Source organism: Thiomonas sp. FB-6, from assembly GCF_000377645.1.
Taxonomy (GTDB): Bacteria; Pseudomonadota; Gammaproteobacteria; order Burkholderiales; family Burkholderiaceae_C; genus Thiomonas_A.
On the sequence record NZ_KB898489.1, the window covers coordinates 1 to 56,826 of the forward strand.

General features: G+C 68.1%; 46 protein-coding genes and 4 pseudogenes. 23 read left to right on the plus strand and 27 right to left on the minus strand.

Annotated elements, in window-relative coordinates; genetic code table 11:
* From D466_RS0113525 to D466_RS21805, 3 genes are all read right to left on the minus strand, one after another.
* On the minus strand, positions 1–2,183 hold a 2,183-nt coding region (locus tag D466_RS0113525), incomplete at its 3' end, for an efflux RND transporter permease subunit (RefSeq protein ID WP_018914249.1).
* Complete coding sequence (locus D466_RS0113530; protein ID WP_018914250.1) at positions 2,180–3,295, minus strand: efflux RND transporter periplasmic adaptor subunit; 1,116 nt, start codon at positions 3,293–3,295, stop codon at positions 2,180–2,182. The genes D466_RS0113530 and D466_RS0113525, both read right to left, overlap by 4 nt.
* Positions 3,292–4,377, minus strand: a complete 1,086-nt coding sequence (locus tag D466_RS21805) for a TolC family protein (RefSeq protein WP_051083760.1) — start codon at positions 4,375–4,377, stop codon at positions 3,292–3,294. The genes D466_RS0113530 and D466_RS21805 overlap by 4 nt, the downstream gene beginning before the upstream one ends.
* Before the next feature lie 10 nt (positions 4,378–4,387).
* On the opposite strand from D466_RS21805, the gene D466_RS0113545 reads away from it, so the two are divergent.
* A protein-coding gene (locus tag D466_RS0113545) for an IS3 family transposase (RefSeq protein ID WP_156004310.1) occupies positions 4,388–5,499 on the plus strand; the annotation gives its coding sequence in 2 pieces (ribosomal slippage) (positions 4,388–4,646 and positions 4,646–5,499; 1,113 coding nt in all).
* A gap of 23 nt (positions 5,500–5,522) precedes the next feature.
* On the opposite strand, the gene D466_RS0113550 is transcribed toward D466_RS0113545, so the two are convergent.
* A complete protein-coding gene (locus tag D466_RS0113550; RefSeq protein ID WP_026285257.1) occupies positions 5,523–5,933 on the minus strand; it encodes a hypothetical protein in 411 nt (136 codons plus the stop codon).
* Between the two features lie 324 nt (positions 5,934–6,257).
* Between D466_RS0113550 and D466_RS21810 the strand changes: the two genes are divergently transcribed.
* Complete coding sequence (locus D466_RS21810; RefSeq protein ID WP_038166301.1) at positions 6,258–6,503, plus strand: hypothetical protein; 246 nt, start codon at positions 6,258–6,260, stop codon at positions 6,501–6,503.
* 55 nt (positions 6,504–6,558) lie between these two features.
* Complete coding sequence (locus D466_RS21815) at positions 6,559–7,167, plus strand: hypothetical protein (RefSeq protein WP_018914254.1); 609 nt, start codon at positions 6,559–6,561, stop codon at positions 7,165–7,167.
* Here D466_RS21815 and D466_RS0113565 read toward each other — a convergent pair.
* The 4 genes from D466_RS0113565 to D466_RS0113580 all read right to left on the minus strand — a co-directional run bounded on the left by D466_RS0113565 (position 7,164) and on the right by D466_RS0113580 (position 10,359).
* Complete coding sequence (locus D466_RS0113565; RefSeq protein WP_018914255.1) at positions 7,164–8,477, minus strand: HAMP domain-containing sensor histidine kinase; 1,314 nt, start codon at positions 8,475–8,477, stop codon at positions 7,164–7,166. The genes D466_RS21815 and D466_RS0113565 overlap by 4 nt on opposite strands.
* Positions 8,474–9,136: a response regulator transcription factor gene (locus D466_RS0113570; RefSeq protein ID WP_018914256.1), complete on the minus strand. Its 663-nt coding sequence runs from the start codon at positions 9,134–9,136 to the stop codon at positions 8,474–8,476. The genes D466_RS0113565 and D466_RS0113570 overlap by 4 nt, the downstream gene beginning before the upstream one ends.
* A gap of 18 nt (positions 9,137–9,154) precedes the next feature.
* Positions 9,155–9,916 (minus strand): membrane protein, encoded by a 762-nt coding sequence (locus D466_RS0113575; RefSeq protein ID WP_026285258.1) that lies wholly within the window; start codon positions 9,914–9,916, stop codon positions 9,155–9,157.
* A gap of 62 nt (positions 9,917–9,978) precedes the next feature.
* Positions 9,979–10,359: a PepSY domain-containing protein gene (locus tag D466_RS0113580; protein WP_231385736.1), complete on the minus strand. Its 381-nt coding sequence runs from the start codon at positions 10,357–10,359 to the stop codon at positions 9,979–9,981.
* A 403-nt stretch (positions 10,360–10,762) separates the two neighbouring features.
* On the opposite strand from D466_RS0113580, the gene D466_RS24040 reads away from it, so the two are divergent.
* The 3 genes from D466_RS24040 (at position 10,763) to D466_RS0113595 (ending at position 12,898) form a co-directional block, all read left to right on the plus strand.
* Positions 10,763–10,915, plus strand: coding sequence for a hypothetical protein (locus D466_RS24040; protein ID WP_156004312.1), 153 nt, complete (start codon positions 10,763–10,765; stop codon positions 10,913–10,915).
* A 131-nt stretch (positions 10,916–11,046) separates the two neighbouring features.
* Positions 11,047–11,649 (plus strand): phosphatase PAP2 family protein, encoded by a 603-nt coding sequence (locus tag D466_RS0113590; RefSeq protein ID WP_026285259.1) that lies wholly within the window; start codon positions 11,047–11,049, stop codon positions 11,647–11,649.
* Between the two features lie 175 nt (positions 11,650–11,824).
* The gene (locus D466_RS0113595) at positions 11,825–12,898 is read left to right on the plus strand and encodes a YncE family protein (protein WP_231385737.1); all 1,074 of its coding nucleotides are present in this window, start codon (positions 11,825–11,827) and stop codon (positions 12,896–12,898) included.
* A 632-nt stretch (positions 12,899–13,530) separates the two neighbouring features.
* Here the strand turns inward: D466_RS0113595 and D466_RS0113600 are convergent.
* Complete coding sequence (locus D466_RS0113600) at positions 13,531–14,091, minus strand: class I SAM-dependent methyltransferase (RefSeq protein WP_038166303.1); 561 nt, start codon at positions 14,089–14,091, stop codon at positions 13,531–13,533.
* 294 nt (positions 14,092–14,385) lie between these two features.
* Between D466_RS0113600 and D466_RS21820 the strand changes: the two genes are divergently transcribed.
* Together D466_RS21820 and D466_RS0113610 are read left to right on the plus strand one after the other, a co-directional pair.
* Positions 14,386–17,571, plus strand: coding sequence for an HAD-IC family P-type ATPase (locus tag D466_RS21820; protein WP_196803481.1), 3,186 nt, complete (start codon positions 14,386–14,388; stop codon positions 17,569–17,571).
* 29 nt (positions 17,572–17,600) lie between these two features.
* Positions 17,601–17,957: pseudogene (locus tag D466_RS0113610) on the plus strand (DUF1232 domain-containing protein); the annotation flags it as partial.
* 170 nt (positions 17,958–18,127) lie between these two features.
* On the opposite strand, the gene D466_RS0113615 reads toward D466_RS0113610, so the two are convergent.
* From D466_RS0113615 to D466_RS24480, 4 genes are all read right to left on the minus strand, one after another.
* Positions 18,128–18,934, minus strand: a complete 807-nt coding sequence (locus D466_RS0113615) for a thiazole synthase (RefSeq protein ID WP_018914265.1) — start codon at positions 18,932–18,934, stop codon at positions 18,128–18,130.
* Complete coding sequence (locus tag D466_RS0113620; protein WP_018914266.1) at positions 18,934–20,190, minus strand: D-amino acid dehydrogenase; 1,257 nt, start codon at positions 20,188–20,190, stop codon at positions 18,934–18,936. Before D466_RS0113620 ends, D466_RS0113615 begins: the two co-directional genes overlap by 1 nt.
* A 151-nt stretch (positions 20,191–20,341) precedes the next feature.
* Positions 20,342–24,283 carry an EAL domain-containing protein gene (locus D466_RS21825; RefSeq protein WP_018914267.1) on the minus strand — a complete coding sequence of 1,314 codons (3,942 nt, stop codon included), beginning with the start codon at positions 24,281–24,283 and terminating at the stop codon, positions 20,342–20,344.
* 125 nt (positions 24,284–24,408) lie between these two features.
* Positions 24,409–24,597, minus strand: coding sequence for a hypothetical protein (locus D466_RS24480; RefSeq protein WP_196803482.1), 189 nt, complete (start codon positions 24,595–24,597; stop codon positions 24,409–24,411).
* A 180-nt stretch (positions 24,598–24,777) separates the two neighbouring features.
* Between D466_RS24480 and D466_RS0113630 the strand changes: the two are divergent.
* Positions 24,778–27,021 (plus strand): annotated as a pseudogene (locus D466_RS0113630) (ribonucleoside triphosphate reductase).
* Positions 27,021–27,734, plus strand: coding sequence for an anaerobic ribonucleoside-triphosphate reductase activating protein (locus D466_RS0113640; protein ID WP_026285264.1), 714 nt, complete (start codon positions 27,021–27,023; stop codon positions 27,732–27,734). Before D466_RS0113630 ends, D466_RS0113640 begins: the two are co-directional and overlap by 1 nt.
* Positions 27,735–28,455: 721 nt before the next feature.
* On the opposite strand, the gene D466_RS0113645 is transcribed toward D466_RS0113640, so the two are convergent.
* The 6 genes from D466_RS0113645 to D466_RS0113670 form a co-directional block, all read right to left on the minus strand.
* A complete protein-coding gene (locus D466_RS0113645) occupies positions 28,456–31,542 on the minus strand; it encodes an efflux RND transporter permease subunit (RefSeq protein WP_038166317.1) in 3,087 nt (1,028 codons plus the stop codon).
* A 12-nt stretch (positions 31,543–31,554) separates the two neighbouring features.
* Positions 31,555–32,559, minus strand: coding sequence for a hypothetical protein (locus D466_RS0113650; RefSeq protein ID WP_018914272.1), 1,005 nt, complete (start codon positions 32,557–32,559; stop codon positions 31,555–31,557).
* Positions 32,559–33,911, minus strand: a complete 1,353-nt coding sequence (locus D466_RS0113655) for a TolC family protein (RefSeq protein ID WP_018914273.1) — start codon at positions 33,909–33,911, stop codon at positions 32,559–32,561. The genes D466_RS0113650 and D466_RS0113655 overlap by 1 nt, the downstream gene beginning before the upstream one ends.
* A gap of 49 nt (positions 33,912–33,960) precedes the next feature.
* On the minus strand, positions 33,961–35,256 hold the full coding sequence (locus tag D466_RS0113660; protein WP_018914274.1) for a HAMP domain-containing sensor histidine kinase: 1,296 nt from the start codon (positions 35,254–35,256) through the stop codon (positions 33,961–33,963).
* The gene (locus D466_RS0113665; protein WP_018914275.1) at positions 35,240–35,941 is read right to left on the minus strand and encodes a response regulator transcription factor; all 702 of its coding nucleotides are present in this window, start codon (positions 35,939–35,941) and stop codon (positions 35,240–35,242) included. Before D466_RS0113665 ends, D466_RS0113660 begins: the two co-directional genes overlap by 17 nt.
* A 174-nt stretch (positions 35,942–36,115) precedes the next feature.
* On the minus strand, positions 36,116–37,246 hold the full coding sequence (locus tag D466_RS0113670) for an IS110 family transposase (RefSeq protein ID WP_018914276.1): 1,131 nt from the start codon (positions 37,244–37,246) through the stop codon (positions 36,116–36,118).
* 239 nt (positions 37,247–37,485) lie between these two features.
* On the opposite strand from D466_RS0113670, the gene D466_RS0113675 reads away from it, so the two are divergent.
* Positions 37,486–38,160, plus strand: a complete 675-nt coding sequence (locus D466_RS0113675) for a Crp/Fnr family transcriptional regulator (RefSeq protein WP_018914277.1) — start codon at positions 37,486–37,488, stop codon at positions 38,158–38,160.
* A 302-nt stretch (positions 38,161–38,462) separates the two neighbouring features.
* Here D466_RS0113675 and D466_RS0113685 read toward each other — a convergent pair whose 3' ends face one another.
* A complete protein-coding gene (locus D466_RS0113685; RefSeq protein WP_018914278.1) occupies positions 38,463–39,089 on the minus strand; it encodes a UPF0149 family protein in 627 nt (208 codons plus the stop codon).
* A gap of 285 nt (positions 39,090–39,374) precedes the next feature.
* Positions 39,375–39,719: a hypothetical protein gene (locus D466_RS24045; protein WP_156004314.1), complete on the minus strand. Its 345-nt coding sequence runs from the start codon at positions 39,717–39,719 to the stop codon at positions 39,375–39,377.
* Between the two features lie 222 nt (positions 39,720–39,941).
* Here D466_RS24045 and D466_RS21830 point away from each other — a divergent pair.
* The 7 genes and pseudogenes from D466_RS21830 to D466_RS0113725 all read left to right on the plus strand — a co-directional run bounded on the left by D466_RS21830 (position 39,942) and on the right by D466_RS0113725 (position 46,925).
* Positions 39,942–40,559, plus strand: a pseudogene (locus tag D466_RS21830) (glutathione S-transferase family protein).
* A 777-nt stretch (positions 40,560–41,336) separates the two neighbouring features.
* Entirely contained in the window at positions 41,337–41,753 is a 417-nt protein-coding gene (locus D466_RS0113700; protein WP_018914280.1) for a hypothetical protein, read from the plus strand.
* 14 nt (positions 41,754–41,767) lie between these two features.
* On the plus strand, positions 41,768–42,949 hold the full coding sequence (locus tag D466_RS22905) for an AAA family ATPase (protein WP_018914281.1): 1,182 nt from the start codon (positions 41,768–41,770) through the stop codon (positions 42,947–42,949).
* A 109-nt stretch (positions 42,950–43,058) separates the two neighbouring features.
* Positions 43,059–43,829 (plus strand): metallophosphoesterase, encoded by a 771-nt coding sequence (locus D466_RS0113710; protein WP_018914282.1) that lies wholly within the window; start codon positions 43,059–43,061, stop codon positions 43,827–43,829.
* Positions 43,830–43,914: 85 nt separating this feature from the next.
* Positions 43,915–44,685 carry a metallophosphoesterase gene (locus D466_RS0113715; RefSeq protein ID WP_018914283.1) on the plus strand — a complete coding sequence of 257 codons (771 nt, stop codon included), beginning with the start codon at positions 43,915–43,917 and terminating at the stop codon, positions 44,683–44,685.
* A 226-nt stretch (positions 44,686–44,911) separates the two neighbouring features.
* Positions 44,912–45,529, plus strand: coding sequence for an MBL fold metallo-hydrolase (locus D466_RS21840; protein ID WP_051083761.1), 618 nt, complete (start codon positions 44,912–44,914; stop codon positions 45,527–45,529).
* A 73-nt stretch (positions 45,530–45,602) separates the two neighbouring features.
* Complete coding sequence (locus tag D466_RS0113725) at positions 45,603–46,925, plus strand: MFS transporter (protein ID WP_018914285.1); 1,323 nt, start codon at positions 45,603–45,605, stop codon at positions 46,923–46,925.
* Between the two features lie 66 nt (positions 46,926–46,991).
* Here the strand turns inward: D466_RS0113725 and D466_RS0113730 are convergent, their stop codons facing one another.
* From D466_RS0113730 to D466_RS0113745, 4 genes are read right to left on the minus strand one after another with little or no spacing between them, the layout of a single operon-like run.
* The gene (locus D466_RS0113730; RefSeq protein WP_018914286.1) at positions 46,992–50,066 is read right to left on the minus strand and encodes an efflux RND transporter permease subunit; all 3,075 of its coding nucleotides are present in this window, start codon (positions 50,064–50,066) and stop codon (positions 46,992–46,994) included.
* A 6-nt stretch (positions 50,067–50,072) separates the two neighbouring features.
* Positions 50,073–51,146, minus strand: a complete 1,074-nt coding sequence (locus D466_RS0113735; protein WP_018914287.1) for an efflux RND transporter periplasmic adaptor subunit — start codon at positions 51,144–51,146, stop codon at positions 50,073–50,075.
* Positions 51,134–52,030 carry a hypothetical protein gene (locus D466_RS24485; RefSeq protein ID WP_018914288.1) on the minus strand — a complete coding sequence of 299 codons (897 nt, stop codon included), beginning with the start codon at positions 52,028–52,030 and terminating at the stop codon, positions 51,134–51,136. Before D466_RS24485 ends, D466_RS0113735 begins: the two co-directional genes overlap by 13 nt.
* Positions 52,020–52,415 (minus strand): BlaI/MecI/CopY family transcriptional regulator, encoded by a 396-nt coding sequence (locus D466_RS0113745; protein WP_018914289.1) that lies wholly within the window; start codon positions 52,413–52,415, stop codon positions 52,020–52,022. Before D466_RS0113745 ends, D466_RS24485 begins: the two co-directional genes overlap by 11 nt.
* A 116-nt stretch (positions 52,416–52,531) precedes the next feature.
* Here D466_RS0113745 and D466_RS24050 point away from each other — a divergent pair, with 116 nt between their 5' ends.
* The 3 genes from D466_RS24050 to D466_RS0113760 all read left to right on the plus strand — a co-directional run bounded on the left by D466_RS24050 (position 52,532) and on the right by D466_RS0113760 (position 53,508).
* Positions 52,532–52,672, plus strand: a complete 141-nt coding sequence (locus D466_RS24050; RefSeq protein ID WP_018914290.1) for a hypothetical protein — start codon at positions 52,532–52,534, stop codon at positions 52,670–52,672.
* A 6-nt stretch (positions 52,673–52,678) separates the two neighbouring features.
* Entirely contained in the window at positions 52,679–53,134 is a 456-nt protein-coding gene (locus tag D466_RS0113755; RefSeq protein ID WP_018914291.1) for an Rrf2 family transcriptional regulator, read from the plus strand.
* Between the two features lie 116 nt (positions 53,135–53,250).
* The gene (locus tag D466_RS0113760) at positions 53,251–53,508 is read left to right on the plus strand and encodes a DUF2249 domain-containing protein (RefSeq protein WP_018914292.1); all 258 of its coding nucleotides are present in this window, start codon (positions 53,251–53,253) and stop codon (positions 53,506–53,508) included.
* An 18-nt stretch (positions 53,509–53,526) separates the two neighbouring features.
* Here D466_RS0113760 and fliL read toward each other — a convergent pair whose 3' ends face one another.
* Both fliL and D466_RS0113770 read right to left on the minus strand, forming a co-directional pair.
* Positions 53,527–54,057 carry a flagellar basal body-associated protein FliL gene (gene fliL / locus D466_RS0113765; protein ID WP_018914293.1) on the minus strand — a complete coding sequence of 177 codons (531 nt, stop codon included), beginning with the start codon at positions 54,055–54,057 and terminating at the stop codon, positions 53,527–53,529.
* A 79-nt stretch (positions 54,058–54,136) separates the two neighbouring features.
* Positions 54,137–55,876, minus strand: coding sequence for a diguanylate cyclase (locus D466_RS0113770; protein ID WP_196803484.1), 1,740 nt, complete (start codon positions 55,874–55,876; stop codon positions 54,137–54,139).
* Between the two features lie 371 nt (positions 55,877–56,247).
* On the opposite strand from D466_RS0113770, the gene D466_RS0113775 reads away from it, so the two are divergent.
* Together D466_RS0113775 and D466_RS0113780 are read left to right on the plus strand one after the other, a co-directional pair.
* Positions 56,248–56,646 carry a response regulator gene (locus tag D466_RS0113775; RefSeq protein WP_026285216.1) on the plus strand — a complete coding sequence of 133 codons (399 nt, stop codon included), beginning with the start codon at positions 56,248–56,250 and terminating at the stop codon, positions 56,644–56,646.
* Positions 56,643–56,826, plus strand: a pseudogene (locus D466_RS0113780) (chemotaxis protein CheZ); the annotation flags it as partial. The gene D466_RS0113775 and the pseudogene D466_RS0113780, both read left to right, overlap by 4 nt.

Consider the following 56,826-nt stretch of genomic DNA (forward strand, 5'->3'; position numbering starts at 1 on the left):
TCCACGCCCTCCAGGGCCAGGCGCGTGGGGTCGAGGCGGATGTCCAGCGCGTCGCCGGCGACGACGATGCCGCTGCGCACCTCGACGATGCCCTGCACCCTGGAGATCGCCGCCGCGGTCTTGTGGGCCAGCGCCGCCAGCTGCCGCGGATTGTCGTCGAAGATCTTGATCTCCACCGGCTGCGGCACTGCGGTGAGGTCACCGACCAGGTCCTCCATGAGCTGAGCAGTGTCGATGGCAATCCCTGGAACACGGGCGTGAATGCGGGCTCGTACTTGATTGGCGACCTGCCAGATCGGCTCGCGCGGCAGCGGCTTCAGGCGCACGAAGAAGTCGCCCGCGTTGGCGTGGGTGATGCCGCCGCCGAGTTGCAGCCCAGTGCGGCGTGAGAAGGTCTGCACCTGCGGTGTAGTGCGTAGGATGTCTTCGATTTGAGTGAGTAAACGGTCAGTTTCTGCCAACGAAGTGCCCGGAGGGGTCCTATAGTCGAGGACGAATCCACCTTCATCCATGCGAGGCAGGAAGCCGCTGCCCACCGCGTGGTAGGCAATCCAGCCGGCGGCCAGCAGCGGCACTACCCCGAACAGGGCCATCCAGGGCTTGCGCAGTAGCGCCGGCAGCAGACGGGCGTAGCCGCGCTGGAAGGCGCCGAGCACGCGTCCATGCTCGCGCTGATGTTCGCGTGCGATGTCCTGCGCGCTCAACAGTCGGTCGGCCAGCAGCGGCACGGCCAGCCAGGAGACGAAGAAGGAAATGACCAGCGACGCGGCCATGGTCAGCGCCAGCGCCTTGAAAAACGCACCGGTGACCCCCGACAAGAAGGCCAGGGGGATGAAGATCACCACGGTGGACGCGCTCGACCCCGCCAGTGGCTGGAAATACTCCATCGCCGCGCGCATCACCCCGCCGTGGCGCGCCGGCTCCCCCGGGGGGGCGGCGCCGCCGCCTTCGCCCAGGCGGCGCACGATGTGCTCGCTCATCACGATGGCGTCATCGATCACCAGGCCCACCGCGGCGGCCATGCCCCCCAGGGTCATGATGTTGAAGCTCATGCCCAGCGCGTACAGCAGCACCACGGTGGCCGCCAGCACCGCCGGCACCGTGACCATGGCGATCAGCGTGATCTTCAGGCTGCGCAGGAACAGCAGCAGCACGAGGCCGGCGAGCACCACGCCGATGAGAATGGCGTCGCGCACGCTCAGCGCCGAGTCGATGACCAGCTGGCTCTGGTCGTACCAGTTGGCCAGATGCACCCCGGCGGGCAGTTTGGTGGAGGCCAGCAGCTGGCGCACATCGCGGGCGATCTTCACGCTGTTGCCGCCGGGCTGCTGGTAGATGTTGAGCAGCACTGCGGGCTTGCCGTCGGCGGTGACGGTCGTCCATTGGGGCAGCGTGCCGCGTGCCACGGTGGCCACGTCGCGAAGGCGCACCACGCCGGTGGGCGTGGCCCGCAACACCAGGTCGCCGATCTGCCGGGCGTCGTGCAGGCGCGAGTCGGCCAGCGCCAGCAGCAGCTTGTAGCGGTCCTCCAGGTGGCCCAGCGCCTTGACCCCGTTGCCCCCCGACAGGGTGCGTTCGACCTCGCCCAGGCTGAGGTTCAGGGCCTGCAACCGCGCCGGGTCCACGATCACGTGGTATTCCTCCTGCCGGCCTCCCTGCACCTGCACGCGCCCGACGCCGCCCACGCCCGACAGCAGCGGGCGCAGGTCGAGCTGCGCCAGGTCGTACAGCTGTACCGGGCTCAGCGTGGAGGAGGTGAGGCTGTAGGCGATGATCGGATCCACCGTGGGGTCCATGCGCTTGCTGCGGATAGTGGTTCCCGGCGGCAGCATGGGCAGGACCTGGTTGGCGGCTTCGTTGACCTGCACCGCGGCCAGGCCCATGTTGCTGCCCCAGTGGAAGGTGACGTAGATGTCCGAGGATCCGCGGCTGGTCTCCGAGCGCACCGTGACCACGCCGGGCACGCGGCGGATGGCCTCCTCCAGCGGCTGCGTGGCCTGCAGCACCATCTGGCGCGTCGGGCGCACGCCGGCGTCCACCGACACCACGACCCGCGGGAAGCTCACGTTGGGGAACAGGCCCACCGGCAGCTTGAAGGCGGCCAGGATACCGCCGGCTGCCAGCAGCAGCACGAGGAACAGCACCGAGCGGCGATGCCGCTGCAACCACAGCGAGGCGTTCATCGGGCCTGCCCCTGCGCGGTGTCAGCGCCGGCGCGCAGCGCCATGCCATCCTTCAGTTCGTAGTTGCCGAGCACGACCAGGGGCAGCGCGGGCTGCAGCGCGCCGGAGATGGCGCTGCGTTCACCCTCGTCGCCCTCCACCCGCACGGCCACGCGCCGGGCGTGCCCATGGTCGTCCTGGAACACGTAGGCCTGTCCGTCGGCGTCGCGCAGCACGGCCTGGCGCGGCACCAGCCAGCCGCTCCAGGCGTGCAGCGGCAGGCTGGCCTGCACGGCCAGCCCGGGCAGCAGCCAGCGTAGCGTGGCGCCCAGCGCCAGGCGCACCTCGACGCGTCCGCTGGCCGGGTCGACGCGTCCGGCCACGTCCAGCACGGTGGCCTGCACGCTCTGTGCGGGATCGAAAACCGAGGCCAGTTGCGCGACGGTGCCGGGAGCCAGCTCGGAGGCCTGCCGCGGGTCAACGCCCACGACTGCCTGCAGCCCGGCGCCCGGCGCCAGGCTGAGCGCCGTGCCCCCCGCGGCCAGTTGCATGCCCGGGGTAGCCTGCACGGATTGCACCAGTCCGTCGAAGGGTGCGCGTACGATCTCGCGCGCCTGATCCATCCCCTGGGCCTGCTGCGCGGCCAGCGTCGCGCGCGCATCGGCCAGGCTCTTGCGCGCTGCGTCCACCTGCGATTGCGTGGCCAGCTGCTGGCTCTGCAATTGCAGCAGCCTGCCCAGATCGGCCTTGGCGAAGCGCAGGGCCTCGCGGGCCTGCGCGTACCTAGCCTTGCCGGCCGGGGTGTTGTCGACCTCAAGCAGGACCTGGTCCCTCCGCACGCCCTGGCCCGGGCGCACCAGCACGCGGCGCACGCGCACGGGGCGCGCGAAGTCCACACTCAAGGTGCCGCCGCTGGCCGTGCGCACGGTGCCTACGGCCTCCACGCTGCGCGTGAGCACCCCGCGTTGAAGCGCGGCCATGCGCACGAGGGCGCTGGGAGCCACGTCGGCCAGCGCGGGTGCGATGGTGGCGGCTGCAAGCGCCGCGGCGAGGATCAGGGCCCATCGTGTGTTGCCGGGCGGCAAGTCGCGAAGCCGCGGCGCGGTCGCGGTCGCAAAGGTGTGCAGGCTCATGATTTGAAGGGCGTGGGATCAGAGGAAGATGCGTTGGCGCCTCCGCGGTACAAGCCGGCGCCGGTGAGCAAGTCCAGGCTGACCGCCTGTTCGGCCTGCCGTTGTTCGACGTCCAACAGCGCCAGGCGCTGTTCGAGCAGGGCCAGTTGCTGAGATTGGGCCTGCGGCAGCGTGTAGCTACCGTCGGCCAGGGCCTGGCGCGCGGCGGAGGCGGCCGTGCGCAGCGCAGGCAGGCCGGCGCGCAGCGCGTCATGCTGCCGTCGCAGCAACGCCAGGTTAGCCAACGCCTGTTCGACGTCCGCCTGGGTCTGGTCCAGGCGCAGCTGGTAGGCATCGCGCAGATCACGGCGCGTGGCGCGGGCCATCGCGATGCGCCCGCGCGAACCGTTGAACAGCGGCAGGCGGAAGCTGACCCCGAAGCCGACGGTGTTCACGTTACTGACGTCCCGCGCGCGCCTCAGCCCTACGCTCACCGAGGGAAACTGCTGCAGCACGGCCTCGCGCAAGGACTCTTCCTGGCTGGCATATCCGGCGCGCAGCGCGAGCAGGTCGGGGCGGATGTCGGCCACACGCGCCAGCGCCGCACGGGCCTGCGCCGAGGCCTCGGGCGTGATCCCGGGCAGTCCAGCCAGGTGCAGCGGCACGCTAGGCGCGAGGCCGAGCAGCGAATGCAGGCTGGCTTGCAGACCTACGCGGCTTCGCTCGTCGGTTTCCAGGCGATGGCGCAGCGACTGCAGGCGCAGCAGTTGCACGTTGGCGTCGCCGCGCGGCAGGTTGCCTTGCGCCACGGCGGCGAGGCTGCGTCGCAGGCTGCGGCGTACCAGCGCCAGCTCGCGCAGTAGCAACCTACGGCGCGCCTGCAGTGCACTCAGTCGCACGTAGATCAGTTGCGCTTGCGAGGCGGTCTGCCATTCCTGCCACAGCAGGTCCAGGTTCACGCTGCGTACATGCTCGCGCGCCGCCGCTTCGGCGGCGGGTCGAGTGAGCAGGCTGCCGAGGTCGAAACTCAGGCCGTAGCCGTAGTGACCTGCCCCGGGATTCTCGGACCAGCTGAAACTTGAGATGATGGCTCCCGCCGACAAGGAGGGAGTGGTGAGGAAGAGCCGGTTCAGCGAAGAGAAGATGGTGTCGATCCTGCGGGAGGCCGACCGGGAGCCCGTGGGCGAGGTGGCCAAGCGACACGGGATCAGCGAGCAGACGATTTACAACTGGCGGCGGCATTTCGGGTCCATGGACACGGCCGACGTCAAGAAGCTGCGGGAGCTCGAGCAGGAGAACGCCCGGCTGAAGAAGATGCTGGCCGATCGGGACCTGGAGATCGACGTGATGAAGGAGATCGCCGCAAAAAAATGGTGAGCGCGCAGGCGCGTCGCGAGCAGGTCCGGTTCGCCGTTGGGCGGGGCCTGTCGCAGCGAAGGGCTTGCGCGCTGCTGTCGGTGGCGAGGTCGACCTTGAACTACATGTCGAAGATGCTGAAGAAGGATGTTGCAGCGCTGGGTGCGATGAGCGTGCTGTCGGCGCAGTACCCGCGCTTCGGGTATCGGCGCGTGCATGTCTTCATGGAGCGTCAGGGCTTCCAGATGGGCCATGGCCGGGCGTGGCGGCTGTGGAGCAAGGGCAATCTGCAGGTGCCGCGCAAGCGGCCCAGGAAGCGCGTGGCGGCAAGCCGGCCGCGACCCTGCATTCCGCGCGGGCCTGGCCAGGTCTGGGCCTACGACTTCGTGCACGACGCCTGCGCCAACGGACAGAAGATCAAATGTCTGACCGTGATCGACGAGTTCACCAAGGTCAGCCTGGCGATCGATGTGGCCGGGTCGATCCGATCTGGGCGGGTGGTCGAGGTGCTGTCTCAGCTCGTCAGCGTCCACGGCGCGCCGAGGTATGTTCGGTCCGACAATGGTCCCGAGTTTGTCTCGCGGGCCATCCTGCGCTGGGCCAAGGCCGAGAACGTCGACCTGGCGCTGAGCGATCCGGGTAAGCCCTGGCAGAACGGTGTCGACGAGAGCTTCAACGGCAAGTTCCGGGACGAATGCCTGAGCCTGGAGTGGTTCAGGAATCGCACCGAGGCGAAGGTCGTCATCGAGCAATGGCGACGGCATTACAACGAGGTTCAGCCGCACAGCAGTCTCCGCTACCGGACCCCGAACGAGTTCGTGCAGCAAGGGTATTCAACCGCGAAACAGGGGGCTGTCGTCCAGGAATGAGTGGTCCGACGAACCGTGGCAGGTCAGTAGGCCATGCTGGTGGCGCCCGGACTGTGGCGCGGGAAGTCGCGCGAGGTGGAGAACTGCGGGTCGGGCAACAATCCGGCGGCGAAGGCCTGGGCCTGCGCCACGCCCAGGCGGTCGCGCGCCAGACGAAGTTGCGGGTTGTCGAGCACGGCGAGCGCGGCCACCGCAGCCAAGGGCAAGGGCTGGTCGAGGTCGATGCGCTGGGCGGCCAGACGCGGCAGCGGGATGCGGGCGGTATCGACGCGTAGGGACCGCAGATGACGCGCTGAATCGGGCCGCTCGGCCAACGGCTGCGCGCGATAGCTGGCACAGCCGCCCAGCACGAGCAGCAAGGTGGCCAGGCTAGCGGCCCGGCTCAGGTGACGAGCCCGGTCGCGCTGGCTGCGCACCTCGCTGACGAAGGCCACGAGACTCGGCTGCGCGCGGGCTTGATTTAAGCGTGTCTGTACCGTAGGAAGATGGCGCATTTTCTGGTGTGGCAATCGAGTGGAAGCTGGCGAAATGGCTCCGAGGCATTTCCTTCTTTACGAAAGAGTAGTTGCCAAGACTTAGCCTGCTATTAGCCTTGTTTGAGATTCTGTTGGTACGGCCATACGACGAGCTGCGTCTGGGCACGCCGTGCAGGGAGGACGAGCGCGTGGCCGAGCTCATTTACAAGACGCGGCAAAACCATTCGAGCGCTGGCGCTCGACGCACTTGACCAAGTGCGCCGTCGCTCTCGAGGCCAAGACTTGCCCACCAGTGTGCATCGCCACCTCAAACGCCTCACCCATTTGCGGCTTCTGGAAACGTTGCGCGACTTCGTCGGCATGTACCTGAACCCTTCCGACAGCGCCCTGGTTCTGTGCGTCGTCGAGAAGATCCTGTGCCAGGCTCCGGAGCGCTTGCCGCCCCTGCCCTCCCTGGACCTGGACTTCGTCGAGGGCGTGACCGCACCTAGGTGCACCGCCAGTGCCGGGCGCCTAAGCCGCTGCTAAGGGAGGGTCTCTAGTCTCGCATAGACCAAGTCGAAGAAACTCAGCAGAGCGACCGATGCGTACGACGAGTCTCAGCAAGATCCCTCCGATCGGCCTGTCCTTCTGGATCCTCAAGGTCCTCGCCACCACCCTTGGTGACCTGTCGGGGGACTTTCTGTCCGTCACGCTGCACTTGGGCTACTCGCTGGCTCTGGCCGCCGCCGTCTTGGCCATGTTGGTCCTGCTGGTCGCGAATATTCGCTCGCGCCGGCTTCGGCCTCTGCATTTCTGGGCCTTGATGGTCGCCATCTCGGCGGTCGGCGCCGAAATATCAGACACGCTTTCCCGGGGCTCCGGCTGGGGCACGGCCTTCACCGGACTCGTGCTGTTCGCCGGCCTCTTTGCCACCCTCTTGTCGTGGGGCATATGCCGCGGTCTGCCGGCGTTGGGGTTCATCGCCGACCGGCGCGATGAGGTCTGGTTCTGGGCGGCAGCGCTGCTGGGCAACAGCCTCGGCTCAGTGCTCGGCGATTGGCTGGGAGATCGCTGGGGCTTAGGGTTCGCAGCGACCAGCGCGCTGTACGCGGCACTCCTGGCCCTGCTCTGGTGGGGGCGCCACACCACGCGCATCGACAGGCGCCTGCTGTTCTGGGCAGCCTTCGTACCGAGCCGTTTCCCGTTTTAGGAAACATTCCCGCCGATTGCGCGCAAGCCGGGCAGATCGACGCGCACGACCAGCCCCTTGCGCCGATCGTCCCGATCGTGCAGCGAGATGTGCGCGCCGATGCGCCGTGCTGCCTCGCGTGCAATGGCCAGTCCAAGGCCGGTGCCTCCGATCTCCTGGCCCGCCAGGCGGTGGAAGGGCTTGAAGACCTCGTCACGCTCGCTCGGCTCCACCCCGGGGCCGCTGTCGATGACCTCGCACCGCGCACCAGCGCCGAGCGTGGTGATTCGAAGCGTGACCTCGCCTCCCGCAGGGGTGTACTTCAGGGCATTGTCGATCGCATTGCCCAGGATGGCGCGCAGCAAGCGCGCGGAGCTGACGACGGACGGCACGTCGCCAGCCTCCATGCCCAGGTCGATTCCCCGCTGTCCGGCGACCGGGACATGCATCGCCAGCAGCTCGCGCCCCAGGGCCACGAGGTCGACGCTTTCGCGGGGCGCATCGGCGCTTTCGATGCGCGCCAGGTCGAGCAACTGCTCACTGAGCTTGCGCGCGCGTTCGATGCCCTGCTCCAGGGGCGCCAGGCGAAGCCGGGCTTCGTCGAGGGACTTCGCGTGACGCAGGTTGCGCGCCTGCAGGGCCAGCGCCGTCAAGGGCGAGCGCAGTTCATGGGCGGCGTCGGCGACGAAGCGCTGCTGCTGGCGCATCAGCTCGCGCGTGCGCCCGAGCAGTCCTTCGATGGCGTCGACAAAGGGCTGGATCTCCGCCGGCATGCCCCGCAACTCCAGTGCCGGTTCCTGCACGGTCTCGAGCGCTTCCAGGCGCCTTGCGGCGCGCACCACGGGCTCGAATTCCCGGCGCACCCCGCGACGGATCAGCCACACCAGCAAGGGCACCAGCAGCAACGACGGCAGCAGCGCGCGCAGCGCCCCGTTCCAGGCCAGCTCGTCGCGCGCATCGGTGGCCTGCGCGACCACTGCGGTGTAGGGCCCCTGCCGCTGGACGTACACGCGCATGCGGCCCGTGCGGGTGTCGACCGTGTGCAGCCTGGAACGCATGGCCGATCCCAGCCATGCCGGTGCCGGATCGATGGGCAGCATCGACACGTGGATGCGCGAATCGTGGTCGTCGAGGCCCCCGCGCCCCGGGGCGGACATTTCATGCCCGGGGTGCCGCAGCGCGAGCGCGGCGACCTGGCGCAGCATGTCGTCCTGCGATTCGCGCAGCTCGCGCCAGGCGAGCACGAACTGGGCCGCGGCCGCCAGCAGGCCGAGGCCGACGACGGCGACGCCCAGGTGCAGCACCAGTCGACGCTGGAAGGAGCTGTTCATCGCGCCTTGTCCACCATCCATCCCGCCCCGCGCACGTTCTTGATCACGTCGGCCCCGAGCTTCCTGCGCACGCCGTGGATCAGGAAGTCGACCGCGCTGCTCTCGACCTCCTCGTTCCAGCCGTACAGCCGGTCCTCGAGCTGGGCGCGGGTGAGGATGGTTCCCGGGCGCAGCAGCAGCGCGTGCAGCAGCGCGAATTCGCGCGCGGTCAGCACCACGCTCAGGTCGCCGCGCCGGGCCTCGCGGGTGGCGGGATCGAGCCGCACGTCGCCGTTGCCCAGTTCGGCGGCCGCCTGGCCGGACTGGCGGCGCACGACCGCGCGCATGCGCGCCAGCAGCTCGTCCATGTCGAAGGGCTTGACCACGTAGTCGTCGGCGCCGAGGTCGAGCCCGCGTACGCGGTCGGCGGCCGCGTCGCGGGCCGTGATCAACAGCACCGGCACGCGGTCACCCCGCTCGCGCAGGCGCTGCAGCACGCTGAGGCCGTCGCGCCCGGGAAGCCCGATGTCGAGCAGCATGATCTGGTGCTGGCCGTCGCGCAACACACGGTCGGCGGTTTCGCCGTCGCGCACCAGGTCGACCGCGTAGGCGGCGTCGCGCAACGCGACTTCGATCGCCGCGGCGATCATCGGATCGTCCTCGATCAGCAGCGCGCGCATGAGGCCTTGCCCCGCGGCTCAGTGCGCGACGGCCGCCGCGCGCTGCGGCAGCAGGCGAAGCACCAGCACCATGGCCCCGAGCAGTGCGGCCGAAGCCGCGAAGCGGCTGAGCTCGAGCCCGCCGGAGGCGATCGGCTTGTCGAGGAAGTCCCCCAGCACGGCGCCCAGCGGGCGCGTCAGGATGAAGGCGGCCCAGAACAGCGCGGTGCGCGATGCGGCGGCGCGCCAGTACAACAGCGCGACCACGGCCAGCGCCGAGCCGAACACCACGGCAGCTCCCTGGTAGCCCAGTCCCGCCGTGTCGGCGCTCCAGTCGCCCAGGGCGGTACCCAGGGTCTGCGAAAACATGATGGTCACCCAGTAGAACATTTCGGCCTTGCCCGATTGCACGCTGCCCACCGCGACACTGCCGGTGGAGCGCTGCCACAGCAGCAGCGAGGCGCCGAGCAGGGCCAGCAGCAGGCTGGTGCCGCCAGCGTAGCCGATGCCCAGGGAGCGATCGGCGAAATCCGCCAGGGTGGTGCCCACCGTGGTCGTGGCGATGATGGTCGACCAGTACAAAGCGGGGTGAAAGCGCCTGGCGCGCATCTGCGCGAAGACCAGTGCGGCGAACAGGGCCGCGAAGACTCCCGTGGCGGCTAGGTAGCCCAGGTGCAGGGACATCGAGACCGCGTCCCCGGCCGTCTCGCCGAGGGTCGTGGCGGCAATCTTGACCAGCCAGAAGCCCAAAGTGGCTTCGGGGACCTTGGCAAGGACGGATTCAACGCTTGTGGTTTTCATGGATCGGTGGGTGATCGAGGCTGGGGAAGGGCCCCGGCGCCGGCCGGAGCCCTACCGGTTACTCAGTCCTTGTTCGCTCCCTCGACGCTGTCCTCGAGCACCTTGCCCGTCCTGGCGTCGACGCCGAGTTCCCGCTCGCCCTGTGGCGTCTTGAGGTCGAAGGAATAGCGCAGTCCGCTACCGCCCTTTTCACGTTCGAGCTCGCGATCGGTGATGGTCGCGCCGGGAACGGCCTTGAGGGCGATCTGCGAAGCCTGCTCCATGGTGACGGTCGCGTCCTTGGCATATTTCTGGCCGTCGTAGGCATGCGCCGCGGTGGCGGCGATCAGGACCGCGCCCGCGGCGCCGACGATGACCAGGGGCTTGTGCAAGTTCATGGAAACACTCCTGAGGATGATGGGCCCGGCGGCCCGGTGGCCGTGGGCAGCGTCGATGCGGCGCATGAGCAGGAGTGTGCGCGGGCAGGTTTAGCTCACATTTAGCGTGTGGCGCGTCGTCGTCCAATGCAACGATTTGGCGACCGCGGTCGGGCCTGATTCGTAAGCGTATGTCAGCCTCAGGCGACTTGTCGGGTCATGGCGACACTGTAAAGCCGCGGAATTGCAAGGTTTGTCGCTTCAGCGGGCCACGTTTGTCCCGAATCGGCGACGCCTTAACCCCCGCGGCCCGGCATCGAGAGGACTCAAGCCTCCATCGCGGCCGGGCTCTTGCTGATAAACCATGGAGAACAAATGGGTATTTTCCTTTGGCACGCCCGTTGCATTGCGCTCGGCAGGGTCCGACGCCCGGACCCTGCGGCCACCAACGGCTGTGCCGCCTTGTACAAACCTTCAAGAGGAGTTTTCGATGACTGCTTCCCGCACATTCGCCCGCGTGATCGTCGCCGCCGCCGCACTGTCCGCGCTGGCCAGCCCGCTGCTTGCCAACGCCGCATCCATGGCCCACCACAACGGCAAGACCGGCGCCTCGGCGCAGCAGTCGAAAGCCGCGAAGAAGTAATCGCAGGCGTGCCTCCCGCGAGGCCGGTGGCGTTTGGCGCCCCGGTCCTTTTCATGGCCGCGCGCGGCGCCTGCTATGTCGACGCTAAGAATGGGCGGGAATACTCGGCGAGTCCCATACCCTGCTTGACGATGCACGCGATCCAGAATCTCAATCACGCCCTGTTCCTGCTGCTCAATGCCGGCGCGACCACGCCACGCTGGTGGATCGACCTGGCGGTCTTCGTCGCCAATGACCTCGTCTACGGCGTGCCGGTGCTGCTGATCGGACTGTGGCTTGCAGGTGGTCCGTCGCGTCGCGGCGCCGCACTCCTGGCCTTTGCGATCGCCATGGCCGCGCTCGGAGCCAACCAGCTCATCGGACTCGCCTGGTACCAGCCTCGCCCCTTCGTGATCGGGCTGGGCCACACCTGGACCTCCCATGTGCCCGACGCTTCGTTTCCCAGCGACCATCTGACGCTTTTCACCTCCATCGGGCTGGGGCTGCTCTTCGGTGGGCTAAAACGCGTCGGCGCTGCGACCCTCGTCGTCGGACTGCTCGTCGGCTGGGCGCGGGTCTACGTCGGGCTGCACTTCCCGCTGGACATGGCAGGGTCGTTGATGGTCGCGACCCTCTGCAGCGCCGTCATCGTGCCGCTGTGGCAGCGCATGGGGGTAGCCTGCACGACACGCCTCCAGAGCGTCTACAGGCTGGTGCTGGCGCGCCCGATTGCCAGGGGCATCCTGCGCGCCTGACTCGAGCCGATCAGCAAGCTTCGAGCCCTCGCGCGCGTCGCCTGGGCGGATGGCAAGGCGCAGCAGCCTCAGTCGAGGCTAAGTCATTCCTGGTAGGGTCTCGCCGCTTCCATCCCCGCACGGGCCGACCGTCCCCGTGGCCGTGCGTTGTTCTCCCGCTGGCTCAAGGCTCCGCATGACATCCTCGATCTCCCGTCTTCTGTCTTGCCTCACACTTCTGGCATGCGTCGCTGGCACGGTGCAGGCAGCGCCCATTTCCCAGCAAGTTCGCACCATCCATGTGCTCGGCCATCCCTTGCGGAGTTTCGATATCGGCTACGCGCAGAACGGCGTGTACGCCTTCGCCGACCGCTCCAACCACGGCGTGGACCTGATCGATACACGTACCTTGCGATTCCTCGGCCGTGTGCCTGGCTTCGCAGGGCCGAGGAGCGGGGGCGAAGGCGGCCCGAACGGCGTGCTCATCGTGCATGGTAAGCAAATCTGGGCAGGCGACGGTTCCAGCCGAGTTCGCGTGGCGGATATCGCCTCGCGCCGCATCGTTGCCACCATCTCGACCGGCGGCAAAAAGCGCGTGGACGAACTCGCATACGACGCGCGGGACCATCTGGTGATCGCTGCCAACAATGCCGACGATCCACCATTCCTCAGCTTCATCTCCACCCGCGCCCCCTACCGCGTTCGCGCTCGCCTGATGCTGCCCCAGGCCACCGGCGCACTGGAACAGCCGCTGTGGGATGTGCGCAGCGGCATGGTGTACGTGGCCGTTCCGCAATTACACGGCATTGCGGCCCATGGAGGGGTTGCGGTGATCGACCCGCGCAGCGCACGCCTGGTGGACATGCACGAGTTGAGTCGATGCATGCCCGCGGGGCTGGCGCTCGGTCCTGGAGGCAAGCTGTTGGTCGGCTGCAGCGACGACGCGGTCGCTGCCGGCTTCAAGGCGAAGTCCCTGCTGATCGACCCCGCCTCCGGCAAGCTCCTGCGGACCTACGATCAAGTCGGCGGCTCCGACGAGGTCTGGTACGACCGCGCGCTTGGCGACTTCCTGCTCGCGGCCGTGGCCAACCCGGGTGGGCCGGTGCTGGGGGTGATCGACGCGCGCGATGGGCGCTGGATCGCCAACCTTCCGAGCGGCCGTCACGCCCATTCGGTGGCAGCGGATCCGATCAACGGACGCGCCTTCGTTCCGGTGGCTGCGGGCGACAGCGCCTGCGCCGGAGGTTGCGTGAAAGTGTACGGGAAGTGATGGCCCTCTACGCCTGCACCTTGGAGTCGTCGTGACGCTGTTGCTCGTCGTTCAAGGATGCGGGCCATGAAGTGCAGGACGCGCGAGACGGTGCCAGCGAGCACAGCGCACTGCCTGACCACGCCTACCAAATGGTCCTGGTGGACATCACTCTGCCGCGGCCCTGCCTCACAACCACATCGCCGCCGGCGCCTGCGCTCAGTATTCCAACCACCTCTCCGTCGAGCAGCCCTACAGCGGTCTTCCAGGCGTGGGGCCTAACAGCCCAGGCGGCAATTACGACAGTGACATCTAGAACCAGCGGGACCTCGCATTGTTCGCGCAGGACACCTGCAGCCCGACGAGTACCGTGCATGTCACGCCTGGGTTCGAGCCGTTTCCACGCTTGCATGGTAATCAGTTCGAAGGTATCGGACTGGGACTTGCCATTGCGCTGGAGGCGGCCAGGCGAATGGGTGGGAAACTTTCGCTGCATGACGGTCCCGATGGACGAGGTCTCTTGTTCCGCCTGGAACTTGTCCGAGGCTGAACTCGGCCTTCGGGTCAGGCCCCCAGGCACACGCATGCGCGGAATGTTGGCTATATTGTTCTGCGCCTGATGGCTGCCTGTGGCCATGCGTTCCTTCATCGATTCATGGGCATGCTTCCAGAACGAAAACTCGCGCTGGCGGCACGTTGGCCCAGACTACATGGCTGGCGCGCTGCTCGAGGCCCGAGCATTCATGGCGCAGTCTGTCGCGCAGGTCGTAGCTGAACTGCACGGCGTGTCCGCCGCGGCGCAGCACTTTCTGCCATTGCGAAACGATTTGCCGGGCATCAGCCTGTGGCAGCGACCGCAAGGGCAGGCTGGAAACGATAGCGTCGACTTTCGCTGCGGCAGGCAAGAGGTGCGCCAAGCGCAGCGCATCGCCATGCAGGACGTTGAGCGCGGGAAATCTGCGGCGCAAGTGCCGAACGAACTGCGAGGAGCGTTCCACGACCACGAGGCGATCCGCACGAATGCCGCCCTCCAACAAGGCCTTGGTCACGCACCCGGTCCCGGCGCCCAGTTCGATCACCAGCCCGTCGCCCGATCGCGGCACGCAGTCGGCCATTCGCCGTGCGAGGCGATCTGAACTCGGCCACACTGCGCCTACCTCCGCCGGATGGCGTATCCATTCGCGCAGAAAGATTGACGTGGCGCTGCTGCCCATGCCCGAGCGCAGACGCGCCAGCGCGGGAAGCGGTGCCGATTGGGTTCGACCCAGTCGGTCTGCAGGGGCTTCGGTGTCGTTCATGCGCTTGCGATCATGGATGGCGTGTCGGCAGGCTGAAGTATCCACAAACTGGCTTAGGGTAGACATAGCCAAGGCGTGGCAGCACGACGACGGGAGCATGCTGGATCAAGGCGGCGTCGCAACGGCTCGCGGACAATGCAACGCAGACGCAGTGTCGCGCTCCATGAAGAGGCGACAGAGCGGTGCTCCACACACGTCGAAGGGACCATGATGTCGGCCCAACCGGATGAACTGCGCGTACCCGGCGGCTTGACCGATGCACAAGTCGCCGAGCGGATTGCACGCGGGCAGGCCAACCGCACGCGCTCGCGGCCCAGTCGAACGCTGCGGCAGATTGTCGCCGTGCACGTGTACACCCCCTTCAACGCACTGCTGGGCGCGCTGTGGTTGCTGGTCATCGCGGTGGGGACCTGGAAGGACGCCCTGTTCGGCGGGGTCATCGTGGTCAACGCCGCCATCGGCATCGCGCAGGAACTGCGCGCCAAGCGCACCCTGGATCGGCTGGCCCTGCAATCTGTGGCGCGCGCTCGCGTGTTGCGCGCCGGCGGCATGGTCGACCTTGCGCCCGAGGACATCGTGCAGGACGACCTGCTCGATCTGGGCGCGGGGGATCCAGTTCCCGTCGACTGCACGGTGCTCGACGCCACGGACCTGGAGCTCGACGAATCCCTGCTCAGCGGCGAAGCGGATGCGGTGCCTCGCCGCGCGGGCGACACACTGCGCTCGGGAAGCCTGGTGGTTGGCGGGCGGGCGCGTTGTCGTGCCACCGCGGTGGGCGAGGCGGCATGGATCCAGGGCCTGCAGCGGCAGGCGAGGCGTTTCAACCTCGCCCATTCCGAGTTGCGCGCGGGAATCGACCGCATCCTGCGCCTCGTGGGCTGGGCGCTGTTGCCAACCGCCACCTTGCTGTTCGTCACCCAGTTCGCACTCGGACTGCCCGCCGGCGCGGCGCTGCTGTATGGGGCCGCCGGCGTGGTCGCCATGGTGCCCCAGGGCCTGGTGCTGCTGAGCAGCCTCGCGCTGGCGGTGGGGGCGGTGCGGCTGTCGCGTCGGCACGCGCTGGTGCAGAACCTGGCCGCCACCGAGGCGCTGGCCCGGGTGGACGTGATCTGCCTGGACAAGACCGGCACCTTGACCGAGCGCGACTTGCGCGTGGCGCGCATTGAGATGCTCGCCCAGGAGCCATCGGCCTTGACTGCGCTGGCCGCATTGGCCGCCGCCGAGCCGCGGCCGAATGCCACGCTGCAGGCCATCGCCCAGCGCTGGCCCGCGCAACGCGGCGCGCCGGCGGTGGTGCGCAGTGTCGCGTTCTCCTCGGCACGTAAGTGGAGCGGCGGCGTGCTCGAAGGGCTCGGCACCTGGCTGCTTGGCGCTCCCGACGTGTTGCTGGCGAAGCACGGCTCGGTCGATTCGGCCCATCCCGTCTTGGCTCAAACCACCCAATGGGCGTCGGAGGGCTTTCGGGTGCTTTTGCTCGCGCGCGCTGCAGGTGAACCGGACGAGAGCCATCCGCCCATGGAAGTCCGGCTGGTGGCGCTTATCCTTCTGTCCGAACAGATCCGCGCCGACGCTCGATCGACGCTGAGCGATCTTGCCGGACAAGGTGTCGCGGTCCGGCTGATCTCCGGAGATCATCCGGCCACGGTCGGCGGTGTCGCGCGCGAGCTGGGCATCGGCGACGCCGCCCAGGTCGTCGACGCTTCAGGGCTCAGTGACGCCGAGCTTGCCGCAAGGGTGCCTGCGCACAGCGTGTTCGCGCGCACCTCGCCACGGCAGAAGGAGTTGATCGTCGGCGTCCTGCAGTCCGCGGGCCACCCGGTGGCCATGGTCGGCGACGGGGTCAACGACATCCCTGCGCTCAAACGCGCCGACGTCGGCGTGGCGATGGGCGCGGGTACCCCCGCGTCGCGCGCGGTGGCGCAGTTGGTGCTCCTGGACAACCGATTCGCTGGCATGCCGGCGGTGATGGCCGAGGGTCGCCGTGTGGTGGGCAACATCGAACGCGTGGCCGTGCTGTTCCTGACCAAGAGCGTGTACGCCATGCTGCTGGCGCTTGCGGTCGGGGTGGCGGGAGTGGCTTTCCCCTTCCTGCCCAGGAATATTTCCCTGGTCGACGCGCTGACGCTGGGCATCCCCGCGTTCCTGCTGTCGCTGGAGCCCAACGGGCAGCGCCTGCGCCCGGGCTTTGTCGAGCGGGTGCTGCGGTTTGCGATTCCAGCCGGACTGTTCGTGGCCGCCGCGGCCTTTGCGGCCTTCGCTCTGGTGCGCGTGCAGGGCGGGGGGGCTCTGCCGCAAGCGCGCAGCGCGGCCACGTTGGTGCTGTTCGCGACCGCGCTGTGGGTGCTGGCACTGGCGGCAGCGCCCTTGCATGCCCGACGGGCCTGGCTGGTCGCCGCCATGGCCTTGGCCTTCCTCCCGACGCTACTGGTACCCCAACTCCGGGAATTCTTCGCGCTGCGCAGCCTGTCGGGCGCCGCATGGCTGCAATGCGCGGCGATCGGCGCCGCCGCGATGGTGGCGTTGCATTGGAGCCGCGCCGTAGCCCTGTCCATGCCCGAGCGCCGCGCGCGCAACCGTCGCTGGAACGGGCATGAGCTGTTGCGCTGGCTGGTCGGCGCCGACAGCCCGAAGGTGTTCCTCGCGGTCTCGGCGCTGTTGGTGGTCGGCGGCGCCTGGTTGTTCTTCGGCGTGCTGGAGGATGTGCTCAGCCATGATCCCCTGGTGCTGGTGGATGTGCAGGTCTTCCACCTTGCGCAGGCGCTGCGTGGCCCGACCACGGATCACCTGATGGTGGGCATCACCGAACTGGGCGACGCCGCCGTGCTGCTGCCCTTGATCGTGGCCACGCTCGCCTGGTTCGTGGCGCGCAGGCTGTGGCTGAGCGCGGCGTACTGGGTGGGGGCGGTCGGCGTGGCCCAGCTCCTGGCGCAGGTCATCAAGCTGGCGCTGCACAGGCCACGGCCGATGCCGCTGTACGCGGGCGCCCAGGCGTTTTCCTTTCCCAGCGACCACGCCGTCATGAGCGCCGTGGTCTACGGAATGCTGGCCTGGCTGTTGTTGCGGCGGGCCTCCCCGCGTTGGCAACGCGTGGGCGGTGCCGCAGCCATGACGCTGGTTCTGCTGATCGGGCTATCGAGGGTGTACCTGGGAGCGCACTGGCTGTCGGACGTGCTGGGTGGCCTCGCCTTCGGGGTCGGCTGGGTCGCGCTGGCGGCGATGGCCTACACCTACCATTGCCGCGAGCGCTTGCAGGAACGCTGGCTGGCGATGCTGCTGCTCGGAATTTTCATGGCGGCCGCTGTTGTGCATGGGGTGCTGGACCATCGTAGGGATATGCAGCGTTATGCCCCGAGCGCAGTGCCGACCAGCCGGCCATTCGCGAGGGACTCGATTTGAACAAACAGCGCACCAAGCTCGAGGTCATGCGCCAATGGGCTCGCACGCTCAAGATGGACGCGCACGCCCTGTGGCTCGCCGGGCGGGATCCGCGCACGCCCTGGTACGCCAAGGCGCTGGCTGTGGCGGTTGCGGCCTACGCGCTGTCGCCGCTGGACCTGATCCCGGATTTCATTCCGGTGCTCGGTTTGCTCGATGACCTACTCGTCGTGCCCCTGGGCATTGTGGTGGCGGTGCGTCTGATTCCGCCCGAAGTGATGGCCGAGCATCGCTGCGTGGCGGCAAGCGCGGGGGCACGGCCCGTCAGCCGGATTGCGGCAACGCTCATTGCGCTGACCTGGGTCGCCGCAGGCTTCGCGTTGCTTCGTGTATTGTGGGCGCGTTGATGGCTCTCCCGGCAGACCCCATTCAAGCCGCACACAGGGGCTGCGGGCGACCGAATTTGCATGAATCGCGCCGGTGAGGGGCGCGGTCGAGTAGCTACGCCAACACCGAGGCAGTCGGGTCCGCCTGGCCTGAATTCGCTTCAGCGATCTGCCACTTCCGGTACCTGCCGTCAGTGCCCCACCGGCGTGCTGGGAACCGCGTGATCACTTCTTGGCATGACGCCAGCGCGCCACGCGCTGCGGCCTGCGCGCACCGCAGCCGCGAATGCGCCGGCCATTTCGACCGGATCGCGTGCGCGCGAAACCGCCGAACACAGCAACACCGCGTCAAAGCCAAGTTCCATCGCGTGTGCCGCGTGCGAAGGCGCGCCGATGCCGGCATCGATGATCAGCACGGCCTGTGGCAGGCTACGCCGCAGGTACTGCAGTGCGAACGGGTTGAGCAGGCCCTGCCCTGATCCGATGGGCGCGCCCCAGGGCATGAGCACCGAGCAGCCGGCGTCAAGCAGGCGCTTGCAGCTGACCACGTCGTCCGTGCAGTAAGGCCAGACGACGAACCCTTCACGCACCAACGTCCTGGCGGCCTCGACGAGTTCAACGGGATCGGGCTGCAGCGAACCGCGATCTCCGATCACCTCGAGCTTGATCCAGTGCGTGTCGAACAATTCGCGTGCCATCATCGCGGCGTTGACGGCGCTTCGCGCATCCGTGCAGCCGGCGGTGTTGGGGAGAAGGCGGGCTCCGACAGCTCGCACCGTCTCGCGCAAGGTCGGCACGAAAGAATCGGCCTCGCTGCCTTGCTGGATGCGCTGGATGCCGACGGTGACGATCTCGGCACCGCTGGCGACGATCGAAGCGCGCATGATCTGCGCCGACGCAAAGCTCGCACTGCCGAGCAGCAGCCTGCTGCGCAGCTGCGCAGCGTCGACTTCCCAGACGCCATCCGCAGGAGAGAAGGGTTCACCCATGGTCTTCATCAGGTTCCGAGAAAGTTGAAGCGAATCGGCGGGAGCCGGCCGTCCACCAGGTCGGCCAGCGCCGCTGCCGAACCACACGCCAAGGTCCACCCCAGGCTGCCGTGCCCGGTATTGAGATACAGGTTGCGCAAGCGGCTTCGACCAATCAGGGGAACGTTGCCGGGAGTCATCGGGCGCAATCCGGTCCACGAAATTGCTCGCGACGTGTCGGCGGCACCGGGGAACATCGCCTCGACGCGCGCGGTCATCGCGGCACAGCGGCGATCGTCGATGACGCGCGTCCATCCTCCGACTTCCGCCATGCCCGCCACCCGCAGCCGATCGCCTAGCCGCGAGAAAACCAGCTTGTTGCGCTCATCGGTCAGCGAGACCTTCCAGGCCGCAGCCGCATCGGCAACCGGCAGGGTCACCGAGTATCCCTTGACCGGATGAATGTGCACCACGAGCCCTGCAGTGCGCGCAAGCGGCACGCTCCAACTCCCACATGCGAGCACGTAGGCATCGGCCGTGATGCGCTCGAACCGGCCATCCGCGGCCGTCGATTCGACATGCGCGATTGCGTTACCGGACCGGCACAACGACGTCACCGTCTGGCCCAGCAGGAAATGCACGCCCTCGCGCGCGCAATGCGCGGCCAATTCGCGGGTGAATGCGCAGGCATCGCCCGATTCGTCATAGGCGGTGTACGTCGCGCCCACCAGCCGGGCTCGCATCGCGCGCAGAGCGGGCTCGATCGACAGCGCCTCCTCGACGTCGACCAGGCGTCGCTCGCAGCCGAGTTCCTGCATGCGCCGGGTGCACCGCGCAGCGGCGCGCAGGGCGGAGCTGCTTGCATACAGATGCAGGATGCCGCGGCGCTGCTGGTCATAGCTCAGCGAGCGGCGTTCGCGAAGCGCGTGGAGCATGTCCCGGCTGTACATCCCGAGCTGCAGGATGTCGTGCATGTTGCGTTCGGTTCGCCACGGCACGCATTCGCGCAGGAATCGCATGCACCAGGCCCATTGCCGGGGGTCGGCGCGCAGCCGCAGCCGAAGCGGCGCGTTGTCGCGGCCCAGCCATGCCAGCAACTGGCGGGGCACCCCGGGGTTGGCCCAGGGTTCCGCCCCGCTGACCGAGATCTGTCCGCCGTTGGCATGGCTGGTCTGCGACGCGACATGCGCCTGTCGCTCGACCACGGTGACTTCGTGTCCTTGCTCGCGCAGAAAAAAGGCTGACGCGACGCCGACCACTCCGGCGCCGAGAACGACGATCCTCATGATGCTCCGTGACGGCGGGTCAAGCACTCGGCGCGTGCCGCGGCGGCCGCGCGTGACATGGCGTGCAGGAATCCCATGGCCCCATTGGAGAGCACCGCGGGCGCGGCGATCTTGACACCGATCAAGGGTCTCGGCCGCCGGGCTGAGCGCTTCAGTTCCCAGCCTGCCGCTGGGAATCATCCTTTTGCACCTGGGCCACGAGCCACTGAAGCAGTTGCGCGGAGGCGGTGGCGACGTTCTGGCCGGCGTGGATCTGCGCGTGCCACGCGGCGGCCTCGGAGTGCTCCAGCCCCTGCTGCGCGAAGAAACCTGTCAGCGGGCAAGCCTCGACTGCGGAGGGATGTGGAGGCTTCACGCCATGCATGTACTGCCAGTGGTACGCGAGCGCACCGAGCACATGGCGGATCTGCCCGCCCGGAGCCGCGCGCGGACGGGCCTGCTTCCACTGGACGAGTTCCTCGGCCGGCATTGGGCGGCCCAGGCCGTAGCCCTGCCCCGAGCCCGCCCCGAGGACCGTCACGGCCTCGATCACCGCGTCGTCCTCCAGCCCCTCGGCAACCACCTCGAGCTCGAAGTCGCGCCCCATCTGGACGATCGTGCTGACCAGACTGAGCGTTTGTACGGGAAGACTGCGAATCTGCAGCAACAAGCTCTGGTCGATCTTGATGGCGTCGAACGGCAGCAGCGACAGGCGGCGCAGGCTGCTATACCCCGAGCCGAGATCATCCATGGCCAGCTTCACGCCGAGCCGGCGCAACTGCTCGATCGCCTGGTCCTGTTCGCGCGTCTCGATCCCCTGACTCTCGAGGATCTCAAGCGTCAGCCGGTGCGGGGCAATGCCGTGGTGGCGCAGGCTTCGGTCGACAACCTCCACACAGCCACCGTCGAGCAAGGTGCTGGGCGGCAGGTTCACGGAAATCGCAATCTCCATCCCCTGCGCATCCCAGCTCGCAAGGTGGCCCAGGGCCTGGTCGAGGCCCAGTGAGAACAATCGGTCGAGCTCGGCGCTGCCCAGCAAGGGGAGAAAGACCCCCGGTGCAATGACCACACCGTCCGGCATCACGAGTCGCGCCAACGCTTCGACCTTGACCAGGCGTCGGCTCTTCAGGTCGATCACGGGTTGTACGAACATGCGCAGGCCGCCGTTGAGCAGCTGATTCCGGTACTCGCGCGCCTGGTCCTGCGCGATGACGGGTGCAGGTGCCGCGCACAGGCTCCAGATCTGCTCCCAGCGATGTTTGAGGCTACGCGAGAATTGCCGCATCAGATCTGATTCGAATTGATTCGGGTAGGCGCCGAACAGGCCGAGCACCACCACCCCCTGCCCCGCCGCGTTGAGCACGGGGATGCTGATGGCCGAACGGATGGCGAGATTCTCCACGTGGGGGGCCCATCCCTGCCAGGCGGCATATCGTGTATCACGCACGAAAGATGCGGAGCTCTCGACCTGCAGCGAGCGCCAAGCCCGCGCTGTCAGTGCCTGCCCACGCTCGGATGTAGGGTCGAGCACGGGCTCCCATCCTGGCTTTTGCAGCAGATCCGCAAGAGCGCGGGCCTGGGGCCCCGCGCTGCCCTCGACGGCGAACGCACCGTTGGATGTCAGGCGCAGCAGAAGGGTCGCCTGCATTCCGGGCAAGGCACTGAGCTCGGCGATGCCCGCGTGGCTCGCATCGACCCATAGTGAGCCTTGTGCCGGCAAGGGCGTAGCCAGCACGTCCAGGTAGGCTGCCGTGGTCAGCGCTCCCGCGTCGAGTTCGGCCTGGAAGTCTTCCTGCAGGCGCTCCTCGGCCGTGTGCAGAATGCTCAGACGTTCGCGCGCGCGCAAGGGAACGTGGTTCAGTTGCTCGGCAAGAAGCTTGCGGTAAAGGCCTTGCGCCCGCGACAGCCAGGCTCCACCTACGCCGCACAGCGCGTGAACCTGGCCGAGCCGTCGCGCGCGAGCCACTATAGCCTCGCGCGTTGTCTGAGGGTGGAGCAAAAAACCCAGGTGCGCGGCCTGCCGTCGCAGTAGCACCTGCATCTCCTGCTCCGTCAGGGTACGCAGGACCGCCTCGGGGGCTTCGTCGCGCTGCAATTCGCGATAGAACTTCTCGGCGAATGCCGTGCCTACCTCGACGAAATGCACCTTGGCCTTGTCCAGCAAGCGTGCCGCCTCGGTCCCAAAGGGATCGTTGTCCTGCTCGCCTTCGAACAAACCAGCACCCGCTGAGCTCACGCGCCACCAACTGGAGCGGTCGTGCTTATGCTGCTTGCACTGATACATCGCGGCATCGGCTTGCCGGATGAGCGCATCGCTCTCCTTGGCATCGCCGGGAAAAATCGCGATACCCATGGTCATGCCGACTTCCGCGCGCTGTCCATGTCCGACGATGAACGGCGACTCTACGGCCTGATGCAGACGATCGAGCGCACTGGCCAATTGATCTGCCAAATCTGGGGCGTCCAGATCGTCGAGAACAATGACAAATTCGTCACCACCCAGGCGAACCAGAAGGTCAGAGGCGCGCAATCGCGATTGCAGACGCTCTGTCAGTGCACGCAACAGCGCGTCCCCAGCATCGTGCCCAAGCGTATCGTTCACCTGCTTGAAGTCATCCAGATCGAGCATCCCAACCGCCACGACATGGCCGCTGCGCTCGGCCCGGGCAAGCATTCGAGGTAGATCGTGATTCAGCGAACGACGATTGGCCAGTCCCGTCAGGGGGTCATGCAAGGACTCGAAGGCGATCCGCTGCTGCAGGGCGTCGCGCGCAGTGACATCGACCACGGTCCACACGACCAGGCGCTTTCCAACCTCGTAGGTCATGTTGGCGGAGAGGTCGCAGGCGATCAGATCTCCGCCCTGGCGAACGAGGGAGGCACTGGTGAGCTGGGCGGATCCGGTTTCGTACAGTTGTGGATAAAGCACCTTGACGCGGTCGAACGAGGCTTCGTCTGCATACAGCGCGCGCGTCTCGCGGCCTACGAGGTCTTGGACGTCCCGGTACCCCAGCATGGAAGCAAAGTGGGCGTTCGCGTCGACGATGCGTCGACCGCGCGTCATGACGATGCCCACAAGCGCATTGGTCAACAAGCTCTCTCGCAGCGCTCGATTACGCTTGTCCTCGGCCAGCAGGTCGATCCTGTCCAATCCGCTTGAGACATCCCGCGCGATCTGCTCGAGCAGATTGCGCAGGTCCGCGTCGAAGACATTCTCCTCCTCGTGGTAGACGGCCAGCACCGCCCAGATCGTGCCCCTGCGAAACAAGGGTAGCGCGGCATTGGAGCGCAGCCCGAAGGCCCGCGCATGCTCGCGCCATGGCGCCAGGGTCGGCTCCGCTGCATAGGCATTGTTGAACTGTGCGTTGCCGTCGCGCCAGGCGCGGCCGACACTCCCTCGTCCACTGGGACTGCGTTCGTTGGTTGTGATTGCAACGGTCTCGACAGCCTCGATTCGCCCGGAAACGGCCAGGAATTCAAAACGGCCTTGCGCGTTCGGGCGCGCGACATAGGCTAGTGCGAGGTGCGCATGCTGGGTTGCCAGGTCGCACATCGACTGGAGCAAATGGACTTCGTCTTCATGCACGCTGATCGCGTGATTGACGCTTGCGAGCAGGCTGTTGAATTCCAGCAATCGCCCTAGTCGACGCTCGGAACGTTGCCGATGGGCGACTTCCGACTGCAGCTGGCGAGCAAAGTCTTGCTCGCCATCCGTGCGCGGCCCTGCCGAGACGCAATCCACCCCGACCGGCGCCTTAGCGTCGCGGATGGAGCCAAAGAAGTCGGACACCCGCTTTTGGTCGTCTCTGCGAGGGAACATCGTCAGAGTAGCCTTCCTCGCGCGCCCATCCGGGCCCCCGAGCTCCACTTGTCTCTGGTAGATATCACCAGGCGCGAGCGCGGCCAGGCGCCTCGCGAGCTCGGATTGCTCATCCGTATCGCCCAAGGGCAGCCGCGCGCAACCGCGCTCGACATCCTCGCGCGTTATGCCCAGCATGTTCGCAAAGGCGCGATCAGCGTCGAGGATGCGTAGGGCCTGATCCGCGACGAAGAATGACTCGAGATCGTGCGCTTCACCGGTGAGCACGCTCAGCTTCGATGCTTCGAGGTCCATCTGACCTTCTCCTGACGGTGCGCTCGCAATCCTGCGCTCTAGGTGCCGTGAAGTAGCGATCGTTCCAATCCAAGTTGGAGGTGCCCTATGCGTCCTCGACGAATCCCCATCCTGCGAAAGTCCTCTCATTGTGGCTCGCGCATCGCGTGCCTTCCATCGAATTTCGGCGCGAGGAGGCAGCAATTGCGACAAATGTCACGCCAATGCGTTTCCGAGTGATCTGGGCGATCCGACCAACGGCTCCAGAACAGGTCGATCACCGCGCCCAAGTAAAGCCACCCCTCGTCGCTGGCGATATAGATGACCAGCGCCACCGGCCCACGATATCGGCTTGGCCTCCTCGATCCCAGGGGCTGGCGGCTGAATGCGCCAGTAGAGAATGCTTGATGCAGAGCAAAAGTCATGCGCGAGCCTGAGGATTGAGGAGTTTGCAACACTAGCGCTAGTGTCTATGATTGCCATGAGCCACTAGATCTAGTGGAATGGGAGCCCTGATGTTCTCCGATGCGACGACCCCGACCCTCCATGTGATCAAGCGCGACGGCAGCCTGCGCTCCTTCGATGCGCACAAGATCGCCAGTGCGCTGGCGCGCGCGGGCCAGGCCGCCGGCGAGTTCGATGCCGCGCGGGCGCTGCAGTTGACCCGCGCCGGCGTGCTGCCGCGCCTGGCCGCGCTCGGAGCGCCGACACCGCATATCGAACAGATCCAGGACGCCGTGGAGGCCACGCTGTTCGATGCCGGCCACCGCGCGACGCTGCGTGCCTACATCGTCTACCGCGAGCAGCACCGCAAGCTGCGCGACGCGCGACGCAGTCTGGTCGACGTCGAGGCCTCGATGAACGAGTACCTGCAGCAGACGGATTGGCGGGTCAACGCCAATGCCAACCAGGGCTATTCGCTGGGCGGACTGATCCTCAACGTCTCCGGCAAGGTGGTGGCCAATTACTGGCTGGATCACGTCTACCCGCCCGAGATCGGCCAGGCCCACCGCGCCGCCGACATCCACATCCACGATCTGGACATGCTCAGCGGCTACTGCGCCGGATGGTCCCTGCGCACCTTGCTGCAGGAAGGGCTCAACGGCGTTCCTGGCAAGGTGGAATCGGGACCTCCGGAGCACCTGAGCAGCGCCGTCGGACAGATCGTCAACTTTCTCGGCACCATGCAGAACGAGTGGGCCGGGGCGCAGGCCTTCAGCTCCTTCGATACCTACCTCGCACCCTACGTGCGCAAGGACGGCCTGGACTACGCGCAGGTGCGCCAGTGCGTGCAGGAGCTGATCTACAACCTCAACGTGCCCTCGCGCTGGGGCACGCAGACACCCTTCACCAACCTGACCTTCGACTGGGTCTGCCCCGAGGACCTGCGCGAGCAGGTTCCGTGCATCGGCGGGCGCGAGATGCCCTTCCACTACGGCGAATTGCAGGCCGAGATGGACCTGATCAACCGCGCCTACATCGACGTGATGAGCGCCGGCGACGCCCGCGGCCGGGTGTTCACCTTTCCGATCCCCACCTACAACATCACCTCCGATTTCGACTGGGACAGCCCCAATGCGCGGGCGCTGTTCGAGATGACGGCGCGCTACGGCCTGCCGTACTTCCAGAACTTCATCAACTCGGAACTCAGGCCCCACCAGATCCGCTCCATGTGCTGCCGCCTGCAGCTCGACCTGCGCGAGTTGCTCAAGCGCGGCAACGGCCTGTTCGGCTCGGCGGAACAGACCGGTTCGCTCGGGGTCGTCACGATCAATTGCGCGCGCCTGGGACATGTGCACGCGGGCGACGAAGCCGGCCTGTTCGCGCGCCTGGATGAGCTGCTGGAACTCGGGCGCCAGAGCCTGGAGATCAAACGCAAGGTGATCCAGCGCCTGATCGACCAGGGACTGTTCCCCTACACCCGGCGCTATCTGGGCACCCTGCGCAACCACTTTTCCACCCTGGGCGTGAATGGCATCCACGAGATGATCCGCAACTTCACGCGGGACGCGCACGGCATCACCACCGACTCCGGTCACGCGCTGGCGGCCCGGCTGCTGGATCACGTGCGCGCGCGCATGGTCGCCTTCCAGGAAGAGACCGGGCATCTGTACAACCTGGAGGCCACGCCGGCCGAAGGCACGACCTACCGCTTCGCCAAGGAAGACCGCAAGCGCTACCCCGGCATCCTGCAGGCGGGCACGGCGCGCAACCCCTACTACACCAATTCCTCGCAATTGCCGGTGGACTTCACCGACGATCCCTTCGAGGCGCTGGAGCGCCAGGACGAGCTGCAGCGCAAGTACACCGGCGGCACCGTGCTGCACCTGTACATGCGCGAACGCCTGTCCGGCGCCGAGGCCTGCCGCGATCTGGTGCGGCGAGCGCTGACCCGCTTTCGCCTGCCCTACATCACCGTCACCCCGACCTTCTCGATCTGCCCCAGCCACGGCTACCTCGACGGACACCACGAGTTCTGTCCGAAGTGCGATGCCGAGATCCTGGCGCGCAAGCAGCGCCAGGCGGCCTGAGTCCATTGCCCGCCACAACCCGACCTGGAGATGACCACCATGCCTGAAACCGCATCCACCGAAGCCGTCGCCGCCCCTGCCCTCAGCCTGCGCGACGAGGAGCGCCAGCGCTGCGAGGTGTGGACCCGCGTGATGGGCTACCACCGCCCGGTGGCCTCGTTCAACATCGGCAAGCGCGGCGAATTCGAGCAGCGCACCTGCTTCGAGCAAAACCCTTGCCGCGCCTGATGCCCGCCACGGCCACGGCGCATGCCGGGCCGCGCATCGGCGGCCTGACACCCTTCACGAGCATCGATTACCCCGGCAAGCTCAGCGCCGTGGTGTACCTGCTGGGCTGCCCCTGGCGCTGCGCCTACTGCCACAACCAGCACCTGCAGGCACGCGACGCGCCGGCGGGGCCGGCCTGGCCCGCGCTCAAGACCTGGCTGCGGGGCCGCCGCGGCCTGCTCGACGCGGTGGTGTTCAGCGGCGGCGAGCCGACCCTCGACGCGGCCCTGGGGCCGGCCATGGACGAGGTGCGCGAACTAGGCTTCGCCACGGGGCTGCACAGCGCCGGCATGTATCCGCGCCGCCTTCGTGCCGTGCTGTCGCGCACGGACTGGGTGGGCCTGGACGTCAAGGCGCCGCTGGACGACGATGCGCTGCATGAGCGCATCACCGGTGTGGCTGGCGGTATCGATGCAGTGCGCGAAAGCCTGCGCGCGGTGCGCGAGGCCGGCATCGCGCATGAAGTTCGCACGACAGCGCATTCTTCCCTCCTTGACGACGCCGCCTTGCTGCGCCTGGCCGGCAGCGTGGCGAGCCTGGGAATCCAGCGATACGCGCTGCAACTGGCCCGTGCGACCGGTACGACGGCCCCACGGGCGTTGAACTACCCGGCACGCTCCACCGTCGCGCGCCTGCGGACCATGTTCGCCCACTTCACGCTTCGAGCCGACTGACGCCCCGATCGCCTCCCCGCCCTCACCCGATGGCCCACACTCGACTCGCGAGCCGAAAAGGTGTCGATAACATGCCCCAATCACTCGCGAGCCCGGTTACATTCCATGCGTGCAAGCTGCCGTCTCTCGGATCGGATACCGAACCATGTCAACGTCCGTCATACAGCGTAAGTACAGAGGTCACACAATCTCCGTGCGCGTACGGTCAACGAAGCAAGGCCAGTGGACATGGTCCTACGCTATCGACGGTATTGGCTACGAGGATTGCGCGGATCGTCCCCAAAGCAGCTACGACGTCATGTTGAACGCAGCGATTGACGAGGGCAAGCAGCGCATCGATGCGTTCGAGGCGCACCACCAAGCAAGTATCCGGAGGTAGTGCTAGCCACCATGCGCATGCACCTGTAGGTCATCGCCAAGCTCTATCAGGCGATGGTCGAATACCCACGGCATGCGCGCGCTGGGCGCGCAATTGCACATGCACGCCGGTGAGTTCGTGCTCACTGCGCAAAACGCCACCGCCACAGGCGGTGTGCGCAAGCTGCCGCAACTGCTCGGGCGAATGCTGCAGATCTGCGTGGAGTGCCCCGCCACGTATCAGCTGGAGTGTGGCGCCTCGGGCGCAGATGCCGGGCCGGGTTCCCCGCTCGCCTCGCCCGGCAGGCACGGCTGCACGTACTGCCGCGGACCTCTCAGGACGTCAGCGATGCGTTCCGCGTGGTCACTGTGTCCGCTCCACCTCCTGCGGGAACCGCGCGAAGCGCAACGCCAGAGTGGGCAGCACTAGAAGGGTCAGCGCGGTTGAGCTGAACAAGCCGCCGAGGATCACGATGGCCATCGGTCCTTCGATTTCCTGCCCAGGAAGATGCGCGCCGATGACCAGCGGCAGCAGGCCCAGCGCCGTGACCGAAGCGGTCATCAGGATCGGCGTCAGCCGATTCGTGGCCCCGAGCCGTGCTGTTTCCCAGGACCAGGGCAGACCGTCCTCGGTGACCAGCGAGCGGTAGTGCGACAACAGCATGATCGCGTTGCGCAGCGTGATCCCGAACACGGTCACGAAACCGACCGCTGCGCCCAGCGAGACCGGCAGACCTGCGATCCAGATGGCCGCGACGCCGCCCACCAGCGCGAAAGGCAGGTTGACCGCCAGAAGCGCTACCGTGCGGCCGTCGCGCAGCGCGATGACCAAGAGGCCGAGAATCGCCGCCAGCGCCAGCGCGAAGTCCAGCGCCAATTGCAGCCTGGCCTGTCCCGACGCCGCGGCTGTTCCGCCGATGCGCAGGTAGTCGCCCGACGCCAGGGGCAGGTGCGCAAGCCTGCGACGTGCCCGCGTCACGAACCGTCCCGCACTGCCGCTGACGTTGGCGGTGACGAGTTGCACTCGCTGCGCGCCGCGGTGCAGGATGAGCGACTGGCCGGAGCGCTCACGGATGGTCGCCAACGCGCCCAGCAGCACCACGGTACCGTCGCGGTTGACCAGTGGCACTTTGGCGATCGCTGTCGGATCCGAGCGCAGGGCGGGTGGAAGGACCACCACGATCGGCACCGACGCCCCGGCCGTGTAGACACGCCCAACCGTACTGCCGCGGTAGCAGGTCTGGATGGCCTTCAGCACCTGCGCCGAGGTGAATCCGTAACGCGTCAGCGCGTCCCGATCGAGGACGATCGAGAGCTCCGGAGTGCCCGGCGGAGCCTGCACGCGTACCCCGGCCGCGCCGGGGACACGGCGTAGAGCGTCGGCCACGCTCCGGGCATCAGCGTTCAGCGTGGAGAGATGGCGGCCATAGATCGTCACCACCACCGGCGCGGCTACGCCCGACAGCGTTTCGTGGATTCGCTCGGTGAGGAAGGTGTTCGCCCACCAGCGCACTCCCGGCGCGCCCCGGACAACCTCCAGGATGTGGCGCTCGGCGGCTGCGCTGTCCGCGTTGCCCTGGGTTGAAAGACCGACATCGATCTCAGCCTTGTTGGTCAGTGCGTTGCCGTTGGAGAGATGCGCGCGGCCGGCGTGCATCACGACATGAGCCACGTCGGGCAGGCCTTGCATGATCGCGACTGCCCGCTCGCCGATGCGCATGGTCGTGGCGAGCGAGGTGCCCGGCGCCGTCTGGAAGTGAACGATCAGATCGTTCTCGTTGAAGCGCGGCAAGAAGCTGGTGCGCAGCAGCGGCATACTGGCCAAGCCGCCGAGCACGAGCACGATCACCAGCACCCAGATGGGGCCGGGGCGCCGATGAACCGCGGCCAGCAGTCGGCCGTAGACGCGCTTGGCGCCGGCCACCACCGGGGGATCGGCCGGGTCGAGCCGCCGGTGGCCGAGCAGCAGCATGGCCAATGCCGGAGTGACCGTGAGCGCGACCGCCAGCGACGACAGGATGGCGAAGATGTAGGCCAGAGCCAGCGGCCCGAACAGACGCCCCGCCACGCCTGTCAGGCGCAGAATGGGCAGGAACACGATGACCACCGCGAAGGTCGCGAAGATTACCGCCTTGCGCACTTCCATGGTCGCGCGCAGCATGACCTCGTGGACGGGGCGTGGCAGCGCCAGGGCGCGGTTCTCGCGCAGGCGCCGATGGATGTTCTCCACCCCCACCACGGCGTCGTCCACCACTTCGCCCAGGGCAATCGCCAGGCCCCCGAGCGACAGGGTGTTCAGGCTGAATCCCAAGTGATCCAGCATCAGGGCAGCAGCCAGCAACGACAGCGGGATCGCCGCGAAGGAGACCACCGCCGTGCGCCAGTTGCGCAGCGCGAGGTACAGCACCAGCACGATCAGCACAGCGCCGATGGACAGCGAGTTACGCACGTCGCGCAGGGCGGTGTCGATGAAGGAAGCGGGACGCAGACCGTCGGGCTGGACCTCGATGGCGTCGCGCTTGAAGGCGGGTGCCAGTGTCGCAAGCGCTCGGTCGAGCCCGTGGGTCACGGCTAGGGTATTGGCGCCGTATTGCGTACCCACGACCAGCAGCAGTCCCGGTTTGGTCCCTACCAGCGCGCCGCCGATGGCCGGTGGTGGCGCGGCCACCACGCGAGCGACCGCGCCCAGGGTCAGACTCTGGTGGGCGCGACGCAGCAGCAGACTGTTGCCCAATGCTTCGGGAGTCGTCGCCTGGCCGTGACTCATCAGGAACAGTTGCTGGTTAGGCGTGTCGACGACGCCGGCGCCGAGCACCCCGCTCGCCTCGGCCGCCGCCGCGGTGAGTTGGTTCAGCCCGATGTGCAGCTCGACGAGCTTGTCCGGATCGAACTGGGCCTGGAGCTGTTCGGGCTGCGCACCGAAGATCACCACCTTGGAAACGCCCGGTACGGCAAGCAGGGCCGGGCGTACGGTCCAGCGCGCGATCTGTGTCAACTGCATGAGCGACAGCTTGGAGGAGCTTAGCCCGATGGATAGCGCCACGCCGGTGGACGACTGTAGCGGCGCGATCACCGGCGTCGCTCCGGCAGGCAGCATGGCGGTCAGCGGTGCCACCCGTTGCGCCACGAGCTGCTGGTCGCGATAGACGTCCGTGCGGCCGCCGAACACCGCAGTGACCACCGACAGCCCTTCCATGGATTGCGAGCGCAGGTGCGCAAGCCCGGGGATGCCATTGACCGCATCCTCGACCGGCGTGGTCACGAGGGCCTCGATCTGGCGCGGAGCCAGCCCTGCCGCGTTGGTCACGAGGGTGACCGAGGGCTGCCCGAACTCCGGAAAGACGTCATACGGCGCATGGATCACCGCGACCACGCCCAGGAGCGTCAGCCCGAGCGCCGCGACCAGGACCAGCCAGCGCAGGCGCAGGCAGAACTCGACGATGGCACGCATCAGCACTCCCCTTCAATCGTCGTCTTCAGGCTTTGCCGCCCGGGTCTTCGTGGCCCCCGGAGGCGACTGTGACGCCGAGAACACGAGCGCCGCGCCGGAGACCACGATGCGCTGTCCGGGCTGCAGTGCCGCATCGCCTCCTTCGGCCAAGAAATACCCGCCCCCTGCGCGTGTGAGGGTCGGCACGGCGACCGGTACGAAGGTGCCGGGGGCGCTTTGCCGGTACACCAGCGCTTGCCCGTCGTGCCAGACCACCGCGGACGCGGGAATCAGGACCCCGGCCACCGTCCCATGCCCGCTGAGTGCGACCGTTAGTGGCGTGCCGATCGGCGCAGAGTCCTGAGTCGCCATGAGGTAGTACAGGCTGGGGCCCGCCACTCCCGCGACGGCGCGCGGCGCGCGGCCGACCAGGCGCAGGGCCACGCGCTTACCGTCGGGCGTGGACGCTCGTGGATCGATCGATGCGGGCGGAAGCGATTGGCCCAGGGGCAGGCTCACCTCGACGATCTGCTCGGCACCGCGTTCCAGTTCGGGTAGTGGCGCGGTGCCCGAAGCTGCTGCCAGCCCAAGTTTGGCGCCCCAGTCGGTGCGGGCGCGGGCCAGCAGTTCGCCCAGTTGCGCCTGCGCGCTGGCTTGGGCTGCCTGGGCGACCAGCAGTTGGGACTGCGCCGCCTGGAAGGCCGCTTGCGAGATATTGTGCCGGGTACGGTACAAATCGGCCGCACGCGCGGCCTCGCTACGCTTCAGCGCGGTCACTGCCTGCGTCGACGCGAGCTTGCCACGCGCAGCGGCGATCTGCGCCGAAAGGCTGATCAAAGGGCCCGGGTCGAGGACCATGCCAAACGCGACCACGCTCGGTGCGCGTCGGGTCTGCTGCAACGCGACGGCACGGATCTCGCCCGCGAACATGGCCTTGGAGCCGAGTATCACTGTGGCGAGTGGCTGCGCGCCAGCAGTGCCCGCGCCGGCGATCGCGGCGGCCACCAGCGCGGCACACCTGAAGAAGGTCCTGAGCATCATGGACTCCGGTGGAAAACCAGGAAGGGGTGGTAGAGCGCCGCCTCGAGCTGCCCGAGCGCCCTGCGCACGTGCACGGACGCCGACAGCGCGCCCTGCTGCGCCTGCACGTCAACCAGTTCTGCGCCGAGCAGCCGAAGGCGTCCGATCTGGCCCGCGGTGAAGGCACGGCGTTGCCGGTCGAGCGCATCCGCAGCCGCCTCGCGCAGTTGGCGCGCACGGATCCGCTCCGACTCGCTGGCATGCCAGTCCGTGCGGGCCTGATCGATCTGCGCCAGCACCCTGGTCTGGGTCGCGGCAAACTCATCGGCGGCGACGCGCCGTGCGGCGCGCGCCCGGGCGATCGGACCCTGGTTCTGGTTGAGGATGGGCAACGGCAGGGAGATCGACAGGATGAACTTGTTATCGCCCTGGTCGTAGTGGTAGCCGGGGCCGATGTCGATGGCGGGGTACTGCTGCGCGACCGCCAGGCGCAGCCCCGCCTCCGCGGCCGCGTAGTGGGCAAGGGCGGCCAGTACCTCGGGGCGCGAGGTGAGCGCCGAGTGAACCAGGGGGGCGAGGCGGCCCGGCTGCCGCGGATGGGCGATCCCGCGCATGTCGATTGCGATGCCCCTCAGCGCGGTACTCGGAAGGCCCAGTGCGGCGGCCAGGGCCGTGCGCCCTAGCTGGCTGGCGCGCCGGTCCGAAGCAAGCTGCAGTTCAGCCTCGTTGAAAGCGAGCGTCGCATTGGTCAAGGCCGCCGCCGAGACCATGCCGGCCCGGTAGCGTTGTTCGACCACGTCGCGGTAACGACCCGCGAGCGCAGCCCGCCGAGCCGCGAGCCTCGCCGCCTGCTGCGCCGACCACAGGTCGAGCATGGCCGCGCTTACCTGAGCGCGGAGTTGCCAGGCGGTGACGGCGATGACATGCCGTGCCTGCTCGGTCTGGGCGCGCGCCTGCGCGATGCGAGCGGGACGCGCGCCGTAGGACTGGATCAGAAAGGTGACGACGGGGCCGACGGTCCACGGCGAAGCGGAGGTGCTGGTGTCATAGGTCGGCGCGAGTTGCAAGCTCGGGTTTGGCAGGGCCGCTGCCGTCGTCTCGCCTCCTTGGGCTTCACGCAGCCGAGCCTCGGCCAGCGGCATGTCGGGGCGTTCGTAGACAGCCACCAGGGACAAGGTGCCGATGTTCCAGCGAGGTGGGCCGCCCTGGTGCAGTTGGGCCGCGAGGAAGCGCAGCAAACGGGGATCGGATAGCGTGCGCCGGGTCAACGCCTGCGCCATCTTCTCGGGATGGAGGGGGCGCGGCATGTAGCTCGCGCATCCGCCAAGCAGCGCGCAAACGAGCAAGGCGGCCGGCAGTCGGGTCTTCATCGCGTCTCGGGCCTCGGGAAAAGCCCTGATGCTAGAGACCCCTGTGTCGTCAATTTGTCGTCGGCCCGGCCGGCTGGTTCCCGCGCGGGTGCAGATCCAGGCGTACCTGCAGTTCACCCGCTTCGCCGTACACGTAGGCCAGACTCCAGCCCAGGCGCTCGCACAACTGCCGCACCAGGTACAGCCCGATTCCGGCGCCGCGGGCGCGGCCGGCATCCGCCAGGGCCAGCGAGCGGTACAAACGCGCGACCGCGGCCGCGTCCAGCGCCTCGCCACGGCTGTCGATGCGGAACACACCTTCGCGCAGCCCGAGCTCCAGACACCCGGCCGGGGTGTGCTCGATGGCGTTGCGCAGCAGGTTGCCGAAGATCATCGCGGCGATGGCGGGAGCCACGTGCACCGAGGCCGGCTCGATCTCCCCCAGATCCAAGCTCAGCGGCCGGCCTTCCAGCAGCGGACGGTAGTCGGCGATCAGGCCCGGCAACCACTCATGCAGCGCAAGGGGCGCCACCGCAACAGCATTCGAAGACTCCTTGGCAAGCTGCAGCAGGGCAGCCAGGGTATCCCGCATCGCCTCGGTGGTGAGGCGGATGCGCTGCAGCGCCCGCCGCCCGTCACCCCTTAGCGTCTCTGACTCCAGCACCTGCGCCGCTCCCGCGATCACCGAGATGGGAGTGCGCAGCTCGTGGCTCGCGGTGTCGATGAATTCACGCTCCCGCAGCACGAAGCCGTCGAGGCGCTGCAGAAAGCCGTTGACGGCCGTCTCCAGCGCCTGGATCTCTTGCAACTGGTACCCGGGAGTCAGACGCGCATCACGCTGCGACGGGTCGAGTGCATGGACCGAGTCGACCAGACGAGATACAGGGCGCAGCAGCCGGCCGGCGAGCCACCACGTGGCAACCATCAGCAGCCCCAGACCGATCGCGACGATAGCGTCGAGCAGGTAGGCCAGACGACGCTCCTGCGCTCGCTGCGCGGAGATGTCGATCAGCGCGGCCATGCGATGGCCTTGCACGTCGCGCACCAGCACCGCATAGGGCAGATCCTCCGGGTCGATGTCGTCGTACAGCCCCGGTCCGAGGCGGCGAACCTCGGCCGGCAGACTTCGCGCAGCCAGGGAATCGAGGTCGATCAGACGCACCTTGGGAGGGTTCACATCGCCGGCCGGAAGGTGGGCGGCGCGCAAATCGCGCACCATCACGTCGCCGAGCAGGCTCATCCACACCAGTCGCTCATGGCGGTTGTTCAGGAAGCCGCCCACGGCGATCACGGCCGCGCTCAGCACCGCTGCGTACAGCAGCAGCCCGATGGTGATGCGGGCGCGCAGGCTATTCGTCTTCACCATCGTCGGAGCCCTGCATCGCGGCCAGCCGATAGCCGACACGCGCAACCGTGTGCAGCAGCTTGCATGCGAAAGGCGCGTCGATCGCCCGGCGCAGCAGGTGCATTTGCGAGCGCAGCAAGTCACGATCCGGCGGGTCGTCACCCCAGAGCGCGTCCTCCAGCCGATCCCGTGGCACGAGCGCAGGCGACGCACGCATCAGCACCTCCAGCAGGCGGCGGGTTGCCGGCTGCAGGGATATGGGTCGGTCTGCGCGCGTGACCTCAGCCTTGCGCAGGTCCAGCACCAGGTCGCAGACCTGCAGCCGGGTGTCGGCCACGCGACCGCTGGCGCGGCGGACCTGGGCGAGCAGCCGTGCCTCGAGCTCGGCCAGGTCGAAGGGCTTGACCAGATAGTCATCGGCACCGCCGTGCAGCGCCTCGACCTTGTCGGCGGTTTCCGCCCTGGCCGTGAGCATCAGCACGGGAACGTCCTTGCCCACGCTATGGCGCAGCGCCTGCAACAAGCTCACGCCGTCCATGCGCGGAAGCATCCAGTCCAGGACGACCGCATCGTAGCGGTTGTCGGCTGCCAGGCGCAGGCCGGTGACGCCGTCGGGCGCGGCGTCCAGCACGTGGCCGCGCGCCTCGAAGTAGGCGAACAAATTGGCCACCAATGCGTGATTGTCTTCGACGACGAGCAACTTCATGGGGCGGTGGCGAGGGGTTGCGGCAGGCAGCCTGCCCGGGAACCACGGGCCCGGCCAGACGCCGGTCCGGGACTCGACATGGTAGCGGGCAAGAGGCTTGCGCCACTGGGCCAGAAACGCGTTCCTGTCGGAGGCCACGGCGCTTCGCCGGATCGATCTGCTGGGTGTCAGGATTCAAACTGCTGCGCCTGGAGCCCTCATTGGGTGGGCGCTGGCGTTGCGGGGCACTGCCCAGACAAAGCCCGCAAGCTCGTGCGCGACCGGCACGCAGACCTTGTTCAGCGTAACGCCGCGCGCGTGCAGCTTGGCGTAGCGCCCGGTTAGTCGCAGCTGCGCCTTCCAAGCGATGGCACGCGTGGACTCAGGCAGATCCTCCTGCCTGCGCTGCGCCTGGTAGCCCACCCGGGGTTTGAATCGATAGCACCACACCGCCTCGGTCAGCAGTCTGCGCGCATGCGCGTTGCCGCTCTTGGTGATCGGCCCGCGGTTGACGCGATCATGGCTGGAGCGCTCGGAAGGCACCAGGCCCAGGTAACCCATGAGCTTGCGCGGGTGGTCGAAGCGCGCGATGTCGCCGATCTCCGCCACCAGCCCGATCGCGCTGACCGCGTCGATGCCGCGCAACGCGCACAGCGCCTTGACTACGCCCTCGAAGCGCCAGCCCTGGATGGCCTGCAGCAGCGCCAAGCTCAATCGTTCCACCCTGGCATCGCAGGCCTGTACGACCAAACAATACTCGGTGAAGGCGATCTGGCTGCCCGGCGCCTCGAAGCTCAAGGTTGCCAGCCAGCGCCCGAAGGTCTTGGTCCACGCCGTCTTGCCCGGATAGCGAATGTCGTGGCGCCGCAGGAATCCTCGCAACTGAAGCCGCGCCCTCGTTCGCGCCGTGACCGCATCCTCGCGCGCCCTGGACAGCTCCCGAATCGCCTCGTCGGCCGGCTCGGGAATCCAGATGGCCTTGAGCTCGCCGGCGCGCGACAACTCGGCCAGGCGCAGACAGTCACGCCGATCGGTCTTGACCCGATCCCCGGCGCGCCGCGGAATCAGCGACGGCGCGATGATCTCGCACGCGTAACCCAGCCCCCGCAACTTGCGCTGTAGCCCGTAACCCGTCGGGCCGGCCTCGTAGACGATGTGCACATCGACCGGATCGCCCAGCGGCTGCAGCTTCTTGACCAGGCGGCCGACGTCGTGCGCGATCTCCCCCATCAGTCTCGCCGGCTCCCGCCCCGACAAGGCCCGCGCGATCGCGATCGTCTCCTTGTGAACGTCCAGCCCCACGTAAACCTTGCTACTCTCGTCCATGGTCGGTCTCCTCAACAGGTGCTGATGACACGCTCACAGCATGTAGCTCGGCACGCTTGCGTGCAACCTACGGAACGGAAGGAGATCGACCCCCGCCGACTTGCCTGTTGGCGACCATGATGACTAGAAAGTGGATCCCCGGGGGCACCATGCAGGATTCGATTCGACCACTCTGCGCGACTTGCGCTCACCGCCCCTTGTGCCTTCCCTCCGGGCTGCCAGGGGAGGTGGAGAATGCAATGGCCGGCATTCTCATCGAGGACCTGTTCGTGCTCAAGGGGGAAATGCTGTCGAAGCAGACGCGCGTGCCAGGCAAGCTCTTCGTCGTGCGCTCGGGGGCCTTCAAGTCGGAGGCATCCCTGAGCGTCGGCGCACGGCGTGTGCTCGGACTCCATGAAGCCGGTGACTTCATGAGCACGGAGCCCACACTCGGTGGCCTGCCCGACGCCGAGTGGGTCGCATTGCGGAACAGCGCCATATGCGTCGTCGACCCATGGAAGCTGCAGGCCTTGGCGGCGAATCACCCGGCGTTGGGGTCCTTCATCATGCGCATCACGGCCGCTGCGCTGGTTCGAGCCCAGCAGACGTTGTTCGCGCTGGGCAGTCTGCACGCGTCGGGCCGTCTGGCGTGGTTTCTGCTGGATCTCTCGGAGCGCCGCCGGCGCAGAGGCCTGGATCCGTTTGCCCTATCCCTGCCGCTGACGGGGAAAGACATCGGCAACCATTTGGGTCTTCGTCCCGAGATGGTCAGCCGAGTATGGGGCGCCATGGTGCGTAGCGGCCTGATCTCGCGCCACGGCCAAGACGTCCAGATTCTCAACCTTGATCGCTTGGCAGCCCTGGCGTCGGGCCGCGACGCTGGAGCACGCGCGCGAACCGCAGCTGTCGAGCGACCAACGCGCGCGAAGCGTTAGTCCGGACCGAACTGGCCATTCTCGACACGCTGGAGCGCCACCTCGAAGGCATCGATGCGCCGCCTGCCTTCATCCATTGCAGCAGCCGGCATCTCGTCGTAGCTACTCCGCGGGCGGTCACCCGATTCCCGGTAGTCGATGGTGTCGATCGGGTAAGACCATGTCTACATGCCTTGTTGGGTCGATCGCACACGCACGTGGATCGTGTGGCCGCCGTACTCGACTCGAATGCAATACTCCGGCATGTATATAAGTCCAAAGTTGGCACGCCGCCTCGACGTTCCTGAACCGCTCGACTCTACTCAACCGCCTTCCACCGCGCCTCCGTTGAACCCGTGGAAGTGCTGGTAAAGAGCCACGACGATCCCCGCCAGGCCGTCTGCAATGCGCTCATGCTCCTCATGGGTGAGGTGCATCCGCTTGAGTTCCTCCGCGCCTTCCTCCGTCCCGAAGAGAAATACGGGTCCGAGCAGATCCTTCAGGTCATTGGGAAGCCGCTCGAAGACATCCGTCTGCTGCTGCAAGCCAAAGATGAAGCCGTAGCACCAATCGTCAATGATCGAGATCCCGCTATGTTCATCTCCCGGCGCGGCATCCCCCACGTTGGGCTCTTGGACATACAGGAGCGGCGCGTAGTCCTGCGGGTTGCTGGCCAACGTCTGCTCCGTGTCATGCCAATGCTGAGCGATCAAGGAGACAAGTTCCTCAGCTTCACCTTCACTTTCGAATCTGATCTCTCGATTTGTGCCGTCTTGATCCAACATGTATGGCAATACGTCACTCAGGTGGGGGCGATCGGGGCCGGCGAGCGCTGCCGCAATGAAGCCGTCGAGAGCTGAGATGTCCAGCGCATTCTCTGGAGATGCGTCGCTCATGAGGAGCTCGGCGAGGCGTTCAAGGTCGGCGGCGGGGCCGCTGGCGGTCGTCATGGCGCAAAAGTACTGATGCGGCAGTGAGCATGGTTTTTGAGATTGTGGCACGAGTCCGGTTTCGTCTGAATTGAGCCGCTTGGCGCTGGACGCCTGCTTCGCCCACGGGTGGGTGGATGAAACCAGCCTCGATGAAACTTCATGTCGAGGAGGCTTTCTTCAAGAAGCTCACCATGCGCTCCTCGGCGTCACCACCACCTACTCGCCGGCGACATAGGTGAGCGGAGGGCATTTGCGCTTGCGAACCGCCGCACCTAGGCCTCCTCTCGGACGCCATCCGGAGTCTCATCCAGACAACGGCGGTGTCCCATCGGGGTCCACAATCTCGGTCAGCTCGCCAACTCGGAGATCCTCCCGGTCACGCGACCGCCGGCCGCTTCTCATGTTCGAGACACGGTAGGACTTGCTGACCCTGCCGAAGGTGACGTGGACCACGTCGCCGTCGTTCGGTACCGGCTTCGTCGTTGTGAGCCAGAAGGTGCCATTGCCGGACACCCGAACTTTCGCATTGAGCGGGGTCGGATCGTGCTTGTTGATGTAAACCGAACAGTCCACAGCGCACTCATCGCTGCGATCCGCCTGCAGATCGCGCGCCTCGATCTTCGAGCCTTGCGACGGTGTACCCCCCACTGATCCTCTCCACCGGACTGCTGTGTCGATTGAACGTGGATCGTTCAATCGGCGTGTGTCACGCTTTCGGAAAGTTTGCGACATCTCACGCCAGTTGTCGACCCGGGGACAGAGGCCTCGTCATACTCGGAAGCTATCCTGCTCACCCAGCCCTCAGATCGTGCCGATGGGCAGTGGAAGGCCCCGCCCGACCTCTCCAGGACAACCGAGGAAACACCGCCCATGACGCTCTACGAGTTCACCCCCAGCAGATCCACGCGCGTGCGGTGGCTCCTCGAGGAACTTGGCGTGTAGTTCGACGCGGTGCCTGTAGACCTCATGGCCGGCGAGCACAAGGGCGCCGGGTTCCTCAGCGTTAATCCGGCGGGAAAGGTGCCGGTACTCGTTGACGGAGAGCTGGTTCTGACCGAGACGATGGCCATCGTGCTGTACCTGGCGGAGAAGGACGAGCAGCGGAGGTTTCTGCCGACCGATCGTGCGCAGAGAGCGCAGGTCTATCGCTGGCTTTCCTTCACCATCACCGAACTCGAGCAGCCGCTGTGGCGCATGCGCCGACACACGAAGCTGTACGCAGTCGAACGACGGCTTGCGGCCGAGGTCGATCTTGCCCGCGAGGACTTTGCAGCCATGGCTCGCGTTCTGGAATCCCACATGCGTGAACGCCCGTTCGTCGCCGGCCCGACCGTCTCGGTCGCCGATTTCGTGTTAGCCTGGACTCTCGACTGGGCCCACGCGAACGCGCTCCTCGAGCACAGCCCGAACCTGCTGGCGTATTTGGAGCGCATGTATCGCCGCGCGGCCGCGCCCTCGCGAATGCGTATCCCGAGCGCACCCAGTTGACCCGTAAGCGGCAAGTGGCTCGCCATGGCGCCGCAGGCATGCTCATCCATGCCGCGCCCAGTGGGATCCATCACCGAAGGGACGGATCGCGCCCGGCCCAGCAGCATGGTGAGATTTTCCAGGGGAGGGGCATGGACACGCAGCGGCCTGACCGAAGCACCGCCAACAGGTGATGTTGGATGAACGCTACACCTCAGGACACCTCGAAGAACGCCATCGCCAGTGCGCAATTTTCCTGCGCAGAACCACGCAGCGATGTCGAACGGTCAAGGCAATTCGACCGCAGGATCACACACTCCCGCGCTCGGCGCGTCGACACGCAGGACGCTGGAAGGCGCGCCGATGCTGGGTCCGCGGACAGCGCGAGCCAAGCCCCCAGGGAGACGGCCGGTGAAGCTTGCGAGGAAGAGGGGCGCGCACGTGTTTCGCGGATGCTATCAACCGCGAAATAGTGTTTTCTGATCAAGCACTTGCGCCGCATCGATCGCTTCGCTACAGACCCTTGCTCAGCGCCGCCGAGCTGGTCATAATGGTCTGACCGATGCCCCTCGCTTTGAACACCCGCACCGCCATGCCTCCCCTGCAAAAGCTCACCATGCGCCCCAAAAGCGGGACCTGGAACCGCACCGTCCGTATCTACGGACGGCGGGGCGCGTGTGTGCGCGAGATGGCGATGAACTGACAGCCGAATCTCTCCCACCCACGAAGCCCCGCCAATCCGCGGGGCTTCGTGCTTTTCGGCACCGGGCTCCGCGATCACACCACCAGGAGTCCACGATGGCCGCCCTCGACGATCTGATCCAACGCCATCCACGCATCTTTCGCGGGGAGTTTCCCGCCATTGCCTCCTGGCTGCCCGAAGGCTGGGCACCACTGGTCGAGGAACTCTTCGACGCCATCGAGGCCCTGCTCGATGACGGGCAGGCGATGCGCCTGGAGATCCGCCAGATCAAGGAGAAGTTCGGCAGCTTGCGCGTGTACACGCAGCTGCACCCCAGTCCAGGGTCGGACGAGCTGTCCGAGGCGGACGTCGCCTTGCACCGTCAGGTCATGCGCCTCGTGCAAGCGGCCGAGAAGCGCTCGTCGTTGCTGTGCGACGCCTGCGGAGCGCCGTCCGAGCTGCGCAGCTTTGCCGGCTGGATGACCACGCGCTGCGATCGCTGCCTACCACCGCGCGATCCCCGCAGTCCCTGACCCGGGAGACCGTCATGCCGACTGACATTCGACGCCTTCCCCCCGGATTCGCCCGAGCCGATTCCGGCCTGGTCGTGCCCGAGCAGGTGCTGCTCCAAGCCAAGGCGGCTGCGCGGGCCGAGGAACCGGAAGAGATGCCGGAGCTCCGGCCCGCGTACACGTCACCGGCGGTGCGCAGCCGCGCATGGGTCCAGGAAATGCTGGGCCTCGCGCGCCAGCAGAGGCCCCCCCGGGGCCCCACGCTCGAGCTCTTCACGATGGACGATCTCGAGCGTTGCCTGCGGCGCACCGCGGAAATGTCCGATCGCGAGCAGAAGGAGCGTGACCAACGCATGCTCGAGGCGGCCATCCGCGGGGGCCGCTGGCGCCTGGTCGGGTTCGCCCAGCGCACGCTGTCGGCCGTCCTTGCGTTGCAAGAGGAGATGCCGCACCTGGCCAGCGTCGTCGGCCAGGTGACCAACCGCATTCGCCTGGCGCGTGCGGCAAGGAGGCCCGCGCGGCTGCCGCCCATGCTGCTGGTCGGCCCGCCGGGCGTAGGCAAGAGCCATTTCGCGGAGCAGCTGGCCACGGCGCTGGGTGTCAGCGTGCACCGCCTGGCGATGGATGCGGTCCAGACCACGTCCGCGCTGGCCGGCAGCGACTCCCATTGGTACAACAGCCGCACGGGCCTGGTCTTCGAAGCCTTGATCCACAGCGGCACAGCCAATCCGATCATCCTTCTGGATGAAGTGGACAAGGTTCGAGAGAACTCGTCCTATCACCCGCTGTCGCCGCTGCATACGCTGCTCGAGCCGCTAACCGCCAAGCGATTTGCGGACCGGTGCATCGAGCTTCCGCTCGACGCCAGCCACATCGTGTGGGTGGCCACCGCCAACGAGGAGTCGGCGCTCGACGCTCCGCTGCGCTCGCGCTTCGCGATCCACCGCATCGGCGCACCGGACGCCGAGCAGGGGCTGCGGGTGGCCCGGGCCATCGTCGCGCAGGCATTGCGCGAGCTGCGGCTGCGCATCGCTGTGGACGGGGCTGCCCTTGGCCGCATGGCCGGGCTTGCACCCCGGGCGCAGCGTCAGGCGATCGAGGAGGCCTTCGGGGCGGCGCTGGCCCGCGGGGAGCGCGTCGTCAGGGAAGACGACATTCCACGGCCACCCGTGGCGCGATCGATGGGCTTTCTCGCGCAACGCGGGAGTGCGCCATGAACCGAGGAGACCAACGGTGGCCGCCATCGCGGCGCGCTACCAACTTCGGCGAAGGCGAGCTGCGAGCTGACGCCCGTTTCCCCCATGTTCTTGCGAAGGCCATCTGACCATGCGAATCCACCTTCTCTCCGACATCCACCTCGACATCGAGATCCCCGGCTACGCTTTCGAGCCCAGCGTGCTGGACGCCGACGTCACGATCCTGGCCGGCGACATCCATACGGGAGCGCGCGGCCTGGAGTGGGCGCGACGTGTCTTCCCGGGACCGGTCCTGTACGTCCCAGGCAACCATGAGTTCTATGGCGGCCACATCGACTCGACGCTCTCGACGATGCGCGCGGCCAGTTGCGAGCGCGTGCGCTTCCTGGAAGGCGATGAAGTCGTCCTCGGGGGCGTGCGCTTCCTGGGCGCAACCGCCTGGACGGATTTCACCAGCACGGGCGACCGGGTCGCTGCCCGGGCCCAGGCGCTGGAGCAGATGAACGACTTCGGGCGCATCCGCGCGGGTGCGCCTATTTACCCGAGGTGGCTACACGTCGACGACGTGGAGACCATCAACCAGCATACGAAGGCATGGCTGCGCGCCAGGCTGGCGGAGCCCTTTGCGGGTCCGACCTGCGTCATCACCCACCACGCACCGCTGCCTCCACCTCCCAAGAGCCGCCTACGCCGTAATGGCTCGGCCCATCATTGGCTCGCGGCGTATGTCAACGACTGGGAGGACCTCATGGGCCCGACGGTGGCCCTCTGGGTGCATGGCCACACCCATGAGGCCATGGATCGGATCTGCAAGGGCACGCGCGTCGTCTGCAACCCCGTGGGCTATCCCTTCGAGCGCACGGGCTACGCCGCCGACAAGATCCTCACGCTCGAAGTGTGACGTGCTGCGCAGCGGATCCGCACAAGGCCCCGCTGCCAACCCTCCGCCTTCGTTCGCCCCCTCATCCTGTTCAAGAGGACCTCTCATGCGTATCCACCTTCTCTCGGACCTGCATCTGGAACTCAGTCCCAGCCGGCGCGCAGCCTTCAAGCCCGAGGTGCTCGACGCCGACGTGACGGTGCTCGCCGGCGACATCGACAAGGGCCCGCGCGTGCTGGAGTGGGCGCGCAGCACCTTCCCCGGCCGCGTCCTGGTCGTGGCGGGCAACCACGAGTACTACGGGGGCCACCTGCAGCGCACGACCCAGAAGATGCGCGCGGCCAGTTGCGAGCGCGTGCGCTTCCTCGAACGCGACGAAGTCGTGATCGACGGGGTGCGCTTCCTCGGGGGCACCTGCTGGACGGATTTCTCGTCGACGGGAAACCAAGGACTCGCCCGGTCCATCGCCACGCAATCGATGACCGACTATCGGCGCATCCGCGCGGGAAGCAACTTCCGGCACCTGACGACGGAGGACGTTCTGCAGGAGAACGGCGCCTTTCGGATCTGGCTGGAGGGGAAGCTGGCGGAGCCGTTCGCAGACAAGACGGTGGTCATCACGCACCACGCCCCGCTGCTGGACTACGCGTATGGGCCCAGCCTCGAGTTCATCGGGCAGCGCCATCCCCTGGACGCTGCCTACGCGAACGACTGGGAGCACCTTGTGCGCCCGCCCGTGGTTGCGTGGCTGTACGGACACACGCATGTCGCGGTCGACCAGGTCGTCCACGGCGTGCGCCTGGTCTGCAATCCACTGGGCTACAGCATGGGGGATGACACGGGATTCGAACCTTCCAAGGTCCTTGCGATTCCGTGAGGCTGGGGATCCCATGCATCAAGCCATCTGCGTGCAACGCTTTGCATTCACCGGCTGCCAATCTCGTCCTCATCGCCCTCTTGCGCCCGAACTGGTCGCCCGATCCACCGCGACGGGTACCTGGACATTTCGCACGCGTAGGCATGTGGAGTGAAATTTTGTCGCGCCCCTCAACTCGAAGCGAATTGTTGTCGACCGTGGACGACAACAATTCCATTGTTTATGGATGGCATTGCCTGTAAGCGGCTATTCAGCGGAAGCAGCCAATTTTTGTCGAACAGCTCACGCCGACCACCTCAGCGGCGGCCGCGCCCTGGCGCGCCGGGTGGATGCGCCCTACTGCCTGCACGAGGCGGCACGCGAGTTCGTGCAGTTCGACTTCGAGGCCCTGCGCGACCAGCAAGTGATCGGAGTGGGCAACGTGAGCGTGCGCGTGCTGCACACTCCCGGCCACACGCCCGACAGCATGTGCCTGCTGGTCACCGACAAGCGGCGCGGCGACGCGCCATGGTTCGTGCTCACCGGCGACACGCTGTTCGTCGGCGCCGTCGGCCGCCCGGACCTGGCCGGGCGCGAGCGCGAGATGGCGGGCAGCCTGTACGACTCGCTGCACGAGCGGCTGCTGAACCTTCCCGCCGAGCTGGAGATCTACCCTGGCCATCAGGCGGGCAGCGCCTGCGGCGCCGGGCTGTCCGGCAAGCCGGCGTCGACCCTGGCCTTCGAGAAACGCTTCAACCCGCTGCTCGGGCTGGCGCGCGAAGCCTTCATCGAGCAGCTGTGCGCCGAGATCCCGCCGCGCCCGGCCGACATGCAGCGGATCGTCGCCGCCAACGTGGCGGCATGAGCGCTTCGCACGGCCGCTCCGAAGAAGCGCTCCCCCCCCCGGGGGGCGGCGCGAAGCGCCCGGGGGCACATCCATGAGCGCTTCGCACGGCCGCTCCGAAGAAGCGCCGCACGACGCGTACCCCCAAGGCATCCGCGTCAACCTGCCGCAGTTCGTATGGCAGGCGGTGCAGGTATTTTTCGTCGGGCTGCTCATCGGCATGGAGCGCACCGTGCTGCCGGTGGTCGCGGCGCGCGATTTCGGCGTGCCCAAGACCTCCTTCCTGTACCTGCTGTCCTTCGTCATCTCCTTCGGGCTGGTCAAGGGGGCGCTGAACTTCGTCGCCGGGCGCCTGTCCGAGCGCATCGGGCGCAAGGCCGTGCTGGTGCTGGGCTGGCTCGCCGCCCTGCCCATCCCGCTGCTGATCTTTTTCGCACAGTCGTGGTGGTGGATCGTCGCCGCCAACCTGTTCCTGGGCATCAACCAGGGCTTCGCGTGGAGCATGACCGTCACCAGCAAGGTGGACATCACGCGCGCCGAGCAGCGGGGGCTGGCCACCGGCATCAACGAATTCGCCGGCTACGCCGCGGTGGGCCTGGCGGGCCTGGCCACCGCGTGGCTGGCCCAGCTGCTTGGGCCGCGCGAGGCCTTGCTGGGCTTCGCCAGCGTGGTGATCGCCGTCGCGTTGCTGACCGCGGTGGCCTTCGTGCGCGAGACCCTGCCCTGGGCGCGAGCCGAGCGCCATCGCCATGCCAGCGGCATGCACACGGGCCTGCGACCGCGCTTCGCCGACGGCCTGGCCGAGCACCCCACTTCGCGCCAGGTGTTCGCCTACGTGTCCTTCGGGCACCCCACCTTCTCGGCGTTGTGCCAGGCCGGCGTCGCCAACAAGGTCGCCGACACCCTGCTGTGGGTGCTGTTCCCGCTGTACCTGCACGGCCACGGGCTGGGCCTGGTGCAGGTCGGCTGGGTCACCGGGGTGTATGGGCTGAGCTGGGGCGCCTCGCAGCTGTGGACCGGTCCGCTGTCGGACCGCATCGGGCGCAAGCGCCCGGTGGTGGCCGGGCTGTGGCTGCTCGCCGCCGGCGTGGCCTGCGCGGTGCTGGTGCGCGGCTTCGCCGCCTGGCTGGCCAGCGCCGTGGTCATGGGGGTGGGCATGGCCCTGCTCTACCCGAACCTGATCGCCTCGGTGGCCGACATCGCCCACCCGAGCTGGCGCAGCTCGGCGCTGGGCACCTACCGCTACTGGCGCGACACCGGCTACGCCATCGGCGCGCTGGTGCTCGGGCTGGTCGCCCAGGCGCGCGGCGCCGTCGAGCCGGCCTTCTGGGTCAGCGCGGCATGGCTGCTGGCCTCCGGCCTGTGGGTGCTGCTGCGTGCGCAGGAAACCCATCCGGGCCATCCTCCGGGGAGCTGAGCCCGCGCAGGTCCGCGCCGCGCGTGCCCATTGACCCCATTTTCCCCACCTGCCACGCGGGATTTCTCACGCCGCCCCTGCCGCCGATGCCTGACGCGCCAGCTGCTTGCGCCGCCAGTGCAGGTACAGCGCCGGGATCAGGTTGGTCGAGCGCAACGCGCTCCACAGCAGGCCGCCGAGGATCACCACCGCCAGGCCCTGCTCGGGCGCGGCGCCCTGGCCCAGGCCCAGCGCGGTCGGCAGCATGCCCAGCATCGCGGCGGCCGCGGTCAGCACGATGGGCCTGAAGCGCACCTGGATGGCCTCGCGCACGGCCTGCTCCAGCGGCATGCCGGCGTTCTCGTTGGCGCGCGCGCGGTCGAGCAGCACGATGGAGTGGCGCAGGCCGATGCCCACCAGGGTGAGAAAGCCGATCATGCCGGTGGCGTTGAGCCCCACGCCGCTGAGCACCAGCGCCACCGTGCCGCCGGTCAGCGCCAGCGGGATCTCCAGCAGCAGGATGCCGGGAATCAGCAGCCCTTCGAACTGCAGCAGCAGGATGCCCACCATGATGGCGAAGGCCGCCAGGGTCGCCAACAGCAGGCCGAGCGCGGCCTGCTCGAGCTCGGCGGCGAGTCCGCCGAAGGCGATGCGGTAGCCGGGCGCAAGCGCAAGGCCGCGCAGCGCCCGGCGCGCCTGGGCCTCGGTGCTGCCCAGCGGCCCCGTGGGCGTGGCCAGGATGTCCAGTGCGCGCGCACCCTCGATGTGGCGGATCTGGTTGGGCGTCGGCACGAGCTGCAGGCGCGCCAGCTCGCCCAGCGGGGTCCAGGCGCCCTCGCCGGTGCGAATCGGCAGCGACGCCAGTTGGCGAACCGAGCGCTGCGGGGCGTCGGCCAGGCGCAGGTACAGCGCCAGCGGCACGTTGCCGTCGGGCACGCGGCTGATCACCTTGCCGCCGATCAGCGCGTCGAGCTGCGCGTACAGAGAACCCGGCGTCAGCCCGTGCGCCGCCAGCGCCGCGGTGCTGGGCTCGATGCTCAGCTGCGTGACCGGGTAGGCGTCGTTGTCGAACACGTCGGCCAGGGCCGGAACCCGGCGCAGGCGTGCCGTGATCCGCTCGGCGATGGCGCGCAGCTCGGGCACCTGCTGGCCGAACACGTGGATCACGAAGGGCTGCGGCAGGCCCGACAGGCTCTCGCCCAGGCGCTCGATGGTGGGCGTGTCCACCGCCAGTTGCACCCCCGGCAGGGCGGACTCGCGCTGAATGCGCTGCCCGATGGCGTCCAGCGCGTTGACGCTCACCCCGGGCTTGAGCGCCACCTGGATCTCACCGGCGTAGGCCGGCTCGGTGTAGGTGGTCGACGCCGACGAGCCGATGCGCGCGTAGACATGCGCCACCGCGGGGTCGAGCAGCAGGCGTTGCGAGATGTGGCGCACCGCCGCGCGGGTGTCGAGCAGCGAGGCCCCGGGCGGCAGCGTGAAGGATTCCAGCAGTGCGCCTTCGTTGGGCAGCGGCAGGAAGTTGATCGGCACCAGCACCAGCCCGAGCAGGCTGAGCAGCAACACGGCGAAGGTCAGCGCCAGGCTGGTGCGGGGGGCGCGGGCGACCCAGTCGAACAGATGCCCGTTGGCGCGCTGCAGCCATTGCATCAGGCGCCGGCCGCCGCCGGCCCTGCCGCCCGCGCGCGCGCCGAGAAAGCCCAGCCCCAGGGGAATCAGGGTCAGCGACACGAGCAGCGACGCCAGCAGCGCCAGGATCATCGCCAGCGAGAAGGGGATGAAAAACAGCCCCACGATGCCCCCGACGAACAGCAGGGGCACGTAGATGGCCACGTTGGTCAGCGTGCCGGTGATGTCGGGCACGACGATGCCGCGCAGCCCGGCCCACACGCCCTGCCAGTGCGCGTCACCCGCCTCCCAGCGATGGTGGATGCTCTCGAGCACGATGATGGCGTCGTCGGCGAGCAGCCCGACCGCCACCGTCAACGCGCCGAAGGTCATCAGGTTCAGGCTCTGCCCGAAGGCGTGCAACGCGGCAATGGCGATGGCCAGCGACAGCGGAATGCTCAAGGCCAGCACGAACACCCCCCACCCTGCCCCCAGCACCCAGAACAGCAGGGCCACCGCCAGCAGGGCGCCGATCAGCAGGTTGCGCCCGAGATCGGTGCCGACGATGCCCACCAGATGCCCCTGGTCGTAGGTGCGCACCCAGCGCACCTCCGGCGGCAGTTCGTGCAGGCTTTGCTCCAGCGCGGCCTGCACGGCGCGCGTGACCACACGTGTCGAAGCTCCCGGCTGCTTGATCACGGTCACGGCCACGCTGGGCCGGCCGTCCAGGCTCACCGCGTTGTGCGTGGGCATGGCCGCGCGTTCGACCCGCGCCAGCGCGCGCAGCGGGATCGGGCCGCGCGGCGTGGCCACCGGAATCGCCTCGAGCTGCCCGATGTGCACCGGCAGCTTGCGCGCCTCGATGAGCACGTCGTTGTGCCCCAGCGTCAGGTAGCCGGCAGGCGCGAGCAGCACCTGCGCCTTCACAGCCTGCTCGATGGCGTCTACGCCGACGTCGTAACGGCGCATCGCGCCCAGATCGGGCTGGATCCACAGCGCCTCGTCGCCGGCGCCGTACACGTGCACGAACTGCACGCCGGGGATCGCGCGCAAGGCCGGCGCGATCCCGGACTGCACCAGGCGCTGCACCCGGGCCGGCGCGATACCGGTCGGGATCCGCGCCGTGTAGTCGGCCACCTCGTTGATGGCGTTGCCCATGATCTGGGCCAGCGGATGCGCCTGCGACGGCAGGCGCGCGCGGGCGCGGTCGATGGCGCTGCCCACGGCCAGCAGATCCGCCTGGGCGCTGCTGCCCTGGCCGAAGCGCACGTCGATCTCGACCGTGCCGTTGCCCATCACCGAGCGCACGCTGCGCAGGCCGGGCAGGCTCAGGATCTGCCCCTCCAGCGGCTGCACCACCAGGTGCTCGAGCTCGGTGGCGGTGGTGCCGGGAAGGTGCGCGGTGACGCTGATCTGCGGGAAGTCGAAGCTCGGCAGCACCTCCACGGGCGTGTGCACGAAGGCATCGATGGCCCAGACCAGCACCACGCCCAGCACCAGAAGCCACAGCACCTTGCGCCGCAACAGGCGCGGTACAGAAACGTCGGAGGCCATCGCGGGTCAATCCGGCGGCGTGTAATGGGCGGCGATGCCGCGGTGGTAGTCGAGGAAGGCGTCGGTCACCACCACGTGCTGCCCCGCGGACAGGCCGGAGGAGATCGCGGTCCACCAGCCATGCGCCGGCCCCGGCACCACCTGGCGCGGCTGCTCGCCCGTGGGCGTATGCACCAGCACCCACCAGTGTCCGCGGTCGAGGATCAAGGCCTGCGTGGGCACCAGCACCATGCGCCGCGCCGGGCCCTGGAGCAGCACGGATCCCCACTGACCGTTGATCCATCCGGGCGGCGGATTCGGGCCGGCGGGCACCAGGCCGATGCGCGTGCCGCCATCGCTGGCCAACGCGGGAGAGATCGCGGCGATCCTGACGGCCGCGGGCGTCCCCTGCCCGGAAGGCGTGAAACGTCCCGTCATGCCCACGTGCAGGCGCGCGGCACCCGCGCCGTAGACCTGCGCGCGAAGCCACAGCCCGCCGGCGGGCTGCAGCGTGGCGATGGCCTGTCCGGCGCCAAGCTGCTCCCCATTCGCGGCCTGCACTGCGAGCACGGTCGCGGCCACTGGCGCGCGCACGTTTCGCAGGCTGCGCGCCGCCTGCAGCGCGGCGGCCGCGGTGCGCGCCGCGGCCTGCGCCGACGTCAGTTCGGCCCGCACGGCATCGAGCGCCTGCCGGGTGGAAAGCTGGGCACCGACCTGGCGAACTTCGAGGGCCAGGGCCTTGCCGGCCGCCGATGCGCGCGCCTGGGCGGCTCGCAGTTGCTGCTCCCGGGCGACCAGCAGCGCGCGCATGCGGGGCCCCGCCATGCGCGCCAGGGTTTCGCCTGCCTGCACCTTGCTGCCCGGCACGATGCGCAGGCCGCTCAGCGTGCCGGCCTCGGCCGTGCGTACGCGCACGGTGGCGATCGGCTCCACCTGGCCGTAAGCGCGCAGGCTTTCCGGAACCGTCTGCGCATGCACCGTGACCCAGCCCGGGGCGGGCGTGCCGGCGCGCGCCGCGATACCCGGCAGCGCGAGCGCGGCGCACAGCGCCGCTGCCGCGCCGAGGCCCCGCGCCCGGCGCCTCGGGCTCAGGCCTTCCATGTCCACAGCAGGAAGGGGTGGAGAACGTCGTTGCCGTAGGCCACGCCCAGGGCGAGCACCGCGCACGACAGCAAGAGCAGCAGCGCCAGCGCGGCGGGCGCCCGCGAGGGCGCGCTCTCGCCGGCCCCGCGCTCCTGGGGCCGCGCCGCGAGCAGGCGCTCGACGCGCCGCGACAGCGAGTTCGCGTCGCCCAGCAGCGCGGCCTGGCCGCCGGGCAGCCATGCGCGACCAGGGGGTGGCGGAGCGCGGCGCGCGTGGCGAGCCGCGGCGACCACCGCCGCGGCCAGATCGGTACCCGAGGCTCCATGGCGCAGGGCCTCGTCATCGCGGGCCTGCTCCAGCAGTTCCAGCCAGGAGCGCAAGCGCCGATGCGCCCAGGGCCAGGGCCATTGCAGGTCGACGGCCAGTTGCGCCAGCCACAGGCGCAAGGGGTCCCGATGCCGTGCATGCGCGCGCTCGTGTTCCAGCGCGGCGTGGATGACTCCCTCGTCCAGCGTGCGGGCGAGATAGGGGTCGAACACCACGCGGGGGCGCAGGAAGCCGACGGTGCAGATGGGCAGTTCCAGCGGTTGGCGCACCAGCACCCACAGCGCGCGCAACGCGGCACGCAGTGCCAGGGCGGCGAAGGGCAGGCTGGCACCGATGATCATGCCGTGATCGAAGCGGGTCCTCACCGGATCGGGCTCGCGCAAGGCCCAGCCGCACAGCCATACGCCTACGAGCAGCACCGGGAGCACCGGCATCCACAGCCGGCGCCACGCGGCGCGTTCGGCCACGGAGGGCGATGCATCCAGCGGCGCGCGCCAGGGAAGCAGCGCCAGCGGTTGCAGCACGAGCCCGCCGAACAGCAGGATCAGCAGGGTCAGAAGGGTTTCACGCCCCATGGTCCCTCTCCTTCCTGGCCTGGATGGCGCTTTCGAGTGCATCGAGCAAGGCCGGGTCGATCTCGTCGATCGCATCGACCAGCGCGGCCACCGCCGGGCGCGGGCCCGGCCCCAGGAACCGGCTCATCAGCTGCCGCGCCCTGGCCCGCTCGACGACGTTGCGCTCGATCAGCGGCGTATAGACAAAGCCGCCGCCCTCGCGGTTGCGCTCGACCAGGCCCTTGTCGCGCAGGCGATCCACGACCTTGGCGGTGGTGGTGTAGACCAGGCCTTCGGGCTCGCCGGCGCGTTCGTGCAGTTCACGCACCGACGCACGACGCAGCTCCCAGAGGGTTCGCAGCACCGCGTACTCGAGGCTGTCGGCGGGAAGGCGGAAGTTCGGCACGGCCTCAGCTTACGACATCGGTCGTACCGGTTGCAACTCCGGCCGGCCGTGCGCGAGGGCAAGTACCTGGTCAGGCCTTCCTCGCCGCGCGCGGCCGCGGCCTGCGCCCTTTCTGCGTGACCATCGACCAGCAAGCCCAGGACTACCTGCCCCACGCCTTCGGGCGCCACCGCTTCGCCATCGTGCGCAACGCGGCCGAACGGCCCCAGCGCCTGACCCTGCTGTACGCTCAGCTGGCCCGACCTTCGATATGCTGAGCCCCCATGCGACTGACCACGATGACCGACTATGCGCTGCGTATGCTGATGTACGTGGCGCAGCGCCCGGAGCGCCTGTGCACCATCGCCGAGGTGGCCACGGCCCACGCGATCTCCGAGACCCACCTGATGAAGATCACCCAGGTGCTCGGCCAGCGCGGCTGGCTCGAGACGATGCGCGGCAAGGGCGGCGGCATCCGCCTGGCGCGCGCTCCCGCGGACATCAACGTGGGGGCGGTGGTGCGCGACGTCGAGCCCGACTTCTACCTGGTCGAGTGCATGGGGGTGGACGACCACTGCAAGCTCACCCGAGGCTGCCGCCTGACCGGTGTGATCAACGGCGCTTTGGGAAGCTTCCTGGGGCACCTGGACGGTTTCACCCTGGCCGACCTGCTGCCCCCCGCGCCGGGGCAGGAAGTGGCGGTGGCGCCGCCGGCGCGCAGGCGAGCCCCTCGGGCCTGAGGCGCGCACCGGGTCGGCATCTTGACATCGCCGTCGCGCGCTTTAAGATGCATTAACTGTCGATCTTATAGCCGGGCTTGCGGCCCGGCATCCACCCCTGCCATCGAGGCCATCCCATGAGCACCCCGCACCTGCACCTGCGTCCCGACGCCATCTATCCCTTCGACGCGCGGGGCATCGCCAAGCGCTTCCGCCACGCCGCCATCTTCGGCGCCCTCGACGCGCTGCATCCGGGCGAGACCATGCGTTTCGTCAACGACCACGATCCCTTGCCGCTGCTGCAGCAGATGCAGGCCCATTTCGGCGAGAGCGTCGAAGTGGCCTACCGCCAGCGCGATGCCGAGGGCGTGGTGATCGACTTCGTCAAGCGCTGAACCCGGCGCGAGCCGGCCTCACTGCATCACGAAGCCGGAGAAGTACACACCGCTGATCGGCGGCGTCGCCGGCTTGCCCGGGGTCGCCGGCTCGGCGCTGAGCAGGATCTGGTTCACCTTGGCAAGCACGCCCGCGCGCAGCTTGTCGCGCGTGGCGTCCTGGGTCACGGTCGCGGCCTGCTGGGCGGCGAGGATGTTCAGGATGGCGCTGCGGATCTCCGGCATCAGCGCCGTGACCTGCTCGTCCACCTTCGGGTCCTGGGCCTTGAGGTCGATGGTCACCTGCACGTAGTGCACCTGTCCGTCGGTGCTCTGCACATTGGTCACGAAGGGCTGCAGGCTGATGAAATGGGCTGGCTTGGGCGCCGCCGCGACGGGCTTGGCGGGGTTCTTGGCCGCTTTCTCGTGGATCAGGAACCACCACGCGGCCCCGCCGCCGGCGCCCAGCAGCAGCACCAGCACGACCACGATGATCACGATGAGTTTGCCCTTGCCGGACTTTTTCGCCGGCGCTTCGTCCTTGTCTTTCTCTTTTGCCTTGGTAGCCATGGTGTGCGGGGGAAATCGGGATCAGGAAACGGAATCGGTCAGGAAATCGAGGCAATGTCGCCCAGACGCGGCGGGCGCGTCAAGGCTGCGTTTGCGGGGGAAGCGCGAGTTCGACGCGGTCGCGCCCGGATGTCTTGGCCTGCAGCAGGGCCTTGTCCACGCGCGCGTAGGTGGCCTCCAGCGCCTCGCCGGGCTCCCAGCGCCCCACGCCGGCACTGAAATGCGCGCGGATGCCGGCCGGTTGCTGCGGGTGCGCGAAGCGCCGCGCATTGAAGCTGCTTTGCGCGCGCTGCACCGCGGCAGCGGCGCCCTGCTCGTCCTCGCCGGGCAGCAGCAGCAGGAATTCCTCGCCGCCGATGCGGGCGATCACGTCGGTCGGGCGCAGTTCGGCCCGCAGCACCTGCACCAGCTCGCGCAACACGGCGTCGCCCGTGTCGTGGCCGTACTTGTCGTTGATGCGCTTGAAGAAATCCAGATCCACCATGGACAGGCTCAGGGCCTCGCCGCTGCGCGAGGCGCGCGCGGCTTCGCGCCGGAAGGCCACCTCCAGTCCGCGGCGGTTGAGCGCGCCGGTCAGCGGATCCTGCTGGATCAGATCGCTGAGCTGCTCCAGTTCGGCCTCCAGCGTGCGCGCCCGGCTGCGGGCCTGCTGCAGCTGTTCCTGCGCCTCGGCGAAGGACACCCGCAGCTGGCGCGTGTCCTCCAGCATCTGCTGGCTTTGCGCGAGGATGCCCTGCACCACCGACTTGGCGCGCTGCGCCTCGCCCGATTCCTCGAGATCGTGCATGCCCGCGCGCAGGCGCTCGCCGTAGCGTTCGCTGCTTTCCACGTAGGTGCCCAGGCTGCGCACCACCATGTCGATGAGCTCGCGCGCCAGCGAGCGCGCGTCGTCGGTGGCCTTTTGCATCACGCCCTGGCGCAGCAGCAGGTCCTTCAGGCCGTGCACCGCCTGCTCCAGGCGGCGCGGGTCCAGGGGTTCGTGCAGCACCCCGTGCAAGGCCGCCACCTGCCCCTGGATCCAGTGCTGGGGAGCGAACAGTTCGGCCACGTTGTCCAGCAGCATGCGCACCGCTTCCAGCATGCGCGTGCGCGAGGCGGCGGCGTCTGCGTGCCAGTGCTCGCAGGCGTCCCAGAGTCTTTGCGCCTGCGCGGTCAGGCCCGTGGCGGCGTCCTGCAGCTCCGCGGCGTCCTCGAGCAGCGCACGCGCCTGCACCTGGATCGCCGGCTGCTCCACGTAGGCCTGCTCGGCCATGCGCACGGCATCCAGCCAAAGGCGCTTCCAGGCCCCCGCATGTCCGGCCGCGGGAGCCGGCGCCTCGCTGGGCGGCGGGGGCGCCGGGCGCTCGCGCAGCGCGGTCCAGCGCTCGGTGGTGGTGCGCAGCAGCTGCAGCGCCTGCAGCGCGTCGTCGGTCGCCTCCAGGCCCTGCAGGGCCTGCAGCTTCTGCACCCGCGACAAGCCGGCCTGCGAGCGCTCCCATTCGCGCACGAAACGGGCTACCGCGGCGCCGAGCCCGCTGGCCTGGTTGGGGTCGAAGGGGGTCTCCAGCTGCCCCCACAGCATGCGCACCACCTGCTCCCAGTCGCCCTGGGACACGGCGGCGCGCAACTGCGGCGCCCATTCCTGCAGCCCCAGCGAGGATCGCTCCAGGCGCTTCAGGAGTTCGCCGGCGCCCGGCGGCAGGCTGCCCGGCGGGGACACCGCCATGTAGGCGCGCCGGTATTGCTCGGGCGTGGGTTCGATGCCCTGCTCGGCCAGCCGGCGCAGCGCGGCACGGGCGATGGAGGCGGGAGAAGGTGCGGACGTCGGCGGCGGGGGCATCGGCAGGCCGAGATTGGGCGCGAGCGGGTCGGAGTTCAGGAAAAGCAAGAGGACATGCGCCTGCAGCGGCGCGCCACGCCATTATTTCAGGTTGGCGGCGCCGTGGGCGCTGGATTCGGCGAGTTCGTCGCGAGGCACCCCGCCGCGGCCGCCGGATCTTGCGCCCTGCCCCGCCCGGTGGTACGTACAATGCGCGATTTCGGCCGCCCACGGCCGCGCCCGCGTGCGCCACGCGAGGTGGGCTGCCGGCAGCGGCGCGGATGGACGGCGGGACGATGGCGTGACACAAGGGGACGCGGCGGGGCTTCAGATTCACGCTGCGGTGTCGTTAAGAAACGCGATGACAGCGTACACAACCACAAGGTGCGGGATTGAAATTCCTGGTTGTTGATGATTTCCCGACCATGCGGCGCATCGTGCGCGGCCTGCTCATGCAGACCGGGCACGTGACGGGCACGATCGACGAGGCCGAGGACGGGGTGCAGGCCCTCAAGCGCATCCAGGCCGGAGGCATCGAGTTCGTGGTGACCGACTGGAACATGCCCAACATGCAGGGCATCGACCTGCTGCGCGAGATCCGCGCCAGCGAGGACCCCGGCATCCGCGGCCTGCCGGTGCTGATGGTCACGGCCGAGGCGAAGAAGGAGAACATCCTGGCGGCCGCGCAGGCGGGGGTCAACGGCTACATCGTCAAGCCCTTCCCGGCCGACGCGCTCAAGGCCAAGATCGACGGCATCCTGCACCGGCTGCAGGGCGGGGGGCGGCCATGAGCAGCCCACCGGACGCGCAGGCCTCGGGCCAGGCGCTGCACAACCTGCGCGAGGCCGACGCGCTGCTCACCCAGGGCGTGCAGCGCATCCTGCACGCCTCCAGCGACCTGCCCGGGGCCAGCCACCCGCTGCAGGAGGTGCTGCACCTGAGCGAGCAGCAGGCCATGCTGACCCTGGAGG

Bases quoted from the DNA above. Each gene is read 5' to 3' on its own strand.
- D466_RS0113530 (WP_018914250.1), bottom strand. From the start codon at position 3,295: ATGAGCCTGCACACCTTTGCGACCGCGACCGCGCCGCGGCTTCGCGAC.
- D466_RS21815 (WP_018914254.1), top strand. From the start codon at position 6,559: ATGCGTACGACGAGTCTCAGCAAGATCCCTCCGATCGGCCTGTCCTTC.
- D466_RS0113565 (WP_018914255.1), bottom strand. From the start codon at position 8,477: ATGAACAGCTCCTTCCAGCGTCGACTGGTGCTGCACCTGGGCGTCGCC.
- D466_RS0113570 (WP_018914256.1), bottom strand. From the start codon at position 9,136: ATGCGCGCGCTGCTGATCGAGGACGATCCGATGATCGCCGCGGCGATC.
- D466_RS0113575 (WP_026285258.1), bottom strand. From the start codon at position 9,916: ATGAAAACCACAAGCGTTGAATCCGTCCTTGCCAAGGTCCCCGAAGCC.
- D466_RS0113580 (WP_231385736.1), bottom strand. From the start codon at position 10,359: ATGCGCCGCATCGACGCTGCCCACGGCCACCGGGCCGCCGGGCCCATC.
- D466_RS24040 (WP_156004312.1), top strand. From the start codon at position 10,763: ATGACTGCTTCCCGCACATTCGCCCGCGTGATCGTCGCCGCCGCCGCA.
- D466_RS0113590 (WP_026285259.1), top strand. From the start codon at position 11,047: ATGCACGCGATCCAGAATCTCAATCACGCCCTGTTCCTGCTGCTCAAT.
- D466_RS0113595 (WP_231385737.1), top strand. From the start codon at position 11,825: ATGACATCCTCGATCTCCCGTCTTCTGTCTTGCCTCACACTTCTGGCA.
- D466_RS0113600 (WP_038166303.1), bottom strand. From the start codon at position 14,091: ATGGGCAGCAGCGCCACGTCAATCTTTCTGCGCGAATGGATACGCCAT.
- D466_RS21820 (WP_196803481.1), top strand. From the start codon at position 14,386: ATGTCGGCCCAACCGGATGAACTGCGCGTACCCGGCGGCTTGACCGAT.
- D466_RS0113615 (WP_018914265.1), bottom strand. From the start codon at position 18,934: ATGAAGACCATGGGTGAACCCTTCTCTCCTGCGGATGGCGTCTGGGAA.
- D466_RS0113620 (WP_018914266.1), bottom strand. From the start codon at position 20,190: ATGAGGATCGTCGTTCTCGGCGCCGGAGTGGTCGGCGTCGCGTCAGCC.
- D466_RS21825 (WP_018914267.1), bottom strand. From the start codon at position 24,283: ATGGACCTCGAAGCATCGAAGCTGAGCGTGCTCACCGGTGAAGCGCAC.
- D466_RS0113640 (WP_026285264.1), top strand. From the start codon at position 27,021: ATGCCCGCCACGGCCACGGCGCATGCCGGGCCGCGCATCGGCGGCCTG.
- D466_RS0113645 (WP_038166317.1), bottom strand. From the start codon at position 31,542: ATGCGTGCCATCGTCGAGTTCTGCCTGCGCCTGCGCTGGCTGGTCCTG.
- D466_RS0113650 (WP_018914272.1), bottom strand. From the start codon at position 32,559: ATGCTCAGGACCTTCTTCAGGTGTGCCGCGCTGGTGGCCGCCGCGATC.
- D466_RS0113655 (WP_018914273.1), bottom strand. From the start codon at position 33,911: ATGAAGACCCGACTGCCGGCCGCCTTGCTCGTTTGCGCGCTGCTTGGC.
- D466_RS0113660 (WP_018914274.1), bottom strand. From the start codon at position 35,256: ATGGTGAAGACGAATAGCCTGCGCGCCCGCATCACCATCGGGCTGCTG.
- D466_RS0113665 (WP_018914275.1), bottom strand. From the start codon at position 35,941: ATGAAGTTGCTCGTCGTCGAAGACAATCACGCATTGGTGGCCAATTTG.
- D466_RS0113670 (WP_018914276.1), bottom strand. From the start codon at position 37,246: ATGGACGAGAGTAGCAAGGTTTACGTGGGGCTGGACGTTCACAAGGAG.
- D466_RS0113675 (WP_018914277.1), top strand. From the start codon at position 37,486: ATGGCCGGCATTCTCATCGAGGACCTGTTCGTGCTCAAGGGGGAAATG.
- D466_RS0113685 (WP_018914278.1), bottom strand. From the start codon at position 39,089: ATGACGACCGCCAGCGGCCCCGCCGCCGACCTTGAACGCCTCGCCGAG.
- D466_RS0113700 (WP_018914280.1), top strand. From the start codon at position 41,337: ATGGCCGCCCTCGACGATCTGATCCAACGCCATCCACGCATCTTTCGC.
- D466_RS22905 (WP_018914281.1), top strand. From the start codon at position 41,768: ATGCCGACTGACATTCGACGCCTTCCCCCCGGATTCGCCCGAGCCGAT.
- D466_RS0113710 (WP_018914282.1), top strand. From the start codon at position 43,059: ATGCGAATCCACCTTCTCTCCGACATCCACCTCGACATCGAGATCCCC.
- D466_RS0113715 (WP_018914283.1), top strand. From the start codon at position 43,915: ATGCGTATCCACCTTCTCTCGGACCTGCATCTGGAACTCAGTCCCAGC.
- D466_RS21840 (WP_051083761.1), top strand. From the start codon at position 44,912: ATGGCATTGCCTGTAAGCGGCTATTCAGCGGAAGCAGCCAATTTTTGT.
- D466_RS0113725 (WP_018914285.1), top strand. From the start codon at position 45,603: ATGAGCGCTTCGCACGGCCGCTCCGAAGAAGCGCCGCACGACGCGTAC.
- D466_RS0113730 (WP_018914286.1), bottom strand. From the start codon at position 50,066: ATGGCCTCCGACGTTTCTGTACCGCGCCTGTTGCGGCGCAAGGTGCTG.
- D466_RS0113735 (WP_018914287.1), bottom strand. From the start codon at position 51,146: ATGGAAGGCCTGAGCCCGAGGCGCCGGGCGCGGGGCCTCGGCGCGGCA.
- D466_RS24485 (WP_018914288.1), bottom strand. From the start codon at position 52,030: ATGGGGCGTGAAACCCTTCTGACCCTGCTGATCCTGCTGTTCGGCGGG.
- D466_RS0113755 (WP_018914291.1), top strand. From the start codon at position 52,679: ATGCGACTGACCACGATGACCGACTATGCGCTGCGTATGCTGATGTAC.
- D466_RS0113760 (WP_018914292.1), top strand. From the start codon at position 53,251: ATGAGCACCCCGCACCTGCACCTGCGTCCCGACGCCATCTATCCCTTC.
- fliL (WP_018914293.1), bottom strand. From the start codon at position 54,057: ATGGCTACCAAGGCAAAAGAGAAAGACAAGGACGAAGCGCCGGCGAAA.
- D466_RS0113770 (WP_196803484.1), bottom strand. From the start codon at position 55,876: ATGCCCCCGCCGCCGACGTCCGCACCTTCTCCCGCCTCCATCGCCCGT.